At 60.1% G+C, this 55,756-nt stretch carries 54 protein-coding genes (1 of these 54 cut by a window edge); 35 read left to right on the plus strand and 19 right to left on the minus strand.

Annotated elements, in window-relative coordinates; genetic code table 11:
- Positions 1-96: 96 nt before the first annotated feature.
- Positions 97-597, plus strand: a complete 501-nt coding sequence (locus A6D6_RS10145) for a sll1863 family stress response protein (RefSeq protein WP_133491267.1) — start codon at positions 97-99, stop codon at positions 595-597.
- A 107-nt stretch (positions 598-704) separates the two neighbouring features.
- On the opposite strand, the gene recG is transcribed toward A6D6_RS10145, so the two are convergent.
- Both recG and A6D6_RS10155 read right to left on the minus strand, forming a co-directional pair.
- A complete protein-coding gene (gene recG / locus A6D6_RS10150; protein ID WP_133491268.1) occupies positions 705-2,777 on the minus strand; it encodes an ATP-dependent DNA helicase RecG in 2,073 nt (690 codons plus the stop codon).
- A gap of 50 nt (positions 2,778-2,827) precedes the next feature.
- Positions 2,828-3,730, minus strand: coding sequence for a hydrogen peroxide-inducible genes activator (locus tag A6D6_RS10155; RefSeq protein ID WP_133491269.1), 903 nt, complete (start codon positions 3,728-3,730; stop codon positions 2,828-2,830).
- 50 nt (positions 3,731-3,780) lie between these two features.
- Between A6D6_RS10155 and A6D6_RS10160 the strand changes: the two genes are divergently transcribed.
- The 3 genes from A6D6_RS10160 (at position 3,781) to A6D6_RS10170 (ending at position 6,957) form a co-directional block, all read left to right on the plus strand.
- Positions 3,781-4,596 (plus strand): NAD-dependent epimerase/dehydratase family protein, encoded by an 816-nt coding sequence (locus tag A6D6_RS10160; RefSeq protein ID WP_133491270.1) that lies wholly within the window; start codon positions 3,781-3,783, stop codon positions 4,594-4,596.
- 766 nt (positions 4,597-5,362) lie between these two features.
- A complete protein-coding gene (gene purE, locus A6D6_RS10165; protein ID WP_026948870.1) occupies positions 5,363-5,854 on the plus strand; it encodes a 5-(carboxyamino)imidazole ribonucleotide mutase in 492 nt (163 codons plus the stop codon).
- Positions 5,854-6,957: a 5-(carboxyamino)imidazole ribonucleotide synthase gene (locus A6D6_RS10170; RefSeq protein WP_159660672.1), complete on the plus strand. Its 1,104-nt coding sequence runs from the start codon at positions 5,854-5,856 to the stop codon at positions 6,955-6,957. The genes purE and A6D6_RS10170 overlap by 1 nt, the downstream gene beginning before the upstream one ends.
- Before the next feature lie 173 nt (positions 6,958-7,130).
- Here the strand turns inward: A6D6_RS10170 and A6D6_RS10175 are convergent, their stop codons facing one another.
- From A6D6_RS10175 to A6D6_RS10185, 3 genes are all read right to left on the minus strand, one after another.
- Positions 7,131-8,552 carry an alpha/beta hydrolase family protein gene (locus A6D6_RS10175; protein ID WP_159660673.1) on the minus strand — a complete coding sequence of 474 codons (1,422 nt, stop codon included), beginning with the start codon at positions 8,550-8,552 and terminating at the stop codon, positions 7,131-7,133.
- 236 nt (positions 8,553-8,788) lie between these two features.
- On the minus strand, positions 8,789-10,567 hold the full coding sequence (locus tag A6D6_RS10180) for a poly(ethylene terephthalate) hydrolase family protein (RefSeq protein WP_159660674.1): 1,779 nt from the start codon (positions 10,565-10,567) through the stop codon (positions 8,789-8,791).
- Positions 10,568-10,864: 297 nt separating this feature from the next.
- A complete protein-coding gene (locus A6D6_RS10185) occupies positions 10,865-11,251 on the minus strand; it encodes a RidA family protein (RefSeq protein ID WP_159660675.1) in 387 nt (128 codons plus the stop codon).
- A gap of 211 nt (positions 11,252-11,462) precedes the next feature.
- On the opposite strand from A6D6_RS10185, the gene A6D6_RS10190 reads away from it, so the two are divergent.
- Positions 11,463-11,942 carry a YchJ family protein gene (locus tag A6D6_RS10190; RefSeq protein WP_236564069.1) on the plus strand — a complete coding sequence of 160 codons (480 nt, stop codon included), beginning with the start codon at positions 11,463-11,465 and terminating at the stop codon, positions 11,940-11,942.
- A 145-nt stretch (positions 11,943-12,087) separates the two neighbouring features.
- On the opposite strand, the gene spoT is transcribed toward A6D6_RS10190, so the two are convergent.
- The 4 genes from spoT to A6D6_RS10210 form a co-directional block, all read right to left on the minus strand.
- The gene (gene spoT / locus A6D6_RS10195; RefSeq protein ID WP_133493399.1) at positions 12,088-14,196 is read right to left on the minus strand and encodes a bifunctional GTP diphosphokinase/guanosine-3',5'-bis pyrophosphate 3'-pyrophosphohydrolase; all 2,109 of its coding nucleotides are present in this window, start codon (positions 14,194-14,196) and stop codon (positions 12,088-12,090) included.
- 376 nt (positions 14,197-14,572) lie between these two features.
- On the minus strand, positions 14,573-14,836 hold the full coding sequence (rpoZ, locus tag A6D6_RS10200; RefSeq protein WP_133493400.1) for a DNA-directed RNA polymerase subunit omega: 264 nt from the start codon (positions 14,834-14,836) through the stop codon (positions 14,573-14,575).
- A 50-nt stretch (positions 14,837-14,886) separates the two neighbouring features.
- Positions 14,887-15,519, minus strand: a complete 633-nt coding sequence (gene gmk / locus A6D6_RS10205) for a guanylate kinase (protein WP_133493401.1) — start codon at positions 15,517-15,519, stop codon at positions 14,887-14,889.
- Between the two features lie 272 nt (positions 15,520-15,791).
- The gene (locus A6D6_RS10210) at positions 15,792-17,192 is read right to left on the minus strand and encodes an aminotransferase-like domain-containing protein (RefSeq protein WP_201303755.1); all 1,401 of its coding nucleotides are present in this window, start codon (positions 17,190-17,192) and stop codon (positions 15,792-15,794) included.
- A gap of 162 nt (positions 17,193-17,354) precedes the next feature.
- Between A6D6_RS10210 and A6D6_RS10215 the strand changes: the two genes are divergently transcribed.
- From A6D6_RS10215 to A6D6_RS10245, 7 genes are all read left to right on the plus strand, one after another.
- On the plus strand, positions 17,355-18,659 hold the full coding sequence (locus A6D6_RS10215) for a hydroxymethylglutaryl-CoA reductase, degradative (RefSeq protein WP_159660676.1): 1,305 nt from the start codon (positions 17,355-17,357) through the stop codon (positions 18,657-18,659).
- Between the two features lie 86 nt (positions 18,660-18,745).
- Positions 18,746-19,975: a CaiB/BaiF CoA transferase family protein gene (locus A6D6_RS10220; protein ID WP_133493406.1), complete on the plus strand. Its 1,230-nt coding sequence runs from the start codon at positions 18,746-18,748 to the stop codon at positions 19,973-19,975.
- A gap of 42 nt (positions 19,976-20,017) precedes the next feature.
- Entirely contained in the window at positions 20,018-21,157 is a 1,140-nt protein-coding gene (locus A6D6_RS10225; protein ID WP_159660677.1) for a C4-dicarboxylate TRAP transporter substrate-binding protein, read from the plus strand.
- 54 nt (positions 21,158-21,211) lie between these two features.
- Positions 21,212-21,667, plus strand: coding sequence for an FAS1-like dehydratase domain-containing protein (locus tag A6D6_RS10230; RefSeq protein ID WP_097059050.1), 456 nt, complete (start codon positions 21,212-21,214; stop codon positions 21,665-21,667).
- A gap of 5 nt (positions 21,668-21,672) precedes the next feature.
- Positions 21,673-22,083, plus strand: a complete 411-nt coding sequence (locus A6D6_RS10235) for a hotdog family protein (protein ID WP_159660678.1) — start codon at positions 21,673-21,675, stop codon at positions 22,081-22,083.
- 49 nt (positions 22,084-22,132) lie between these two features.
- Positions 22,133-22,711, plus strand: a complete 579-nt coding sequence (locus A6D6_RS10240) for a TRAP transporter small permease (protein WP_159660679.1) — start codon at positions 22,133-22,135, stop codon at positions 22,709-22,711.
- Entirely contained in the window at positions 22,708-24,015 is a 1,308-nt protein-coding gene (locus tag A6D6_RS10245) for a TRAP transporter large permease (protein WP_133493409.1), read from the plus strand. Before A6D6_RS10240 ends, A6D6_RS10245 begins: the two co-directional genes overlap by 4 nt.
- 27 nt (positions 24,016-24,042) lie before the next feature.
- Here A6D6_RS10245 and A6D6_RS10250 read toward each other — a convergent pair whose 3' ends face one another.
- Entirely contained in the window at positions 24,043-24,657 is a 615-nt protein-coding gene (locus A6D6_RS10250) for a MarC family protein (RefSeq protein ID WP_159660680.1), read from the minus strand.
- A 205-nt stretch (positions 24,658-24,862) separates the two neighbouring features.
- Between A6D6_RS10250 and A6D6_RS10255 the strand changes: the two genes are divergently transcribed.
- From A6D6_RS10255 to A6D6_RS10270, 4 genes are all read left to right on the plus strand, one after another.
- Entirely contained in the window at positions 24,863-25,150 is a 288-nt protein-coding gene (locus tag A6D6_RS10255; RefSeq protein WP_097059045.1) for a helix-turn-helix domain-containing protein, read from the plus strand.
- The gene (locus A6D6_RS10260; protein WP_159660681.1) at positions 25,140-26,414 is read left to right on the plus strand and encodes a type II toxin-antitoxin system HipA family toxin; all 1,275 of its coding nucleotides are present in this window, start codon (positions 25,140-25,142) and stop codon (positions 26,412-26,414) included. The genes A6D6_RS10255 and A6D6_RS10260 overlap by 11 nt, the downstream gene beginning before the upstream one ends.
- 80 nt (positions 26,415-26,494) lie before the next feature.
- Positions 26,495-27,637 (plus strand): XRE family transcriptional regulator, encoded by a 1,143-nt coding sequence (locus tag A6D6_RS10265; protein ID WP_159660682.1) that lies wholly within the window; start codon positions 26,495-26,497, stop codon positions 27,635-27,637.
- The gene (locus tag A6D6_RS10270) at positions 27,637-28,134 is read left to right on the plus strand and encodes a DUF4411 family protein (protein WP_159660683.1); all 498 of its coding nucleotides are present in this window, start codon (positions 27,637-27,639) and stop codon (positions 28,132-28,134) included. The genes A6D6_RS10265 and A6D6_RS10270 overlap by 1 nt, the downstream gene beginning before the upstream one ends.
- A gap of 21 nt (positions 28,135-28,155) precedes the next feature.
- Here the strand turns inward: A6D6_RS10270 and A6D6_RS10275 are convergent, their stop codons facing one another.
- A complete protein-coding gene (locus tag A6D6_RS10275) occupies positions 28,156-29,019 on the minus strand; it encodes a YicC/YloC family endoribonuclease (protein WP_133492724.1) in 864 nt (287 codons plus the stop codon).
- A 303-nt stretch (positions 29,020-29,322) separates the two neighbouring features.
- Here A6D6_RS10275 and rph point away from each other — a divergent pair, with 303 nt between their 5' ends.
- From rph to A6D6_RS10290, 3 genes are read left to right on the plus strand one after another with little or no spacing between them, the layout of a single operon-like run.
- Positions 29,323-30,039, plus strand: coding sequence for a ribonuclease PH (gene rph, locus A6D6_RS10280; RefSeq protein ID WP_097059038.1), 717 nt, complete (start codon positions 29,323-29,325; stop codon positions 30,037-30,039).
- Between the two features lie 15 nt (positions 30,040-30,054).
- Positions 30,055-30,726, plus strand: coding sequence for an orotate phosphoribosyltransferase (pyrE, locus tag A6D6_RS10285; RefSeq protein WP_159660707.1), 672 nt, complete (start codon positions 30,055-30,057; stop codon positions 30,724-30,726).
- A complete protein-coding gene (locus tag A6D6_RS10290; protein ID WP_133492725.1) occupies positions 30,723-31,343 on the plus strand; it encodes a hypothetical protein in 621 nt (206 codons plus the stop codon). Before pyrE ends, A6D6_RS10290 begins: the two co-directional genes overlap by 4 nt.
- Before the next feature lie 316 nt (positions 31,344-31,659).
- Here A6D6_RS10290 and slmA read toward each other — a convergent pair whose 3' ends face one another.
- The 5 genes from slmA to coaBC all read right to left on the minus strand — a co-directional run bounded on the left by slmA (position 31,660) and on the right by coaBC (position 37,471).
- A complete protein-coding gene (gene slmA / locus A6D6_RS10295) occupies positions 31,660-32,262 on the minus strand; it encodes a nucleoid occlusion factor SlmA (protein ID WP_133492726.1) in 603 nt (200 codons plus the stop codon).
- Positions 32,263-32,364: 102 nt separating this feature from the next.
- On the minus strand, positions 32,365-33,264 hold the full coding sequence (gene argB, locus A6D6_RS10300) for an acetylglutamate kinase (RefSeq protein ID WP_063140227.1): 900 nt from the start codon (positions 33,262-33,264) through the stop codon (positions 32,365-32,367).
- A 20-nt stretch (positions 33,265-33,284) separates the two neighbouring features.
- Complete coding sequence (locus tag A6D6_RS10305) at positions 33,285-35,444, minus strand: phosphohexomutase domain-containing protein (RefSeq protein ID WP_159660684.1); 2,160 nt, start codon at positions 35,442-35,444, stop codon at positions 33,285-33,287.
- A 127-nt stretch (positions 35,445-35,571) separates the two neighbouring features.
- On the minus strand, positions 35,572-36,024 hold the full coding sequence (gene dut, locus A6D6_RS10310) for a dUTP diphosphatase (protein WP_133492728.1): 453 nt from the start codon (positions 36,022-36,024) through the stop codon (positions 35,572-35,574).
- Positions 36,025-36,271: 247 nt separating this feature from the next.
- Positions 36,272-37,471, minus strand: coding sequence for a bifunctional phosphopantothenoylcysteine decarboxylase/phosphopantothenate--cysteine ligase CoaBC (coaBC, locus tag A6D6_RS10315; protein ID WP_133492729.1), 1,200 nt, complete (start codon positions 37,469-37,471; stop codon positions 36,272-36,274).
- Between the two features lie 136 nt (positions 37,472-37,607).
- On the opposite strand from coaBC, the gene radC reads away from it, so the two are divergent.
- The 3 genes from radC to rpmG all read left to right on the plus strand — a co-directional run bounded on the left by radC (position 37,608) and on the right by rpmG (position 38,962).
- On the plus strand, positions 37,608-38,282 hold the full coding sequence (gene radC, locus A6D6_RS10320; RefSeq protein WP_159660685.1) for a RadC family protein: 675 nt from the start codon (positions 37,608-37,610) through the stop codon (positions 38,280-38,282).
- A 264-nt stretch (positions 38,283-38,546) separates the two neighbouring features.
- Positions 38,547-38,783, plus strand: coding sequence for a 50S ribosomal protein L28 (gene rpmB, locus A6D6_RS10325; protein ID WP_014992560.1), 237 nt, complete (start codon positions 38,547-38,549; stop codon positions 38,781-38,783).
- Positions 38,784-38,794: 11 nt separating this feature from the next.
- On the plus strand, positions 38,795-38,962 hold the full coding sequence (gene rpmG, locus A6D6_RS10330; protein WP_014992561.1) for a 50S ribosomal protein L33: 168 nt from the start codon (positions 38,795-38,797) through the stop codon (positions 38,960-38,962).
- A 478-nt stretch (positions 38,963-39,440) separates the two neighbouring features.
- On the opposite strand, the gene A6D6_RS10335 is transcribed toward rpmG, so the two are convergent.
- Together A6D6_RS10335 and A6D6_RS10340 are read right to left on the minus strand one after the other, a co-directional pair.
- On the minus strand, positions 39,441-39,752 hold the full coding sequence (locus A6D6_RS10335) for a type II toxin-antitoxin system RelE/ParE family toxin (RefSeq protein ID WP_201303756.1): 312 nt from the start codon (positions 39,750-39,752) through the stop codon (positions 39,441-39,443).
- Positions 39,721-39,993, minus strand: coding sequence for a CopG family ribbon-helix-helix protein (locus tag A6D6_RS10340; RefSeq protein WP_133492731.1), 273 nt, complete (start codon positions 39,991-39,993; stop codon positions 39,721-39,723). The genes A6D6_RS10335 and A6D6_RS10340 overlap by 32 nt, the downstream gene beginning before the upstream one ends.
- Before the next feature lie 632 nt (positions 39,994-40,625).
- Here A6D6_RS10340 and A6D6_RS10345 point away from each other — a divergent pair.
- From A6D6_RS10345 to A6D6_RS10395, 11 genes are all read left to right on the plus strand, one after another.
- Positions 40,626-40,868, plus strand: coding sequence for a hypothetical protein (locus A6D6_RS10345; RefSeq protein ID WP_097059036.1), 243 nt, complete (start codon positions 40,626-40,628; stop codon positions 40,866-40,868).
- Between the two features lie 41 nt (positions 40,869-40,909).
- Positions 40,910-41,353, plus strand: a complete 444-nt coding sequence (locus tag A6D6_RS10350; RefSeq protein ID WP_342352133.1) for a TadE/TadG family type IV pilus assembly protein — start codon at positions 40,910-40,912, stop codon at positions 41,351-41,353.
- A gap of 45 nt (positions 41,354-41,398) precedes the next feature.
- Positions 41,399-42,310 (plus strand): Flp pilus assembly protein CpaB, encoded by a 912-nt coding sequence (cpaB, locus tag A6D6_RS10355; RefSeq protein ID WP_080530174.1) that lies wholly within the window; start codon positions 41,399-41,401, stop codon positions 42,308-42,310.
- A complete protein-coding gene (locus A6D6_RS10360; RefSeq protein ID WP_236564070.1) occupies positions 42,300-43,472 on the plus strand; it encodes a type II and III secretion system protein family protein in 1,173 nt (390 codons plus the stop codon). Before cpaB ends, A6D6_RS10360 begins: the two co-directional genes overlap by 11 nt.
- A gap of 5 nt (positions 43,473-43,477) precedes the next feature.
- The gene (locus A6D6_RS10365; RefSeq protein WP_159660686.1) at positions 43,478-44,668 is read left to right on the plus strand and encodes a CpaE/TadZ family protein; all 1,191 of its coding nucleotides are present in this window, start codon (positions 43,478-43,480) and stop codon (positions 44,666-44,668) included.
- A gap of 9 nt (positions 44,669-44,677) precedes the next feature.
- Complete coding sequence (locus tag A6D6_RS10370; RefSeq protein ID WP_097059032.1) at positions 44,678-45,850, plus strand: TadA family conjugal transfer-associated ATPase; 1,173 nt, start codon at positions 44,678-44,680, stop codon at positions 45,848-45,850.
- Entirely contained in the window at positions 45,837-46,757 is a 921-nt protein-coding gene (locus tag A6D6_RS10375; protein ID WP_097059031.1) for a type II secretion system F family protein, read from the plus strand. Before A6D6_RS10370 ends, A6D6_RS10375 begins: the two co-directional genes overlap by 14 nt.
- Complete coding sequence (locus tag A6D6_RS10380; protein ID WP_236564071.1) at positions 46,750-47,622, plus strand: type II secretion system F family protein; 873 nt, start codon at positions 46,750-46,752, stop codon at positions 47,620-47,622. Before A6D6_RS10375 ends, A6D6_RS10380 begins: the two co-directional genes overlap by 8 nt.
- Positions 47,623-47,674: 52 nt before the next feature.
- A complete protein-coding gene (locus tag A6D6_RS10385; protein WP_055099426.1) occupies positions 47,675-48,349 on the plus strand; it encodes a tetratricopeptide repeat protein in 675 nt (224 codons plus the stop codon).
- 290 nt (positions 48,350-48,639) lie between these two features.
- Positions 48,640-50,388 carry a pilus assembly protein TadG-related protein gene (locus tag A6D6_RS10390; protein WP_159660687.1) on the plus strand — a complete coding sequence of 583 codons (1,749 nt, stop codon included), beginning with the start codon at positions 48,640-48,642 and terminating at the stop codon, positions 50,386-50,388.
- Positions 50,389-50,434: 46 nt separating this feature from the next.
- Entirely contained in the window at positions 50,435-52,324 is a 1,890-nt protein-coding gene (locus A6D6_RS10395) for a Tad domain-containing protein (RefSeq protein WP_159660688.1), read from the plus strand.
- 31 nt (positions 52,325-52,355) lie between these two features.
- Here A6D6_RS10395 and A6D6_RS10400 read toward each other — a convergent pair whose 3' ends face one another.
- A complete protein-coding gene (locus A6D6_RS10400) occupies positions 52,356-53,138 on the minus strand; it encodes an IclR family transcriptional regulator domain-containing protein (RefSeq protein WP_159660689.1) in 783 nt (260 codons plus the stop codon).
- A 168-nt stretch (positions 53,139-53,306) separates the two neighbouring features.
- Here A6D6_RS10400 and A6D6_RS10405 point away from each other — a divergent pair, with 168 nt between their 5' ends.
- Positions 53,307-54,428: a C4-dicarboxylate TRAP transporter substrate-binding protein gene (locus A6D6_RS10405; RefSeq protein ID WP_159660690.1), complete on the plus strand. Its 1,122-nt coding sequence runs from the start codon at positions 53,307-53,309 to the stop codon at positions 54,426-54,428.
- A gap of 205 nt (positions 54,429-54,633) precedes the next feature.
- Positions 54,634-55,756 carry the 5' portion of a CaiB/BaiF CoA transferase family protein gene (locus A6D6_RS10410; protein ID WP_159660691.1) on the plus strand. It continues 65 nt past the right edge of the window, so 1,123 of the gene's 1,188 nt are visible here — the first part of the coding sequence; its start codon is at positions 54,634-54,636; its stop codon lies beyond the right edge, outside the window.

Below are 55,756 nucleotides of genomic sequence, written 5' to 3' on the forward strand. Positions count from 1 at the left end.
CGGTGGCGTAAAGATCGTGAACAGGCTCTTACAGTCTTTTGCACGAAAGCGCCGCGCAAATCGGCACAATAGAGGCTGTGCTATAGGAGAGTTTTTATGCGTCATTCCCTCTTGATGGCGGCGACGTTGATGGTGGCGACGACCTCGCTGAGCTGGGCGCAAAGCGACACCACCGAAGGCGTCCCCAATGTGAAGCAGCCTGACCAGGAGAACGTTCAGGCGCAGTTGAACGACACCTGGCAGGAAATCCGCAACTACGGCGTGGAGCAAAAGGAACGTGCTCTCGAGGCGGCTCGCCAGGGGCTCGACATGCTCGATGAGAACATCGACGAGCTGCAGAAAGACATGGACGAGGGCTGGGACACTCTGTCCGAGCAGGCCCGCGCGAACAAGGAGCAGGCGCTGGAGAACCTGAAGAAGCAGCGCGAGGAACTGGGCAAGGAGTACAGCGAACTTCAGGAGGCCACGCGCGGAAACTGGGAAGCGGCGAAGAGCCGTTTCGGTCAGGCTTGGGAGGCCGCCAAGGACGGCTGGCGGGAACTGACCAGGCCGGCGGAAAAAAGTGACGCCAAGGACGACGGCACTATTTCCATCTAAGCGTTAGTGCTCCATCAGGCATCGAGACGATCATTCGCCGCCAAGGCAGCTTCCCACGGAGGGGCTACGGAGCCGCTGTGGGAAGCTGCCTTGGCGGCGAATACAGTCTAAATATCCGCGTAATCCTCGCCGCCGTTGAGCCATCGGCGCAACAAACGTTCCACCCGCGCCGGGTGGCGTGCCAACAAGGTCTCGGCCAACTCGCGAGCCGGCTCCATCAGGGCCTCATCGCGAACCAGGTCGGCGATGCGGAAGGCCAGCTCCCCGGTCTGCCGCGTGCCGAGCCATTCGCCGGGGCCGCGCAGTTTCAGATCTTCCTCGGCGATGACGAAGCCGTCGGTGGTCTCCCGCATCACCGCCAAGCGCCGCTTGGCGGTCTGCGACAGCGGGGTTTGATACAGCAGCAGGCAATAGCTCTGACCTCCGCCCCGGCCCACCCGGCCACGGAGCTGGTGCAACTGCGCCAGCCCCAGACGTTCCGCGTTCTCCATCACCATCAGAGTGGCATTGGGCACGTCCACGCCCACCTCGATAACGGTGGTGGCCACCAGAAGATGCGCTTCGCCAGCAGCGAAGCGCGCCATTCGCTGCGCTTTGTCCTTTGCCTTCAGGCGGCCGTGTACCAGCTCCACCTTGAGTTCCGGCAGCGCTTCGCGCAGTGTCTCGAAAGCCGCTTCCGCCGCCTGGGCCTGCAACTCGTCGGATTCCTCGATCAGCGTGCACACCCAGTAGGCCTGGGCGCCTTCCAGGCAGGCGGAGCGGATCCGGGCAATCACATCATCACGGCGTGAAGTGGGTAACACCAGGGTTTGAATCGGCTTGCGCCCGGGAGGCATCTCATCGATCACCGAGGTATCCAGATCGCCGTAGACACTCATCGCCAGAGTGCGGGGGATCGGTGTGGCGGTGAGCGTGAGCTGGTGTGGCACCTGGTTGCCGAAACGGCCTTTCTCCCGTAGTGCCAGGCGTTGCTGAACGCCGAAGCGGTGCTGTTCGTCGATGATGATCAGGCCGAGCCGCTGGAAGGCCACCGCGTCCTGGAATAAGGCGTGCGTGCCCACCACCATGGCGGCGCTGCCATCAGCCAGGGCCGCCAGGGTTTCCCGGCGCGCCTTCTGGCCCAGGCTGCCGGCCAGCCAGTGCACCGGAATTCCCAGCGGCGCCAGCCAGTGCTCGAAGTTGGCCCGGTGCTGTTCCGCCAGTAACTCGGTGGGGGCCATCAACGCCACCTGATAGCCCGACTCGATGGCGGTCAGCGCCGCCGCCGCGGCCACCAGCGTCTTGCCCGAGCCCACGTCGCCTTGCAGTAATCGTAGCATGGGATGATCCCGGCGCAGATCGGCGCCAATCTCCTCGATCACCCGGTCCTGCGCGCCGGTGAGCGCGAACGGCAGGCTTTGCAGTAGCTTGCGAAGCAGGGCGTCACCATCGAGAACCGGGGCCGCCAGGGTCTTCTGCCCGGCGCGCTTGGACAGCATGCCCAACTGGTGCGCCACCATTTCTTCCATCACCAGGCGCTTCACCGCCGGATGGTTGCCGTCCAGCAGCAGATCCACCGGGTCCTCGGGACCCGGGTGATGCAACATTTCCAAAGCACTGGCGAGACTGGGCAGGTGTCGCTGATCCAACAGGTCAGCTGGAATCAGATCCTCGGGAACATGCTCGCGCAGAATATCCAGTGCCTGGCCGGCCAGATTGCGCAGTTGCCGCTGGCTGACGCCCTCGGTGGTGGGATAGACCGGAGTCAGCGCCCGCTCCAGCGGCGGCAGGTCCGGGCCGAGCTGATACTCGGGGTGATAGAACTCCAAGCCGGCGGCGCCGGGGCGGGGCTCGCCATAGACCCGGATCGGGCGGCCCTTTTCCAGGTTGTTCTTTTGCGCGGCGCTGAAGTGATAAAAGCGCAGGGACACCAGGCCTGTGCCATCGGCGATCTTGCACAGCAGTGAGCGGCGCTTGCCGAACACCACGTCGGCGGCCAGGATCTCCCCTTCGATCACCACGCCTTGTTCCGGGCGCAGAGCACCGATGGGGGTGATACGGGTACGGTCCTCGTAACGGAACGGCAGGTGGAAGATCACATCTTCCACCGTCCTTAAACCCAGACGTTCCAGTTTCTCCGCGGCTCGGGGGCCGACTCCCTTGAGCCGGGACAGGCCCATTTCCGCCAGTGATACCGCCATTGCTCGCTATGTCGTCGCAGTGAATGGGAGACGGCGGCGCGGAGACAGTCTCAGGCCGCCAGGCCTTCGCGGGGTACCGCGTGGCGCAGCACCTCAATGGCCTTGGGCCGGGGGAAGCTGTCCCGCCAGACCAGGGCGATGGTGCGTGACGGCACCGGTGCGGTGAACGGGCGCACGGCGAAGGTGCTTTTGTCGTAGCCGTGCTGATACAGCGCGGAATCCGGCAACACCGTGATGCCCAGCCCGGACGCGACCATGTGACGCAGGGTTTCCAGGGAGCCGCCCTCGATCTGCACCAGATTGCGCTGGCGCTCGGAATTGATCGCCGGGCACAGCTCCAGCACCTGGTCGCGGAAACAGTGGCCTTCGCCGAGCAGCAGCAGGGTTTCGTCCAGCAACTGCTCAGGACGAATGTGTTGCTGCTTGGTCCACGGATGGCTCGCCGGCAGCAGCACGGAGAAGGATTCCTCGTACATCTTGGCCCGCACCAGGCCGCCACCGGAGAACGGCAGGGCGACGATGATGGCGTCCAATTCCCCGCGTTCCAGTTTGCCGCGCAGCACGTGGGTGTAGTTTTCCTCAATGAACAGCGGCATCTCCGGCGCTTCCGAGTGCACCCGTGGCACCAGGGTCGGGAACAGATAAGGGGCCACGGTGAAGATGGCGCCCACCCGCAGCGGCGAACCGAGCTGGTCGCGCTGGCTCATCGCCATTTGCTCCAGCAAATCGGCCTGTTCCAGTACCCGTTGTGCCTGGGCCACAATAGGCTCCGCCTGGGGCGTGACCACCACCTCCCGTGGGCGGCGCTCGAACAGGGGCATGCCCAGCTGTTCCTCGAGCTTCTTGATGGCGGCGCTGAGCGTGGGCTGACTGACATTGCACACCTGGGCGGCGTGACCGAAGTGGCGCTCGCGAGCCAAAGCGACCAGATAGCGAAGTTCTGTTAGCGTCATGGCAATAATATGTAGAGGCAATTGTGACCATTGTGCCCAAGAGGAAACCGATGAGCCATATCCTAATTGCCGGATTGGGAGATCTGGGCGGCGGCCTGGCGCGGGCGCTGAGTGACGAAGGTCACCGGATCAGTGCCATTCGCCGGAGTCCTCGGGCCCCCAGCGGGGTCCAAGTGTATGCCCAGGACCTGGTTCGCGATACCCCCGTGCTGCCGCCGGAGCCGGTGGACCTGTTGGTGATCGTGATGACGCCGTCGGAATACTCCGAGGCCGGCTATCAGGAGGCTTATGTGACCGCGCCTGGCCGTTTGCTGGACGCCCTGGAGCAGCGCCAACCATTGCCGCCGACCCTGTTTGTCTCCAGCACGGCGGTTTACGGTGATCTGCAAGGGGACGTGGACGAGGACACCTCGCCGTCCCCGCGGCGTTATAACGGGCAGGTGATGCTGGCGGCGGAGGAAGCCATCAGTGCCCGGGCGCCGTCCACGGCGGTACGTTTCTCGGGTATCTATGGACCGGGCCGCACGCGTCTGCTGCGCAAGGTGGAACGGCTCAGCCAGGGACAGGAAGCGCCACCAGCGCCGGTGTGGACCAATCGTATCCACCGGGACGACTGTGTCGGCATGCTGCACACCCTGGCCAGGCGTTGGCTGGCCGGGCAAACGGTGTCACCGGTGGTGCTGGGCACCGACAACCATCCGGTCAGTAATCTGACGGTGTACCGCTATCTGGCCGAGCTGCACGGTTGGCCGCTGACACTGGAGGAGGCCCCGCCCGGCGGCAAGCGGCTGTTCAGCCGGTTTATCGCCGAAGGCGGCTACCGCCTGCGTTATCCGGATTACCGGGCGGGGTATCGGGGCTTGTAGACATAAATCCAGAGGTCATCACTACAAAGTCGCTGTGGGAAGCTGCCTTGGCAGCGAGTCTTGGGCAACGGGAGTCAATTCGCTTGCAAGCAAGCTTCCCACCGCGACTTCGTAGCGCCAACTGTGGCAGCCAGCTTGCAGGCAAGCTACCCGGCTTCGCGGCAATCTCTGTTGGATCTCTAATCCAGGGGTCATCACTACAAAATCGCTGTGGGAAGCTGCCTTGGCAGCGAGTCTTGGGCAACGGGAGTCAATTCGCTTGCAAGCAAGCTTCCCACCGCGACTTCGTAGCGCCAACTGTGGCAGCCAGCTTGCAGGCAAGCTACCCGGCTTCGCGGCAATCTCTGTTGGATCTCTAATCCAGGGGTCATCACTACAAAATCGCTGTGGGAAGCTGCCTTGGCAGCGAATCTTGGGCAACGGGAGCCAATTCGCTTGCAAGCAAGCTTCCCACAGCGACTTCGTAGCGCCAACTGTGGCAGCCAGCTTGCAGGCAAGCTACCCGGCTTCGCGGCAATCTCTGTTGGATCTCTCCGTGAAGCCCGGTTCACGGTGTAGAATGGCCTCCCGCATGGCGCCGGTTCTTGCGCGCCGCCGCGGAATCAGTAGAGTGTGCGCCTTCCGGGCCCGAAAGCGGGTCCATGGGACGTCGGGTAAGCCATTCAGGGTGGGCTGGCGTCCCTCTAATCGGAGCCCAGGCACGGTCACGCCGGGAGCGGGCTCCACAATGGCCGGCCGATGACCGCCGGCACATGGGAGTGAAATGATGACCGTACCCGTAGCTGTTGTAATGGGGTCCCAGTCCGACTGGGACACCATGAAAGAGGCCTGTGACGCCCTTAGCCAATTCGCGGTGGGCTGGAAAGCCCAGGTGGTATCCGCCCACCGCACACCCGAGCGCCTGTTCGAATTTTCCCGCAATGCCGCCGACGAGGGCTACCGCATTATCATCGCCGGCGCCGGCGGCGCCGCCCATCTGCCGGGCATGATCGCTTCCATGACGCCGCTGCCGGTGCTGGGCGTGCCGGTGCAGAGCCGTGCTCTGTCCGGTCTCGACAGTCTTCTGTCCATCGTGCAAATGCCCAAGGGCGTGGCGGTGGGCACCCTGGCCATCGGTACCGCCGGGGCCTATAACGCCGGCCTGCTGGCGGCGCAGATGCTGGGCAGCCACGATGACGCGCTGCGCCAGCGCATCGCCGAGTGGAAAGCCGCCCGCGCTGATGAGGTACTGGCCAACGCGGATCTGGGGCAGGGCTGATGAATCGGGTACTGGTATTGGGTGGAGGCCAATTGGGCCTGATGATGGCGGAAGCCGGGGCCCGGCTGGGTCTGGTGGTGGATCGTTACGATCCGGAGCGGGCCTTGTTGCTGCCTGGCACGTCCGACCTGCCGGTACCCATTGATCTGCAGACCTGCCTGGACCGCTATCCGGTGATCACCGTGGAACGGGAAGCCTTTCCCGATAGCGGTCTTTCCGCCGAGCTGGCCCGCAGCGACCGCTGTGTGGCCCGGGGTGCCCTGAAGGTCATTCCGGACCGCTTCGATCAGAAAACCATGCTCGACAAACTCGGCATTCCCACCGCCGAATGGATGAATCTGGATCGCGCCGAGGATCTGGACGCCGCCATTCAGCGTTTTGGCGGTGTGGTGGTGAAAGCGCGCAGTGGCGGCTACGACGGCCGTGGCACCTGGATTCTGGATGCCGGTGACGACACCTCGGTGGTGCCGGTGACGGAACTGGCCGGCCAGGCCATCATCGAGCGGAAAGTGCCGTTCCGGCGTGAACTTTCCATCGTCGGAGCGCGCAATTTGCAGGGCGATACACTGTTTTACCCGTTGACCCGCAACTGGCACGTGGATGGCATTCTGCGCTTGAGCCTGGCACCTGCCCGTGCCTGTGAGACCTTGCAGCAACCCGCCGAAGCCATGCTCAAGGGCATCATGGAAGAGCTGGATTATGCCGGCGTGATGGCGGTGGAGTTCTTCGAGGAAGACGGCCAACTGGTGGTCAACGAGATCGCACCGCGCGTGCACAATTCCGGCCACTGGACCCATGAAGGCGCCGACTGGTCGCAGTTCGACCTGCACGTGCATGCCCTTGCCGGGGTGCCATTACACGCGGTGAACGTGCACGGCCCTGCCGCCATGGTGAACCTGATCGGCACGCCGTTTGACCAGGCCTGGCTGCAACATCCGGGGGTGGTGCATTGGTACGGCAAATCCGTGCGCCCAGGGCGCAAGCTGGGGCACGCCAATCTGGTGGCCGACACCTTGGAGGCACTGCGCGGAGGGCTGCGTGCCTGGGCCGACGTGCTGCCGGAAGGGTTCGAGGCGGTGCTGGATTCGGAACTGGGGCTCTAGAGATCGCGGCCGTGGACCGCTGGCACGCTAAGCCCGCTTCCCACAAGAGGGCTACAGGGTCGCTGTGGGAGCTGCTTTAGCAGCGAATAGCGTGCCAGCGTGTTGCGTGTAAGCGTGTCTGCGAACGGTGGCACACTACCCGCTCACAGACCGCGATTACTCTTCCAGTTCAATCAAGAGCAGGTGGGCAGGCCAGGCCGGTCCTCGCTGGTGAACTGACACCCGTAGTTGGGACTGGCCACCGTGGCCGGGTCGAGAATCTCATCCCCCGTCGGCTTCACCGAGTTTTGTTCCCAGTCGATCATGTCGGCGAAGGCCGCTTCCTGTTCTTCCTGGGTGAAATCACAATGCCCCGGAGATCGCAGTGCCCGCTGCACCAGCCAGGTATCGCTGCCGTTGGCCGTGGCACGCTCGCGGTAGATTTGGGCATGGCGGAACGGCACGTACAAATCCCCCAGGCCCTGCAGGCTTACCACCGGAATGGTGAATTCGCCGTTGAGCACCGGAATCCAGCGCAGACCGTCACTGCGCAGGCCATTGGCCGCAGGGTTCTCCTCCACTCTCAGGATGGTGTCGTTGAAGGCCTGTTCCTCGGCGGTGAGAGCGGGGTCGTTATCAAACTGATAGGTGACGCCGGCATTGCCGGTGAGATTGTCGGCGAGGATGCCGTTGACGGTGCCGTCGCGTCCGCCGGTGCCCATCACCACACCCCAATAGTAAGTGCGGAAACCAATGTCCGCGATGGGCCGTTCGCCGCCGGACAGATGGCGGGAGAGCGCCATCATTTTCTCGCCTTCCTCCGAGGGTGTGCCCAGGGTGGCGGGAGTGGGAACCTCGTCCCACAGCACGGCATTGATGGCATCCACATCGAAATTGGTGGCCGGCATGCCTTCCAGCGGTGGCACGCTGTTGTCCGCGGTATGCGCCAGATGCTGAGCGGCCATGGTGAACCAGGCCAGATAATTGAACTCAAGCGTGTCCGCCACCACGCCGCACATGGGTACGGCGCCGTCGTAGTGCACGACGTTGTTGGCGGTGTCGTAGGTTTCCTGCTCGATGGCGGCGGCGGTGACATGGCCGCCCATGGAATGGCCGGTGATATAGATCTTGCTCGGAGGATCCAGATCGCGGCTGTTGGCACTGGCTATCTCGTTGAAGGCCAGAGCCAGTTCGTTGGTGTCCTCCACGCCGGTGCGAACGTCATAGTAGTTGGTGGAGTAGCTGGAGGCCGCCCAGGCGTAGCCGTTGTCCAGGAACCAGGCCCGCAGGCTCGGGTTGGACACGGTCAGGGTCTCGCCCTCGCCACGATAACCGTGAGCGTACATCACCAGTTTGCCGTTCCAGTTTTCCGGCACTTCCATTCGATAACCGGCGCCGCTGGGCCTTACACCCCACCAGCGACTGGCGTTCTGATGACCTTCCTGGACTTCGAACGGCAGGCTGGTCTCGTCTATCGTGAAGGTGCGCTCATCCTGAGCGCGGCTGGGATCGGTGGGGGGTGGATTCCGGTCACTGTCACTGCCGCAGGCGATGAGGCCAGCGGCGAGCAAGCCCATGGCCAGAGATTTAAGAGATATAACGGAATGCGAGTCCATCTGGTGTCTCCCTGTCTTTATTGGTGTTATGTAAATATTTTTTGTTGTGTTTCGCTCTGCGGAATAGTCTTTCTATAAAGCGAAACGCACTCAATATGAGAGGCGGTTACGATGGCGTCAAGCTGTGAAAGGGAAGAGGCGGGACCTTAATCGCAAAGCGTGGCCGAATCACAAGAGCGGGTCGGGAGCGATGCGGAGGGGGCGGCTGAGCACCCCCTCCGCGAGGCGACTTTAAGTTAGAAATCCACCCGTTGCATGGCCAGATCGGTGATCTGAACGGTACCGGCGGTGGTTTGATCGAACACCAGCTCCACCGCGTTGAGGTGGGTGAAGTCCACGCCCTCGAAAGCGGTAAGTGGAATGGAGACGGCATTCAACGTGGTTTTTTGCGAGCCGTGGTTGGCATCGTCGTAGAAGGTGTGCCCCGGCGGGTAGAACAGGCCGTTGCCGTAATCGCTGGCGACCACCGCGGCACGATTGCCGTCCATGTCCTCAAGCACCACCTGGAAGTCCTGGCCGTCGATATTGTCGGTGTCACCGTGGGAGATGCCGACGCGCACCGACAGCACCTGATAACCGGTGGCGTCAGTGCTCAGCAACTCGGAGCGATAGGTGGCGGCGGTATCCCAGACCATGAACAGCTGTTCGGCGATGTTGAAGGTTGGCGTGGCCACGTCGCAGCCTTCGCCGGGGCGGCCGTTGGTCTGGCAGATGCCGAAATTGGAGAAGCCGTCGAACCGCACCGCGCCGCCAAGGTTGTTGGTGGTCAGGCTGGCGGGATCCAGCGTGTCGTCAATCACCAGCCGTTGCGCGGCGGGTGCGTGCACGCTGAGCAGGAAGCGGTCATCGCAGGAGGTCTCTCCGGCCGGGCAAAGCGTTTCCGGCACCGGTGTCCGACCATTCCAGTAGGCGCCGAATTCGTCCTCGCCGCCGATGAAGTAGCGGAAGAAGGAAGCGATGAAAAACAATCCGTGGGCCTGCTGCATTTCCGGTGTATCGCGGCCGTTGCCGGCGGCGTTCTCGCCGCACCAGGGGTCATCGCCGTCGCTGTCCAGAATGGTCCAGTCATCCGGGCGGGTATCGGTGGTCCAGACGGTGTTGTAGTAATTATGGTTGGCGCCCATCGGAATCAGCTGGAATTTGGCGTAGGGGTCGTTGTCCACGGCGTAGCGGCTGGTGTCATAGGCGAAGTTGCCCATAAGGTCTTCCACGTCACCATCGCAGTACCCGGCCAGGGACAGAAAGTTAACGTTGCTGACGGTCTGGGTGTTGTAGTCGGTGGGAGCCAGGGCGAACACCGCCGTGATGTTGTGAGGCTCGGGTTGAGCGCGGTTGTACAGCACGGTCTGGTTGACCCCTTCGCCGCCCCGGGAGTGCCCCATGATGCCGATCCGGCTCATATCCAGCTTGCCCATCAGGTCGTCCAGACCGTTACCGCCGGCCTGGTTGATGGCACGAAACTCATCCAGATGGCGGACCACCAGCATGGCTCGCGCCAGGGCACCGGTGTCGCCGTTGCTCGGGCCGCTGTCATGGTCGTTGATGTCGTTGGCGTCCACGGAGATGACGGCATAGCCGTGGCTGGCCAGATTCTCTGAAATGTACTGGTAACCCCGATAGCTGGGGATCGGGTTTTCGCAGTCGTCATCGTCGATGCCGCGACCGTCGTAACAGGTGCCATGGCGGCCATGCAGGAACAGCACCACCGGGAAGGGGCCGGCTTCGTTCTCGGGGTACTGGATATAGCCGTGAATGTCGGTTTCGTAGCTGTCGCCGTTCTTGTTGTCGACGACGGTCATTCGGCCGAACTGGTATTCGTTCTCCGAAACGCCATAGTCGCCAGTGGCGGCGGCATCGGCGGCCACCGTGTTGGTGATCGGGTCCGGTTCGGTCTTGGCGACCGGTGGCGCGTTGTCGGAGGAGTTGTCGCCACCACAACCGCTGAGAAGCAGAGAGATAAAAAGATAAAAGGCGCCCGCGCCCTTGGCTGACACGGGCGGTATATTGATGCTCATGATGTTTTTCCCCTTTAACTGATATCGGCAAGCGTCCAAGAAGGACCGGGCGAATAAGGCAATAGAGATGCCATTTCCTGGATGGTGTCAGGGGAAAACAAACCGGAGAGTAGGTAAGGTTCTGTTTTAAAAGTGGATTCTGTTTTCGGAAAAACCGAAGGGGTTGCTTTCCGGTGAGATGAGGAGCGGCTGGAGAGAAGCAAGCGCGGCGATAAGCCGGTGCAGAGGAACGAAAAAAGGGCACCCCATGGGATGCCCCTGACTAAAAGCGGTGCAAGGATATTGCCATTAAATCGGTCAGGCGATATCCATGATGCCGTCCATTTCCACCCCGGCGCCTTTCGGCAGGGTGGCCACGCCGATGGCGGCGCGGGCGGGATAGGGTTGCTGGAAGTAACTGGCCATCACTTCATTGACCAAAGCGAAATGGCTGAGGTCGGTGAGGAAAATGTTGAGTTTGACGATGTCCTGCAGACCGCCACCAGCGGCCTGGCAGACCGCCGCCAGATTGTCGAACACGCGGCGGATCTGGGCTTCCATGTCGCCTTCCACCAACGTCATGGTGGCGGGGTCCAGCGGAATCTGGCCGGACAGGTACACCGTGGAACCGGCCTTGATGGCCTGGGAATAGGTGCCGATAGCCGCCGGCGCCTGGTCGGTATTGATTACGGAACGATTGGACATGGTAATTCGATACTTGCGTGTGAATGACGGCGCCCCGATAACCCGGTGACGCGGAACAAAGAAGCTATGCTGGCATGCGAGGCCAGGAGGCGCAATAGACCGCGGTGTCGCCGGCCCGCCGCCTGGACCAGGCTCCTGCGGCGGCTTCGTGGTCCGTTTCGCTGCGAATTGCGGGATAACCGTGGCCCACTGGTGAGGCGCATCCCTTATAATGGCGCTCACCAAAGCCGCTGTTTTGATCCACCTTGCCATGCCTTTGTGCCCCTGCCAGTCCGGCCTTGATTACGAGCAATGCTGCCAGCCCCTGCACCGGGGGGCTCCGGCGCCCACGCCCGAAGCGCTGATGCGTTCCCGCTACAGTGCTTTTGTCCTCAACGATGGGGCCTACGTAAAGGCCTCCTGGCACCCGTCCACCCGGCCTGAATCCCTGACGCTGGAAGAGGGCGATCAATGGCTCGGCCTGGAGGTGGTAAGCAGCGAGCAAAACGGGGATGAGGGCCGGGTGCGTTTTCGCGCCACCTGCCGTGAGGGCGCTGGCTTCGCCGTGCTGGAAGAGCGCTCGCGGTTTCTGCGTGAAGACGGTCATTGGCTCTACCTGGACGGAGAACACGAAGTCCGGCCGCTTAAACCCGGCCGGAACGACCCGTGTCCCTGTGGCAGCGGCAAAAAGCATAAGAAGTGCTGCGGGTGAAAGGTTTTCCGCATTGAATCCAGAGATGGCTACGCAGCCACTGTGGGAAGCTTGCTTGCAAGCGAATAAGACACCTGAGTGAGCCCCATTCGCTTGCAAGCAAGCTTCCCACAGTGGCTTCGTGGTCAGGCCTGGGGGAAGAGCCTCACAGCCGGTGAATGCGAACGATGTTATCCAGTACCCGCAGGCGTTTGATGATGCGCGCCAGATGGATGCGGTCCTTCACCGTGAGGGTGACATTGAGAAGGGATAGCGTGGGGTCCTTGTCGGACATGTCGATGGTATCGATGTTGGAACCCAGCTCGGTGACGCTGTTGGCCAGAGTGGCGAGCACGCCGCGTTTGTTGACCAGTTCGATACGCAGGCCGGCGGTGAATTCCTGCTCCGCTTCCCGCTCCCAGCTCAGAGCGATGCATTTTTCCGGCGCGTTGCGCATCTCCGCCAGCAGATTCTTGCAGGTGTCGCGGTGTACCACGATGCCGCGTCCCGCGCTGAGATGGCCCAGAATGGTATCGCCGGGCAGCGGGTAGCAGCATTTGGCGTAGGTCACCATCAGGCCTTCGCTGCCGCGGATCGCCAGCGGCCGCCGGTCGTCCTCTTCCTGCCGGGCCTCACCGTGGTTGCCCATCATCTTGCGGGCCACCAGCGGTGCCAGCCGGTTGCCCATGCCAATGTCTTCCAGCAACTCGTCCAGGCTGTGTTGATCGTTGCTATCCAGCTCGGCGCGGATCACCGTTTCCGGCAGATGCTCCAGGCTGCTTTCGTAGGCCGCCAGGGCCTTGTCCAGCAGTCTTTGCCCCAGTTCGCGGGCGTCTTCCCGGCGCTGCTGCTTGAGGAAGTGGCGAATATTGGAGCGGGCCTTGCCGGTGACGACAAAGTTGAGCCAGGCTGGATTGGGGGTGGCGTTGGGAGCGGTGATGATCTTCACCGTTTGCCCCGACTCCAGCGGCGTGGACAGCGCCGCCAGCTTGCCGTCCACCCGGGCCGCCACGCAACGGTTGCCCACCTTGGTGTGTACCGCGTAGGCGAAGTCCACCGGGGTGGCACCGGCGGGAAGCTCCTTGATGTCGCCTTTGGGAGTGAACACGTAGGCTTCGTCGGGGAACAGGTCGACTTTGACGTTTTCGATGAACTCCATCGAGTTGCCGGCCTTTTGCTGCATCTCCAGCAGCCGCTGCATCCAGGACTGTGCCCGGGTGTGTGTCGGGGAGCCGGGCTTCTCCTCGGTCTTGTACAGCCAATGGGCGGCGATGCCGTTGTTGGCCATCGCTTCCATTTCCTCGGTGCGGATCTGGATTTCCAGCGGAATCCCGGAGTGGGCCTTCAGGGTGGTATGCAGGGATTGGTAGCCGTTGGCCTTGGGAATGGCCACATAGTCCTTGAACCGGCCCGGAATCGGAATGAAATAATTGTGCACCGCGCCGAGCGCCCGATAGCAGGTGTCCACGCGGTCGACGATGATGCGGAAGCCAAACACGTCCATGATTTCCGAGAACGGTTTGTGCTGCTCCTTCATCTTGTTGTAAATGCTGTACAGGTGTTTCTCGCGCCCCAGCACCCGGGCTTCAATGCCTTCCTGCTTGAGGCAGTGTTCGATGCTGGTCTTGATCGAGGAGAGGATTTCCTTGCGGTTGCCCCGGGCGGAGCGCACCGCCTGGCCGATCAATCTGGCCCGCATCGGATGGATGGCATGGAAGGCCAGATCCTCATACTCCACTCGCATGTTGTACATGCCCAGGCGGAAGGCGATCGGTGCGTAGATTTCCAGGGTTTCGGTGGCGATACGGCGCCGCTTGTCGGGATTCATCACATGCAGCGTGCGCATGTTGTGCAGGCGATCAGCGAGCTTCACCAGGATCACGCGGATGTCCCGCGTCATCGCCAGGATCATCTTGCGCAGATTTTCCGCCTGCTGCTCCGCCTTGGACTCGAACTTGATCTGGGCGATTTTGGAGACACCGTCGACCAGCTCCGCCACTTCCTCACTGAACTCCGCCGCCAGTTGTTCCTTGGAGACGCCGGTATCCTCGATCACGTCGTGCAGCATGGCCGCCATCAGCGAGGCATGGTCCATATGCATATCGGTGAGAATGTTGGCTACCGCCAGGGGGTGCGTGATGTACGGGTCCCCGGTCCGTCGATACTGGCCCTCGTGAGCGGTCTCGGCGAAATAGTAGGCGCGCACCACCGGGGCGATCTGCTCGTCCGTCAGGTAGCTGCGCAAACGTTTTTCCAGGTTATGGATGGTGGACAAGGGCTCTCATCACGCCGCCAGGGCGAATCCATGTATGCAAAGGACGCTTCATGCATCCGCGCTGATCATCGCGGTATGCGGTATACAGTCCTAGCTTAAGGTTTGCCGCGACAATTTGTCTACGTTATTGCCGTGAGTCATTGAAAAGGCAACGTTTTTTGCCGTGATAGGCCAAAGCTATGCGCGTTGGTGGGAAAATGGGCGGAGATAGAGGGGGATCGCCACGGGTTGCCGGGCTCGGCGTTGGCCGCGAAGCCGCTGTGGGAGCTTGCTTGCAAGCGAAGGGCTAACGGCCGAGGGGGCATTCGCGGCCAAGGCCGCTTCCCACAGCGGTTTCGTGGTCCGGCCCGTGCAAAGGCCGGGACCACGATTTTGCTTATTCGCCGAAGGAGCGGGTCAACAGCGCCAGATCATCGACTTCGCTGTCATGCTCCAGGGCGGCGGCATCCAGGCTTTCGCTGGTCACATGCCCTTCGGCGATCTCACGCAGCGCCACCACGGTGGGCTTGTCGTTCTCCCAGGCTACCCGCGGCTCTTTGCCGCCGGTCTGCAGCTGGCGCGCGCGCCGGCTGGATACCAGTACCAGCTCAAAGCGGTTGTCCAGCTGTTCCAGGCAATCTTCTACGGTTACACGGGCCACGGTGTTCTCCTCCGGTTGGTCATCATCGACCAGACATAAGGGCGGGGATTTTACCGGGTTTCGCCATCGGACAACAAGTCCGCCAGTACCGCCGCCTGGCGCACCGCCTGGCGATGGGTGGTCAGCCGGCGGGCCTCGACGATGGCGGCCAGCTCATGCAGGGCGCGTTCGAAGTTATCGTTGACCACCAGGTAGTCGAATTCGCCGTAGTGGCTCATCTCTTCCCGGGCTCCGGCCAGGCGCTTGCGGATCACCCCGTCGTCATCGGAGGCGCGGCTGCGGAGGCGCTGCTCCAGGGTTTTCAGGCACGGCGGCAGAATGAAGATGCTGACCGCCTCGGGCATTTGCCGGCGGACCTGGGCGGCGCCTTGCCAGTCGATCTCCAGTATCACGTCCTCGCCGTCCCTCAGGGTGTCGGCAACCCAGTCGGCGCTGGTGCCGTAGAGATTGCCGAACACGTCCGCATGCTCCAGGAACCGGCCCTGTTCCACCAGTCTCACGAACGATTCGCGGCTGGTGAAATGGTAGTTCAGGCCATCGGTTTCGCCGTCGCGCCGGTCCCGGGTGGTATGGGAAATGGAAATCCGCAGACGCGGCAGTTTTTCCACCAGCGCAGCCATCAGGGAGGTCTTGCCGGCCCCGGAGGGCGCGGAAACGATGTACAGGGTGCCAATGTCGGCCATAACGTATATTCCTGTTTCTCGTGACGCGGACGGGAGCGAGGCAGCGAAAACTCTGCCGGACTGGCCGCGAAAACGGGCATTATAGGAGCAAAGCCGGTGGCCCGTCATGGGCGCCCGGGATGGGGAGTGGCTATGCCGGATCTGCCAGAAAGCCCGATCAGTGCCACCGTGGATTACCATCGGGATGGTGTGCAGCAGTCGCCATGGGGGATACTTTCGCGGTGCTGGCGGTGGAAACGGAGATACCGGAGTGACCTGTAAGTATCGCCCCGTCAGTTTGGGGAGCGATGACCGGGCAAACTGGCTCGAAACGCCGGGTCGTCCAGGTAGGCGACGTTGAGGCGGGTCCAGGGCACGACCTTTTTCCTGTCGACGGAAAAGATCGAGCCTGGCGCCAGCATCACTCCTTTGTCCAAACAGCGCCGGGTCAGTTCATTGGCGTCGTCGATGCCGGGGAAGCGGGCCCAGACATAGAGGCTCTGGTCGGGGCGGTGGAACACCTCGGCACCGAGCTCATCCAGTACCGCCAGACCCCGTTCCGTGGCTTCCCGGAGTCGTTTCTGTAAACGCGCCAGATGCCGAAGATAGTGACCTTCGCGCAGAATAATATTGACCAGTCTCTCCGAATACTCGGCGCCGCTGGTGTGCAACAGCATCTTTACGTCCGCCAGTTCACTGATTAGCCCTTCCTCGCCGGCGACGAAACCGACTCTCAGTGCCGCTGAAACCGGTTTGGAGAAGCTGCCGACATAAAGAGTGCGTTGGAGTTGATCCAAGGCGGACAGTTTTGTGCAGGAACTGAGTTTGAAGTCCGCCATGGCGTCGTTTTCCACAACGATCAGATTATGGCGTCGGGCCAGCGCCAGAATTCGTTCCGCCTTGGTAGTGGAAAGGTCGGTGCCGGTGGGGTTGTGGCCGACCGACTGCATGAAGAACAAGCGCGGCTTTTCACGGGCCAGGAGCCGGGCGAGCTGTTCGGTGTCCGGTCCGTCCACCTGCCGGGTAACCGGCAGCATGCGGGCCCCCTGAAGTTGCAGCTTGCCGAACAGCGGATAGTACCCCGGGCTTTCCACCAACACCGGGTCTCCGGGTTTGACGAACCGCCGGATTACCAGATCCATGCCATGGTTGGCGCCGAAAGTGGTGGCGATCTGTGCGGTGGTGGTGCTGATGCCGTAGCCGGCCAGCTTTCTGACCAGTTGTTGTCGCAAATTGATATTGCCCAGCCGGTCACCATAGCGGAATAGCGTGGCCACGCCGCTGCGCACCACCTGGCGGCTGAACTTGTCCAGCCGCATATCCATCAACCACTCCACTGGCGGAAACCCTTCGCCCAAATGGGAATGCCCGGGCTCGCGCACGAATTGCTGACGCATCATCCAGATCGTGTCCAGAGCGCGGGCATACGGGGGTGGTTCGGGGCCGGTGTCGTCATTGTTCTCCGGCGGCGCGCAGACGAAAAAGCCCTTGCCGTGCCGTGCCTCGATGAGCCCCTCCGCGGCGAGGTACTCGTAGGCGGTGATCACGGTGTTCTTGGAATGACCATGCAGGCGTGTGTATTCGCGCAGGGAGGGCAACTTGTCACCCTGGCGCAGCGCGCCTTCGGCGATCTGTTCGGCGATGTTGGCGGCGACCCGTTGGGCCAGCGTTTGGCGATGCAGGGGAAGGGCCACGGGGAGTTCCGTTGTGGTTGTGGCGGGTTGGGAGGACTGTTTGCCGTAACTGTACCTTTTTGATGGGTACAGGTGAAGCTATCGTAACGATCAATCCGGCGTGTGCGATTCCGCCAAGCCAACGCCAACCACCTAACAACAATGACGTCACAGAGGTGACCCGTGAGTTACAGTTCCCTGCTTCCCGGTTTTCGCAACCTGTCTCCCGCCGAGCGGTTGGATCATCTGCAATCCCGGCTGGATCTGTCCGACGAGGAGTTGGATCTGCTGCGTAATGCCGGCGCTCTGCCGTTGGAAATCGCCGATGGCATGATCGAAAACGTCATCGCCAGGTTCGAGCTGCCCTTGGCGGTTGCCGGGAACTTCCTGGTTAATGGCAAGGAGGTGCTGGTGCCCATGGCGGTGGAAGAGCCCTCGGTGGTGGCGGCGGCATCCTTCATGGCAAAGCTGGCGCGTCCGGCGGGTGGCTTCCTGACCTCCTCCAGTACCCCGCTGATGCGTGCGCAGATCCAGATCATCGGTGTTTCCGATCCGGTCAACGCCCGTCTCAGTCTGCTGCGTCACAAGCAGCGCATCCTCGACCTGGCCAACAGCAAGGACCAGCTCCTCAACCAACTCGGTGGCGGTTGCCGCGATCTCGACATTCACACCTTCGCCGACAGTCCGCGCGGACCGATGGTGGTGGCTCATCTGCTGGTGGATGTGCGGGATGCGATGGGGGCTAACACTGTGAATACCATGGCCGAGGCGGTGGCGCCGCTGATGGAAGAGATTACCGGCGGCACGGTGCGGCTGCGGATTCTCTCCAACCTCGCCGATCTGCGGTTGTCCCGTGCCCAGATACGGATTGCTCCGGAGCATCTGGACACCGCGGATTACAAAGGTGAGGACGTGATCGAACGTATTATTGATGCTTACGCTTTCGCTGCCGTGGATCCATACCGGGCGGCCACCCACAACAAAGGCATCATGAATGGCATTGACCCTTTGATCGTCGCCACCGGTAATGATTGGCGCGCGGTGGAAGCGGGCGCCCATGCCTATGCCTGTCGTGACGGTCATTACGGTTCCCTCACCACCTGGGAGAAAGATCGGGAAGGCGCCCTGGTGGGGACCATTGAAATGCCAATGCCGGTGGGCCTGGTGGGGGGCGCCACCAAAACGCACCCTCTGGCGCGACTGGCGTTGAAAATTCTCGGCGTGTCCAGTGCTCAGGAACTGGCGGAAGTGGCGGTGGCCGTGGGGCTGGCTCAGAACCTGGGGGCGCTGCGAGCGCTGGCGACGGAAGGCATTCAGCGCGGCCATATGGCCCTGCACGCCCGCAACATCGCGCTGTCGGCCGGCGCCCGTGGTGAGGAGATCACCTACGTGGTGGAGCGTATGGTCAGCGCCCGGGACGTGCGCGCCGATCACGCGGAAGCGTTGTTGAGGGATAAACGGTTGCACGAAAAACGGCAAAGCGAGTGAGACAGCGTCTATGATCGGTTCGCGGGTGGCGCCGATGAGCGGCGCCGTCCGTGAGCATCATAATGACAACAAGACGAGGAGGCCCCATGCCCCATCAAACCGATATTCCCGTTGCATCAGAAGGTCCGCTCAAGGGCGTCGTTATCCTTGACCTGACCCGGGTCGTGGCGGGCCCCTATTGCGCCATGTTGCTGGCCGACATGGGGGCGACGGTGATCAAGATCGAACATCCTCTGGATCCGGACCTGACACGGGAATTCCCGCCTTTGGTGGATCAGGCCGGCGCGGCGATCAGCGGCTTCTTTGCCCAGTACAACCGCAACAAAATGGCGGTGAGTCTGGACCTGAAAAAAACGGAAGGTCGTGACACCTTTTTACAAATGGTGGCCAGAGCGCACATCGTCATCGAGAACTTCCGGCCCGGCACGCTCGATAAACTGGGGTTGGGCTACGATGTGCTGGCCGAGGCGAATCCCGCCATCATTCTCACCTGCATCAGCGGCTTTGGGCAGACCGGTCCGAACTCGCCGCGCCCGGCGTTTGATAGCAGCGCCCAGGCCACCGGCGGACTGTGGTCCATGAACGGTACGGTGGAAGAGCCGATGCGGGTGGGCACCGTGCTGGGTGATCTGAGCGCGGCCCTGTACGGCGCCATCGGCACTTTGGGGGCCCTGCGTCAGGCGGAACAAACCGGCATCGGTCAGCGCGTGGATATTTCCCAGCAGGATTCCATTATCTCGCTCACCGAGAACGCGCTGGTGACCTACACCGCATCCGGCAAGATCACGGTGCCCGAAGGTAATGGGCATCCTTTCGTCAAGCCCTATGGCCGATACGCCTGTAAGGACGGCTATGTGTTCTTTGGTGCCTACACCGACAAATTCTGGCGCGAGGCCTGCATTGTCTTCGGTGACGAGCACCTCCTCGATGACCCGGAAATCAACACCATGGCCAAGCGCTTTGATCAGGACGTCTATGAGCGTCGGGTGAAACCGCTGGTGGAACAATGGTGCGGCCGTCATACCAAGGCGGAACTGGAAGAAATGACCGGCGCCCGTTTCCCGTTGTCACCGATCAAGAGCATTGACGAAGTGGTGGCGGACCCTCATGTGCGGTTACGCGACATGGTGATCCCGGTGCAATACCGGGGCGTGGATTTCGAGGTGTTCGGCAATCCGGTGAAGCTGTCCGGCGGCACCCGAGAAATGAACGCGGCGGCACCGGAAGTAGGTGAACACAACGAGCGGATTTATCGGGACTGGCTGGGCAAGGATGATGACGAATTCGAATCCCTCAAACGGAACGGCGTGATCTGACGCCGTTCCCATTAATTATTAAATAACAAAGGAAACCACACTATGAAACGCTTAGTGATTGTGGCGCTGGCCATGCTCAGTGGGGTGGCCGCGCTCTCCGTCGAGGCCAGAACCCTGCGTTACGCCATTGGCCACCCTCCCAGTTCTTTTGTCGTGGACGTGGCAAAGCAGTATGCGGAATCCGTCAGTGAACTGACCGAAGGTGATTTGAAGGTCCGTGTCTTTCCCATGTCCTTGCTGAATTTCGCCGAGACGTCCGGTGGTCTGCGGGACGGCATGGCGGATATCGGCTTTGTGCTGACGTCCTATTTCCCCGCCGAATTTCCGCACAGCAACGTGGCGGTGGAATCGTCCATGTTGCTGGGTCTGCTGGGTGACAAGGTGCGCGGCAAGGAAGGCATGGTCTTCATGGGCGCGCTCTCCGAGTTTACTTTTTTCCACTGTCCGGAATGCAACCAGGAGTTCGCCAAACAGAATCAGGTGTACACCGGGAGCACCGGCGGCTCTTCCTACGGATTGGTATGCAACCGGCCAGTGGAAAGTGCGGCGGACCTCAGTGGCATGCGTCTTAGAGTCGGGGCCGCTAACTGGTCACGCTGGACCGAGGCGGTGGGTGCCTCTCCGGTGACCATGTCCGCCAATGAAATGTATGAGGCGTTGAGTCAAGGCGTCGTGGGTTGCATCGTATTGGCTTCACCGGAGATTCATAATTTCGGGCTCGCGGATGTGGTGACCGACATCAACATGGATGTGCCCGGTGGCCCGATGCCGGTAGCCGGTACCAATATCAACGCCGACACCTGGAAGTCGCTTTCTCCGCAACAGAGAACGCGGATGCTGCGTGCCGCCAGCGCGTTCACCGCCGGTATTCCCTGGATCTACCACCAGCATGAAGACCGTATCCTGTCGGAAGCGGAACAACGCGGCGTCAAGATTCATCACGCCGACCCGGACCTGGTGGCGAAGACCAATGCTTTTATCGAGAAGGACATGGATTTCATCGCCACCGACTATGAAAAACGGTACAACGTCAGTCGAGGCCAGGAGATGATCGCGGATTTCCGTGAACTGTTGGAGAAATGGGCCGGCCTGGTTCAGAGCGTGGACAGTGAACAACAGCTCGCCGACCTGTACTGGAATGAAATTTTCTCCAAAGTGGATGTCTCCAAGCACGGCCTCTGATCCGATACGGGCGGCCTGGCCGCCCGGTTTACACCAACCTGACCGAGGTGCGTCATGACTGTGCTTACCGAGGAACTCAAGAACCATGTCGGTGCCGAGCTTCCGCCTTTTGAGTTTGAAATCTCCCGTGGTGACCTGAAGAAGTACGCCGTGGCCACAGGCCAGCGGCTTGAGCGTTACCTCAGTGGTGACGAGGCCCCACTGCTTTACCTGTTCGCGGCAATGATGCCAGTGGTACCGCTGGACCGGCTGTTGCCGGACGGCCGCCAACCGGACAGCGGCCTGATGCCGCCATTGCCGCTTAACCGCATCATGGCCGGCGGTAGTGAATACCAGATACACCGCAAGGTTTACGCCGGGGATACCCTGGTTTGCCGGCAGAAATTCGTTGAGGTGTTTGAGAAGACCGGGGCCGAGGGGCCGTTGCTTTTCCTGGTATTCGAAAACCGATTTGAAACCCGTGATGGCGAACCGGTGGTTACCGAACGTCTGACCCGGATTGCGAGGTGACAACGATGATGAAAAAGCGTATTGAGGCCGGCGAAAAATTAACCGGGCGGACCTGGCATGCGGATACCGTTCAGCTTTTTCTGTACAACGCCGCCATCTGGAACCCTCACCGCATTCACTATGATCTGCCCTACACCCAGGAAGCTGAAGGGCATCCGCAGCTGTTGATCGATGGTCCTCTGCAAGGTGACTGGCTGACCCAAATGGTCTACGAGTGGCTGGGCGGGAACGGGACCCTGACAGCATTCGCTTACAGCAATCGCCGTGCCGCCTATGTGGGTGACGTGCTGAGCACCACCGGCGAAGTGACCGGCGTTGATGGAGACATCGTTACCCTGGATCTCAGGATCACCAATCAACGTGGGGAGGCCACCACCGTGGGCAACGCCACCGTGGTCATCGAACCCAGCCGTTAAAAGGTATCACCGGCTTTCACTTCGTATTCCCGGTTCTCGAGGAAAGACTATGTATCGGTTGGAGCGTTATCTCTCCGGGGTGACGGACATGACGACGCTGGTGGGCGGGCTCGCCATTGCTTTGATGATGATCCACATCAGCCTGGACGTATTGCTGCGTTATCTTTTTTCAACACCGATTCCCGGCACCATCACCTATGTGTCCAACTACTACATGATCGTCGCCGCCTTTCTGCCCCTGGCTTACGCGGAAAAGCTGGGCGCCCATATCAGCGTGGAAGTGGTGAGCGAACGGCTGCCACAACGGCTCCAGTTCCATCTGGCCCATTGGCTGATCCTGCTGTCGGCGATCATCCTCGGCTTCATGACGGTGAAAACCGGAATAGAAGCGGTGTCCCGTTATCAGATGGGAGCGGCCCTGGTGGAAGGCGGCACTTCCATCATCATTTGGCCGGGCTATTTTGTTCTGCCCATCGGGCTGGGGCTTATGGTGCTGACGCTGCTCTACAAATTCCTGATCTATGTCATCGGCGGCGAATCCGGGTTCGACGGACCCGGGCAGCAGCGGAGCGCCGATGACGCGCGGAGGCCGAATGGTACCCACCGCGCCACGGGGGAATCGGCATGACCGAAGTCCAGATTGGCCTTGGTGGCCTGGTGGTGTTGTTCGCGCTGATCGCCTTGCGCATGCCGGTGGGCATCGCGCTTATCGGCGTCTCTTTCGGTGGGTTGTGGTACCTGATGGGGTGGGGCATCGCCTGGGGATCGTTGGGGCTGATCCCCTATCAGTTCTCCGCCAACTGGGTGCTCAGTTCGGTACCCATGTTTCTTTTGCTCGGCTACGTCTGTTTCCACGCCCAGCTGACTCAGGGATTATTCAGGGCCGCGCGGCTGTGGCTGTCCTCGGTGCCGGGCGGCCTGGCGGTGGCCTCCATTTTCGGAACCACCGGCTTTGCCGCGGTATGCGGTTCCTCCGTGGCCTGCTCCGCCGCCATGGGGCGCGTTGCCGTGCCGGAGATGATTGACCAGAAATACAATTCGGGATTGGCGACCAGCACGGTTTCCATCGCCGGCACCGTCGGTGCTTTGCTACCGCCATCGATCATCATGATCCTCTACGGCATCATCGCTCAGCAGTCGATCAGCAAATTGTTTCTGGGTGGGATCGCCGCCGGCCTGATTACCGTGGCGGGTTACATCGCGGTGGTGATGCTACGTGTGAAGCTGGATCCGTCGCTGGCGCCGCGTACCGATTCGCGAGTGTCACTGAAAGAAAAGGTGGCGGCGCTGTGGGATATCTGGCCGATCCTGCTGATCATGGTGGGCATCTTCGGTGGCATGTTCGCCGGATTGTTCACGCCCACGGAGGCCGGCGCGGTAGGCGCGGCGCTCTCCTGTATCGTGGCATTGTGCAAGCGCACCCTGACTTGGGCCCGGTTTCGCGCGGCGATACAGGAAACCTTACTGACCACCGGCGCCCTGCTGATTATCGCCATGGGCGCCAGCCTGCTGACCCGCTTCTTGTCCTTATCCGGCGCCGGCGACTATCTTTCCTCGCTGGTGCTGAACGCCGGCGCCGACACCGTGGCGATTCTGCTGATTATTGTCTGCGTTTATCTTTTGCTGGGCATGTTTCTGGAACCTATCGGCGCCATGCTGCTCACCCTGCCGATCGTTTTGCCGATCATCGACAGCGCTGGCCTCAGTCTGATCTGGTTTGGTGTGGTGCTGACCAAGCTGTTGGAAATGGGCATGGTGACGCCTCCGGTGGGCATGAATATCTTCGTGATAAAGAGCGTGGTCGGCGACCTGGTATCCACCAGCGCCATTTTCAAGGGGGTGTTCTGGTTCCTGGTGATGGACGCCGTGGTGTTGTTGCTGTTGATGGGGGTGCCGGATCTGATCTTGTTCCTGCCGGAAAGGTTTGGTTGAGCGTACCGCCCGCGGCGGCCTGGGGAGTTAACCGGAAGAGGTGAAATGCACCGCGCCCTGGATGCCGGCGATCAGCATTTGCGTGCCGATCACCGCCAGGATCAGCCCCATCAGGCGGGTCACGATACTCAGGCCGTTCTGGCCGATGACGGCGATGATCCGCGCGCTGAACAAAAAACAGATGAAAGTGATCAGGCAAAGCGCCAAAAAGACCAGGCAGGTGATGATGATGGCCGCCCAGCCGCCGGAGGCGGAATAGTTCATCGCCGTGGCGATGGTGCCTGGACCCGCCAGCAGCGGGACCGCCAGAGGGGAGACGGCAATATCCGAGTCGCCGTCGTCCGGTTCCGTATGCAGCTTGGAATTGCTGCCCTGAAGCATGTGGTAACCAACCAGGAAGACCAATACCCCTCCGGTGATCCTGAGCGCTGGCAGAGTGATGCCGAACAGATCGAAAATGGATTTGCCCAGCGCCGCGAACAACAGAATGATCACGAACGTGATGATCAGCGCCTTGGTGGCGATGTGCCGTTGCTCGGCCTTGCTCTTATCCCCGGCAAGACCGGCGAACACCGCGGTATTGGCGATCGGGTTCATGATCGCGAAGAAGGCCAGGAAAACGGTGATGGCATGCTCGGCCATAGCGGCTCCGGTTACTCGATATTCTAAATTTCTGGTAGCGTAGGTGTTACCCGCGCGACAAAGCCAAGTAAACCTCTTCCACAGCAGGGCGACCCTAAGCCGCTGTGGGAGCCAGCCCTGCTGGCGAATCTTTTGGCCATCATAATATCTATTATTCTCTGATTGTGTCATCATTGGATACAGTAATGTCCATTTTTGGCGGAAGATGATCTCTTTGCTCGATGACATCGATGTACAGCAAGCCTTTGTTGCTCACCTGCGGCGTTTGCGCAAGCAGGCCAAGCTGTCTCGCGATGCCCTGGCCGAGCGGAGTGGAGTGCCGGCCTCCACCATCAAGAAATTCGAACTCACCGGGCAGATCTCGTTCCGGCAGCTGCTGTTTCTCTGGCAGAGCCTGGATGATCTGCGCCGCCTGTACGCGTTAACCCGTCATTCCCCTGGGGAAGCCGGGATGCCCTCCAGTATCGATGAGGTATTGAAGGATGACCTTTAAACCGGTTCGCAAGCTGATGGTGACACGTACGCTGGCAACCGGACAGGCGGTAACCGTGGGGGCGTTGGCGCAGAACCGGCAGGGTGTGTTCTTTCAGTACGATGCCGACTATCTGGGGCGATTCGGCAACCTTTCGCCGTTTGGGTTAAAGGCAACCACGGAACTGCTGATGGCACCCAGAACACCACACATGGGTCTGCATGGTCTTTTCGCGGACAGTCTGCCCGACGGCTGGGGGGCTCTGTTGCAGGATCGCGTGTTCCGCCAGCATGGGGTTCTCCCTGCCCAGATCAGCGCCATGGATCGTTTGGCATTTGTTGGTGCCTCTGGGATGGGCGCTTTGTCATTTGCTCCCACCTCTGAATATCAAGTCGCATCGACAGGGGAGATCGATCTGGCGACTCTGGGTATGGAGGCGCAGGCCTTTTTCGATGATCAGACGGAGGATGTGCTGGCGGATTTGGTGGCTGCCGGAAGTTCCGGCGGTGCCAGGCCCAAGGCGCAGCTGTTTATCTCCCCGGATGAGCCGAATCGCTGCCACACAATGGCAAGGCCCGGGGATGAGGCCTGGCTGGTCAAGTTCACCTCGCGGAATCTGCCACTGGGCCATGAGGAGGGGCTTTGTGAAGCCGCTTATCTGCACCTGGCCGGAAAATTGGGACTGCAGCCGCCGCAGTGGCGTCTGTTCGATGCGCCGGAGCAAAGCGGGGCCCGTGCCTGGCTTGGGGTGAAGCGGTTTGACTGGGTGAGTCACCCGCAAAAGGCCGGACGCCTTCACATGCACAGTGCCTGCGGCCTGCTGGATGCGGATTTCCGGACGCCGAGCCTGGACTACGAAGACCTGATCAAGGCCAGCCGTCACCTTTGCCGGTCGCCGGCGGTGGGTAAACTTCAGTTCCGCCGGGCCATGTTCAACCTGTTCGCTTGTAACCAGGATGACCACAGCAAGAACTGGGCTTTTCTTCAGGATGATGCTGGCGAGTGGGAGCCGGCGCCTTTCTATGACGTGACCTTCAGCCCTCATCCGTTCCAGGAGCACGCCACCGCGTATGCCGGTTTCGGAAAAAATCCGCCGTTGAAAGCGATTCAGACACTGGCGGAGCGTGCGGGCTATGGCAAATGGGAGCAGGCACGACGGGATATCGCCGAGATCGTGGATGTACTTTCTGATTTTGCTTCCGTTGCCGAAAACTTTGGAGTAAGCCGTCGTATTGCGGAACTGATTGCTCGCCAGCATGCTGAGCTGAGGGAAGAGAACAAGTAACCGAGGGGCATATTGGCACTATGATCTCCTGGGTTTAGACTACCCCTGGTTCCCCTTGATGCCCTGAGAAATATTTAATTATGGCAACGACTTACGCCAAAATTAATCCGGATATCCTGGGCTGGGCTCGCGAACGGGCTCGGCTCAGCATATCCGTGTTGGCCGGCAAGCTCGGGGTGAATGAAAAAAAAGTCGAGGCTTGGGAAAGTGGGGAAAAGCGGCTCACCTTCCGTCAGGCTCAGCAGTACGCGGCCAAGACCCACGTCCCATTTGGGTATTTGTACCTGAAGCGTCCGCCGGTTGAAGAACTCCCGCTGCCAGACCTTCGAACGGTGGGTAGTCAAAGCCCGGCCAGGCCTTCCGCGGAACTGATCGAAATGGTGCAAATCGTCTTGCGCCGACAGGAGTGGTACGCGGAATATGTCAAGGATCAAGGGGTGGAGCGGAACGAGCGGGTTGGCCGATTCACGGCTCAGTCCGGGGTGCGGGCCGTGGTTGAGGACATGCGGGGTGCCTTGCAGGTACCACCGTATCCGACTCGGGGCACCTGGGAGGACTACTTCAGGCTGCTGATCCAAAGGATCGAGAAGGCCGGTGTCCTCGTTATGCGAGAAAGTTTCGTTGGCCATCATACACGGCCATTGTCCGTACAAGAGTTCCGGGGCTTTGCGATCGCCGACCCCCTGGCCCCGGTGATCTTCATCAACCAGGCCGACGCACCCAAAGCCCGGCTGTTTACCCTCATCCACGAACTGGCCCATGTCTGGATCGGCCAGACAGGCATATCCGACACCAGCCCTGCTGCTGAGCGCCGCGAAGAGGTATTCTGCAACGCCGTGGCGGCGGAATTTCTAGTGCCGGCGGAAGAATTCGAGCGGCAATGGCGGGATCTGGATAACTGGCGTGAAAACCTGCCTGACCTCGAGGCGCACTTCCGCGTCAGCACCTGGGTATTGGCACGTCGCGCCCTGACGCTGAAAAAGATCAGTGCCGATGAGTATCATCGTTATGTTCGAGAACTTCAGGAGGAGTACCGAAACAGGGAAAAAGAAAGTGTCCCGATAAGTTACTACCAGGGGCGGAAGGGTAAGATCAGCCAGACCTTCTCCAAGGCTCTGTTGAGCGAGGCCTTGAGTGGTCGGGTGCTGCTGCGTGATGCCGCACGCCTATTGGGTCTGAAGCCCTCTCAATTAGCGAAGTATGCGAGGGAATTGGGGAATTAATGTATCTGCTGGATGCGAATACCTATATTCAGGCCAAGAACCTGCATTACCAAATGAGCTTCTGCCCGGCGTATTGGCATTGGTTGGACGAGCAATTTGAAGCCGGCCAGTTAGCCAGTATCAGCTCGGTTTACCACGAGTTGACCGTGCAGAACGATGAATTAACAGAGTGGGTAAAGATGAGAAAGGCGCACTTTCTGCCTGTCTCTTCGGAAAACATCCAGGATCAGTTCGGGAGTGTTGCGGAATACGTTTCTGGTCTGGAGGATAAAAAGGCGGAGCATATCGCGGACTTTCTGGGAAATGCTGACCCTTGGCTGGTGGCAACCGCTTGTGCCAGCGGTGCCACGGTGGTTACTCACGAGGCGCCTGTTCCGGACAACAGCAGCAAAGTAAAGATTCCCAATGTGTGCCGCGCATTCGATGTCCCCTACATCACTACTTATGAACTCTTGAATACGCTCGATGCTCAGTTCGTTCTAGGTAGGAGTTCCTAGCCGGTCAGGTGCCCGTGGACATTACTCAATATTCTGGATCTGCTCCCGCATCTGCTCGATCAGAACCTTGAGCTCGACGGCGGCGGCGGTGGTTTCGGCGTCGATGGATTTTGACGCCAGGGTGTTCGCTTCTCGGTTCAGTTCCTGCATCAGAAAATCCAGGCGGCGACCCGCCTGGCCGCCCTTCTCCACCACCCGGCGGACTTCCTTCACATGGGCCTCCAAGCGGTCCAGTTCCTCGTCCACATCCATTTTCTGGGCGGCCAGCACCACTTCCTGTTCCAGGCGATCGTGGTCGGCGGTTTCCATCACGTCCTGCACCCGTTGCCGCAGCCGTTCGCGCAGATGGTCGCGGATGCGGGGCAGGGCGGCGCGGACGATGACCACCTGTTCGCCGATCAGGGTCAGACGGTCCAGCACCAGTTTGGCCAGTTGTTCCCCTTCCCGTTCGCGCGTGGCCAGCAGGCTGTCCAGGGCCTCGTCGAGCAGCTCGACGGCCTTGCTTTGCAGGGCTTCGGGGTCCGCCTGGTTGGTTTTCAATACGCCGGGGAAGCGCAGTATCTCCAGCGGGTTGATCTGGCCGGCGTGCAGTACCAGGTCGCCGACCCGGCGGGCTGCTTCGGACAGGCGTTTCACCAGGTCTTCATTGAGTTCCAGGTTGGGATCGGTCTCGTCCTCCTGGTAGCGCAGGGTGACATCCAGCTTGCCCCGGGCCAGACGTTTGCGGCAGCGCTCACGTACCGCCCCCTCCAGGGTGCGCAGGGTTTCCGGCAGGCGTGGGGAGATTTCCAGGTAACGGTGGTTCACCGAGCGGATTTCCCAGGCGAGGTCGACGCCGTCGAGATGCCCGTCGGTGCGGGCGAAAGCGGTCATGCTGCGAATCATACGGGTGTCCCCGGCCATTGCTTGAGCGGTCAGTGTACCATTGCTGTTCGACGAATTCGGAATGCTCGGGCGCTTGGTCGCTGAACCCGTGGCCAGTCTGTTGCTATGGGGGACACGAATTGCCGCTCGTATTCGCTGCCAAGGCAGCTTCCCACGGCAAGAGCGCCGCGGAGTGGCTGTGGGAAGTGAACCGGCTGCCGGTCCTGAACTTGTGACCGATGCTCAGAGGCGCCTCGCAATGGGTCCGGCGGGTTCGTTACAATGGGGGCCTCCCATACCATTATCAGCAACCAAGGAGCTACCATGCGTCCCTCTGGCCGCGCGCCCGACCAAATGCGTGAAGTGTCTTTCACGCGCCAATACACCAAGCATGCCGAGGGTAGCGTCCTGGTGGCGTTCGGTGATACCCAGGTGCTCTGCACCGCCTCCGTGGAAGACGGTGTCCCGCGCTTCCTCAAAGGCAAGGGCCAGGGCTGGATCACCGCCGAATACGGCATGCTGCCCCGTGCCACCCACACCCGTTCCGGCCGGGAAGCGGCCCGCGGCAAGCAGGGTGGGCGTACCCTGGAGATCCAGCGCCTGATCGGCCGCTCCCTGCGCGCCGCCGTGGATCTGCGCAAGCTGGGCGAAAACACCGTCTATCTGGACTGCGATGTGCTGCAGGCGGATGGCGGCACCCGCACCGCTTCCATTTCCGGGGCCTGTGTCGCGCTTGTGGACGCCTTCTCGGTTTTGCTGGAAAGGAAGCGCATAAAGGAAGATCCCTTGAACGGGTTGATTGCGTCCGTTTCCGTGGGCATGTACAACAATGAGCCGGTGCTGGATCTGGACTATCCGGAAGATTCCAACGCCGATACCGATATGAACGTGGTGATGACCCAGCATGGGGGCTTCGTGGAGATTCAGGGGACCGCGGAGGGCGTGCCGTTCACCCGTGAACAGTCCGACACCCTGTTGGGCCTGGCCGAGAAAGGCATTCAGGACATCGTGCGCAAGCAGCAGGAGGCCCTGGGCTGGTAAGCGCCCGGTGACATGATGAAGAACTACAAAAAGCACTTTCTGCGTTTCGCCGAACAGCGCCAGGCGCTCAAGTTCGGCGAATTCACGCTCAAATCAGGACGTGTAAGTCCTTACTTCTTTAACGCCGGCACTTTCCATACCGGGGAAGCGCTGGCGCGTCTGGGGCGTCACTACGCTGATGCCATCGTCGAATCGGGTATCGAATTCGATATGCTGTTCGGCCCCGCCTACAAGGGGATTCCGTTGGTGTCCTCGGTGGCGGTGGCGCTCGCCGAGCATCACGGCCTGGATTACCCCTGGGCCTTCAACCGCAAGGAAGCCAAGGATCACGGCGAAGGCGGCTGGCTGGTGGGGGCGCCGCTCAATGGCCGGGCGTTGATCATCGATGATGTCATCACCGCGGGTACCGCCATTCGTGAAGTGGCGGCCTTGTTTGAGCAGACCGAGGCCTTGATTGCCGGAGTGTTCGTGGCGCTCGATCGTCAGGAGCGTGGGCAAGGCGGCGCCGCGGATGACGGCAAGGCAAAATCCGCGATTCAGGAAGTGCAGGACAACCTGGGAGTGCCGGTGCGCAGCATTGTATCCATGGCGGACATCATCGGCTGGCTTGATCAACAACCGGACCGGGAAGCGGAACGGGCCGCCATGGACGCCTACCGGGTGCGCTATGGGGTGAGCGAGTCGTGAGAGTAACGGTACTGCTGCTGGGGTTGTTGTTGAGTGTGTTGAGCGTCACCGGCATGGCGGCGAACAAGACCGGACAAGTGGAGCAGCGGCTGTACCGTTACCAGTCGGCGGATGGCGCCATGGCGATCAGTGCCACCCTCACCGAAGCGGCAATTCACGCTGGCTATCAGGTACTCGACCAGCAAGGCCGGGTACTGGAAACGGTGGCGCCGGCGCCACCGGAGGAGCAGGCCCGCCGCCGCCGGGAACTGGCCCGTCAGGAGCAGGCCAGGGCCCAGGCGCGACGCGACAGTGAATTGCGCCGCCTCTACGCCGGGCCGGGGGATGCTGAACGGGCCCGCGACCGGCAGCTGCAGGCGCTGCAGCTCAATATCGACTACGCCGAGAACGCTATCCAGCAGCTGAACAAGAAGCAGGATGAAGAAATCCACAAGGCCGCCCGCGCCGAACGGGCCGGCCGGGAAGTGCCGGACAGCGTGCGCGATGCCATTGAACGCCATGGCCGCCAGGTTCGTGAGAACCGCGAGAAAATCGAGGAATATCAGGAGGACATGGCGCGGGTGCGGGAAGAATTCTCCCCCATCATCCAGCGCCTGCGTGACCTGGAAGCGCGGTAGCCCTGTGGGAAGCTTGCTTGCAAGCGAATCTTTTGATGTCAGGAACCTGTTCGCTTGCCAGCAAGCTTCCCACAGCGGCTTCGTAGCATGATCTGTGGGAGCTAGCTTGCTAGCGAGTACGGCGTCCGGGGTTACTCCATTCGCTTGCCAGCAAGCTTCCCACAGCGGCTTCGTAGCACACTCTGTGGGAGACCAGCTTGCTGGCGAATACGGCTTCGGTATTGGTCCATTCGCTTGCAGGCAAGCTTCCCACAGCGGCTAAAGATCAGGCTGTTTAGTCCTTCCGCTGTTACCTGTTCACTCTTCACTGCCTTTTTTAAAGCCCTTCCCCGTCCGCACGAAAGATCATCGGCGCGATCAGTGCCCATTGTTCGTGCCAGTCCTCGGCGGGACGGGCGCGGAAGCCGGAGCGCACGAACTGGGCGATACGCCCTTCCACCACGGACAGCAGCAGATTGGCGGTGATGCCCGGAGTGGCGCGGGTGCGCTTGCCTTCGCGGAATTCGGCGTCGCGGACCACCTGTTTCAGTTGGCTCTCCACCCGGTCGTAAAACTGCTGGATACGCTGGCGCAGCCGCTCATTCTCGCCGGTCAGGGCGTCGCCGGTGAGCAGCCGGGTAATGCCCGGATTGCGCTCGGTGAAGGCCAGAATCAGCGTCAGAATCTGCTCCACCTGTTGCAGCGCGTCCCCTTCGGAGATGATGCGATTGATGCGTGAGAACACCGAGTCCTCGATGAACTCAATCAATGCCTCGAGCATGCGTGCCTTGCTGGGAAAATGGCGATACAGCGCGGACTCGGACACCCCCACTTCCCTGGCCAGCCCGGATGTGGTCACCCGACCCCCCGGCTCCGCTTCCAGCATGTAGGCCAGCGTTTGCAGGATTTGCTCCTTGCGAGAAGGCTTCTTTTCGGTCATATCCTGGTTACCCGTCTTATGTGAGCCGGCCCGGCGATGCCGCCGCCGGGCCGGTGTGCTCCACCCCAATTGGAGCCAATAACAAAGTGCCGTTCCGGCGTATCAATCGCGGCTGATGAGCGTGCCGATACCCTGATCGGTGAGAATCTCCAACAGCACCGCGTGAGGTACCCGGCCGTCGATGATGTGTGATGTGCGCACCCCATTCTCCACGGCTTCCAGGGCGCAGCGAATCTTCGGCAGCATGCCGCCGTAAATGGTTCCGTCCTTGATCAGCGTATTGACCCGCTCCGCGCTCAGGCCGGTGAGAATACGATCGTTCTTGTCCTTGAGCCCGGCCACATTGGTCAGCAGGATCAGCTTCTCGGCGCGCAACACCTCGGCCACCTTGCCGGCCACCAGATCTGCGTTGATGTTGTAGCTGACCCCTTCATCATCCACGCCGATGGGCGCGATCACCGGAATGAAATCACTGCCGGAAAGCAGCGAAAGAATGCGGGTGTTGATGCCCTGCACTTCCCCCACGTGACCGATGTCGATGATTTCGGAGGCCTTCAATTCCGGATTGTCGGCATCCTCGTTGCGCAGCAGCATCTTGCGGGCGCGGATCAGACGGCCGTCCTTGCCGGTGAGACCGATGGCCTGGCCGCCGTTGTGCTGGATCAGATTGACGATGTCCTTGTTGACCAGGCCGCCGAGCACCATCTGCACCACGTCCATGGTCTCCTGATCGGTGACGCGCATGCCCTGGACGAACTTGCTTTCCTTGCCGAGACGGTTGAGCAGATCGCCGATCTGCGGGCCGCCGCCGTGGACGATCACCGGATGGATGCCCACCTGTTTCATCATCACCACGTCACGGGCGAAGCTGTTCTTCAGCTCATCATTTTCCATGGCGTTGCCACCGTACTTGATCACCACGGTGGTTCCGGAAAAACGCTGAATATAGGGCAGAGCCTCGATCAGAACGCGCGCGGTTTCCTGGGCGCTCTTGGTATCCATGTCATTCTCCAGCCAAAACGTCAAAAGGGCAGCGCCAGGTCGGGGGACACCGCCCGGAGCTGATCACGGAACAGATCCTTGACCCGTTCCAGGGCCGCCGTGTCGCGACCCTCGAAGCGCATTTCCAGCACCGATTGTAAGGGGCAAAGCCTCACCACGCCCCACCCATCGGGAAATTCCACCCGCAGACCGTCCACGGTGGCCGCGCGTCCGCCGGGAAAACGGCCCTCCGCGCGCAGCGCCGAAACCAGCGCCAGCCCCTGATCATCGGGGACAGGCAGCCGCAGCAGCGGGGTACTCCGCCCGGTGGTGAGGCCAGCGAACACGGTGGCGCTGTCGTCCTCCTGCATACTGAGGATCTCCAGCACCCGGGCCGCCGCATAGAAACCGTCGGCGAAGCCGAACCAACGATCCGCGCAAAACAACCGGCCGGACCACTCACCCGCCAACGGCGCGCCCAAACGCAGGCGCTCCCCGGCGATATGGCTTGGGTCGGCGGCGCACAATACCGGGCGCCCGCCCTGTTTGCGAATCAGGGAAGGCAAGGCGCGGCTGCATTTTACGTCAAATAAAACGTCGGCGCCGGGGTGACGGCTCAACAAGTCCCGGGCCAGCAGCATCAGTACCTGATCAGACGCCACTTCCCCGCCCTGATGATCCACCACCGCCAGCGTATTGCCCCGCTGATCCAGGAGGATACCGATATCCGTGTTCTGTTCCGTCACCACGCGGCGCAGGGTCTCGGCGGTCTTGGCCGGCACTACGGCACAGCCCAGGCCATCGAACAGGGCGTTCGCCAGCGGTGCCAGCAGCGGAGGCGCGTGCAGCGCCAGCCGCAGTGGCCGGGCCAGAACGATATCGTCACGAAGCTGGCGCAGATAAGCATCAAGGGGAGCCGGCTCGGGATCGGCCCGTCGCGCGGTGGCGGCCACGGTACCGGCGCTGTAGCGGCGCAGGGTGTCGACATCGTCCTGGCTCAGGTCCTGGCCGTCCAGCACCGGAATCAGCCGCCAGCGATCACCGTGTTTGTGGGCGTACAGCCCTTCGCGGGTGGCGCCGGTTTCCAGCCCGTGTCGCCACAGGGGTTCCGCGCAGGGTGCCTGGTCCAGGGTCTTGATGCCTTCCACGAGAATCCCGCCACGCAGCGCGTCGAGCACCGCATCGGCCCCCTCCGAATCATCACTGGCCAGGCACAGGGCCGGAGCGTGCTTGTCCCGGGCCAGAGCGGCGAAGGCGCTGCCCAGGCGAGCCAGGAGCTCGGGGTCCGCTTTGAGAACCAGGCCATCGCCGCTGAAAACATCATCCGGCAATGGCGGCTGGGTGACCGTCGGTGCCGCTGGTTTCGGCGCGGCCGGTTCGCGGCGTTGCGGTTTGGGAGAGCTGACTTGTACCGCCGGTTCCGGCTGCTCAGGGCGTCGCCTCAGCCTGGGCAGGATCAGCGCGAGCAGGATCAGGCCGAGACCCAGGCCGCCGGGCAGAATCCAGGCGGTGATCGGAGGCGGGGGCGGTGGCATATCCAGCCGCACCGTGAAGGTACCCTGGGTGGCTTCCCCGGAAGCCGTATTCGTGCCATGAAGAGCAGTGCCATGGAGAGCGGCCTGGCCGCGCCGGGCCAGAGTGACATCGTCCTGAATCAGCCGTACCTGGGCGCCTTTGGGCAGGCGCTGATCGATCCGTTGCATCCAGGGCCCGAGACCCTGCTGGATGATCAGGGCGCCGCCGGATACCGCCCGTCCCGCCAGCAATGCCGGCGACTCACCGCCGCGCCCGATGACCAGAGGGGCGCGGCCGCCCCCTTCATGAAGCCGTTGCAGCAGATCCTGCTCGGTGAAGCTGAGCGCCTCGGTGGCGGCGGCGTCCGGCACGATGCGTAACCGGCCGTCGCGAAACCAGTCGGCATCGGAAATGTGCGTTTGCGCCAGCGCGCGCTGGACCGGGATTTCGCCGGGCAGGCGCGTCAGCCTGTCCTCGAGCCGTTGCGCCCGGTTCCACAGGGCGCCCGCCCATTCCCGGGCCAGTCCCCGGGCATCGGCCTGCGCGGTTTGTAACTGCCTGTGCTGGATCTGCTGGTGGAAATAAACGGCCTGGGCGGCGGCGAGCGCCAGCCCCACCAGTAAGGCGAGCAGAACGAAGGGCCGGGCTGGGCGCGCGCCGGCGCCGTCGGCCTTGCTGTTGAACATGGTGTCCCCCCTTGTTGTGCACTTGAACGACGATGTTCAAGCAACAACGCCGGCGGCCCCCACCGCCGGCGTGCGCGCCCGGCCCGCATCGGAATAGTGTCATGCGCGGGACGGGCGGGTGCGGAGGTTATTGTCGGCCACTGTGGCCGAAGCCGCCGCTACCCCGTTGGCTTTCTGTGAACTGCTCCACCTGCTGCCAGACCACCTGCCGCACCGGCACGATCACCAACTGCGCCACCCGCTCACCGGGCTCCAGAGTGAAAGCATTTTGCCCCCGGTTCCAGCAGGAGACCATCAATTCGCCCTGGTAATCGGAGTCGATCAGCCCCACCAGATTACCCAGCACGATGCCGTGCTTGTGCCCCAGGCCGGAGCGCGGCAGCACCAGGCCGGCGTAACCGGGATCGGCGATGTGGATCGACAAACCGGTGGGCAGCAAAGTGGAATCCCCCGGCGCCAGGCTGATGGCTTCGTCCAGCATGGCGCGCAGGTCCAGGCCGGCGGAGCCTTCGGTGGCGTAATGGGGCAAGGGAATGGTGTCGCCCAGACGCGGGTCGAGCACTCGATATTGCAGGTTCATGTGTTATCCCGGGTTGATGACGAATCGACGAATAGCTTACACGAGACACGTTGGCACGTTGATTCGCTACCAAGGCAGCTTCCCACAGCGGCTCGGTAGCCCCCTTTGTGGGAAGCGAGCTTGCTCGCGAATGCAGCGTGAATTCACATATCCAAGACCAATCGGCTGGCCACGGCAATGGAGTCTGCGGTCAAGCGCCAGAGCTTCCCCATTTGTAAGGCAGCAGTGCCCACGGCCGTGATTTTCTTCAGTCCTTGTACCGTATCGCGATCAGTTCGATCAATTGCTTGGCGATCTGTCGTTTGGACGCCAGCGGCAGTACCTTGTGGCCGCCGGGCCAGATCACGGTCAGGGCGTTATTGTCGCTGTTGAAACCCACATTGCTGCCGGACACATCGTTGGTGGCGATCATGTCCAGCTTCTTGTTGGTCAGCTTGCCCTGGGCGTAGCTCATCACGTCCTGGGTTTCCGCGGCGAAGCCCACGGTGAAGGGGCGTTTGTCGTGGCTGGCCACCGCGGCGATGATGTCCGGGTTCTTCACCAGGGTCAGGTGAATCTCCTCGGTGGACTTCTTGATCTTGTGGTCCGCGGTCACCGTCGGCCGGTAGTCCGCCACGGCGGCGGTGGCGATGAACACATCGCAGCCCTGCTCCACCACTCCCATGCTGGTCTCGTACATATCCTGGGCGCGTACCACGTCGATACGATGCACCCGCTCCGGCGTTGGCAAGGCCACCGGACCGGCGATCAGCGTGACCCGGGCACCCGCTTCCGCGGCCGCCTCCGCCAGAGCGAAGCCCATCTTGCCGGAACTCTTGTTGGTCAGGTAACGCACCGGATCGATCGGCTCGCGGGTGGGGCCGGCGGTGATCACCACATGCCTGCCGGTGAGCAGATCGTAATTAAAGATATCCGCTGCCCGCTGAATGATCTCTTCCGGCTCCAGCATGCGGCCGGGGCCCACCTCGCCGCAGGCCTGGCTGCCGGAACCGGGGCCGAAGATATGGATGCCTTTCTCCTGCAGGATCAGCTGATTCTTCTGCGTGGCGCTATCCGCCCACATCTGCTGATTCATGGCCGGCGCGATGGCAATGGGCGCGCCGGTGGCCAGGCACAGGGTGGTCAGCAGATCGTTGCCGTGGCCGTGGGCCAGACGGGCGAGGAAATTGGCGGAGGCCGGAGCAATCAGGATCAGGTCGGCCCAGCGCGCCAGTTCGATGTGCCCCATCGCCGCCTCGGCGCGGGGGTCGAGAAGGTCGGTGTGCACCGGTTGCCCGGACAGCGCCTGCATGGTCAGCGGCGTGATGAACTCACAGGCTCCCTGGGTCATCACCACGCGCACCTCGGCGCCGGCGTCCTGCAGGCGACGGACCAGATCCGCTGCCTTGTAAGCGGCGATGCCGCCGGTGACGCCGAGAAGAATTCGCTTACTAATCAAACGTTGCATACTGTATTTCCGTACAGTAGTTTGGGGTGGACGCTTTCGCAGTGTATGCCCAATGCCGGGCGGTGACAAACGGGCCAGGGGGCGGCGATTGGCGTCGGCTAGCAGGGCACTAAACCATCATCACGGAGGATATCCAATGGCAATAACGGACTGGCCGGAAAACGAACGCCCGCGGGAAAAGCTGCTGCAGCGGGGCGCGGCGGCACTGAGTGACGCGGAGCTGCTGGCGGTGTTGTTGCGCACTGGTCTGCGGGGCTGTTCCGCGGTGGACCTGGGGCGCAATCTGTTGAATGAGGCTGGCGATCTGCGGGCACTGCTGGATCTGCCTCCGGAGCGCATGCGGCGTATGCGCGGGCTGGGAGGCACCCGCCTGACCCAGTTGCTGGCATCGGTGGAGCTGGGGAAACGTTATGTCGCCTTGGAACTCAAGAAGGAAGTGACCCTCAGTGAACCCGAGCCGGCCGCGCGCATGTTCATGTCGGAGCTGCGCGGGGAGCCCAGTGAGGTGTTCGCGGTACTGTTCATGGACAACAAGAACCGCATGCTCGGCTTCGAGAAGCTGTTCCGTGGCACCGTGGACGCCGCCGCCGTCTACCCGAGGGAAGTGGTGCGGCGGGCGCTGGACCACAATGCGTCCAGCATCATCGTCGGGCACAATCACCCCTCGGGCATCGCCGAGCCCAGCCGCGCGGACCGCGATGTCACCCGCCGCCTCAGCGACGCCCTGAACCTGGTGGATGTCCGCCTGCTGGATCACCTGGTGATCGGTGACAACCAGTGGCAGTCCCTGGGCCGCCTCGGCTGGCTGTAGCGGCGGGCTCGCGCGCTTCCCGCCACCCCGCTACAAAGCCGCTGTGGGAGGCCGGGGCAGGATTCGCCAGCAAGCTGGCTTCCCACAGTGTGCTACGAAGCCGCTGTGGGAAGCTGCCTTGGCAGCGAATACCGGCCCTGCCAGCCCTCCCCAATGCACCGCCATCGACGCTTTCCGCTTGATCCCGGGAGCGGGGTCTGGTATAAAACGCGGCCTTATTCCGGGGCTGCCCCGCCCCTATGTGATCATCACGGGAGCAAGATCATGTCCAAGGTTTGCCAGGTGACCGGCAAGCGCCCGGTAACGGGCCACAACGTGTCCCACTCGAACATCAAGACCAAGCGTCGGTTCGAACCGAATTTGCACTACCACCGTTTCTGGGTGGAAAGCGAAAAGCGCTTTGTGCGTCTGCGCGTGTCCTCCAAAGGCATGCGCATCATCGATAAGAAGGGTATCGACTCAGTACTGACCGATATCCGTGCCCGCGGCATTCGAGTTTAAGGAGCTGACCCATGGCCGGTCCGGTTCGTGAAAAGATTCGTCTGGTGTCCTCTGAAGGCACCGGTCACTTCTACACCACCACCAAAAACAAGCGTCTCCATCCGGAAAAGATGGAAACCAAAAAGTTTGATCCGGTGGTACGCAAGCACGTGATGTACAAGGAAGCGAAAATCAAGTAACGCTTCCCCAGCCTGGCACGGGGCGAACAGATAAAGGCCTGGTGGCACAAGCCACCGGGCCTTTTGTTGTGCCCGCCAATTGCCGCCATTTCCCACGGAACCAATTGCCTACAACTACGAAGACGCTGTGGGGGGCTTGCCTGCAAGCGAATAGGACAACGCCGGAGGCCGGAATTCGCCAGCAAGCTGGTCTCCCACAGTCTTACCACAAGGCCGCTGTGGGAAGCTTGCTTGCAAGCGAACGTCCCAACGCGGCAGGGGGCGGGACTTGCCAGCAAGCTGGTCTCCCACAGTCTTACCACAAGGCCGCTGTGGGAAGCTTGCTTGCAAGCGAACGTCCCAACGCGGCAGGGGGCGGGACTTGCCAGCAAGCTGGTCTCCCACAGTCTTACTACAAGGCCGCTGTGGGAAGCTTGCTTGCAAGCGAATGGCCAATGGTCCAGAGACATTCGCGGCCAAGGCCGCTCCCCACAGCGGCTTAATAACCCGCCTCCTTCTGATGCTGGAATGCCAGCACATAGACGGTATCGTCGGCGGGTTCAAAGCGGTACAGCGCGATATGGCCAGAATCTCCGAAAGGAATCACCAACTCACGCAATACAGGAATCGCTTCGTCCGGGCGGCCAACGGTGGGAGTTGATTCCAGTAGCAAAAAGTGCTGCTCAATGACCTGTCCGGCGCGCCGGGCCGCCTCGGGAGCCTTGTCAAGCAGGACCGGCGGCACCTCGCCGGGCCTTGAGTTGCTCGGGCAGTAATGACTATTCGTGGCACTCGGGAGTATCCTGTTCATTGTCAGTGCCCCAGGTCTTCAACCAGTCACGAACTTCCTGCCCCGTCAGATGCTGTCCTGTTTCCTGATAGGCTTGCCAGGAGGCCAGCGCTTCTTGCCGAAAGCTTTCGCGTGCTTCCTCCCGTTCAACATACTGCTGAATAGCCTCCAGCATGAGCCAGTGGGCCGAACGGCGCCGTTGATTGGCAAGGTGCTGGACGCGGCTTTTCAGTTCGTCGTCGATCTTCAGGGGCGTTGCCATGATGGGCCCTCGTATCAATAAGTAATACCTGGTGATAAACTGGCCTCCACCTGATCAAATGTCCAGTCCCCGATCACGGCCGGGCGCGATTCAAGCTGCCTCATCCCAACCTTCCCACCAGTAGGTTGAAGCTCAAAATGTCACCGCATATTCATTGTCCGGGAATAAAACTGAAACCCGGCCGGCGCCTTTCCGTCCTTAAAATCCATCCTTATGCAATCTTATGTAACGCTTTGTACGTTGCCCGCACTCTTGTGATCTGATTCTCAGCATGATTTTACATATCGCATATAGGAAATGTGACTGAGCGCACTTTTTCATAATGACAAAATGACATTATTTCATTTGGAGTCAGGTTTTTGCACACTCAAAACAACTCAGTGCGTATTCGGAAAATGTAAAATGCAGACGGGGAGGTGCCAAGGGAGTCGGGGGGTAAGCAAAACCACTTATCGCATGCCACCGGCCGATTATCTTAAGAGCGGATCTGTAAGTGATTGAAATAGCTACGTGTATTTACGCAGTATGCACAAAGTAGAACTTGTGACGAACGTCACACCGCATCTACGATTAAAACTGAAAGGTGCCCCTGTCTGGGGGGTAATTAAAAAGCCGCAAGGGAGCGCTTTAAAATGAAACTGATCCAATCCATTAATACCGCCACTCAATTCCTGATGGCGCGTCTCTTTTCCCAAATGCCAACCCGTAGTAACCGCCAGCGTGGGGCTAGTGCGTTGGAATATATCGTGCTCGCTGCCGCAATTATCATCATCGTTGGTTTGTTAGCCGCCAGTGGTGCTGGAGATAAATTGATTGAGGTCTTCGAGGGTCTTTTTGACGACGCCGCTGGCGTTAGCGGGCCTGCAGCTGGTTGATCTTCAGGTAAATTCGTTGTTGCAGGGCTTGAGGCTGAGTCATGAGATCTCGTGAAGACGGGGCGATAACATTGGAGTTCATAATGTTGTTTCCCGTGATTGTAGCCATGCTCTACGCGGCCGGAATCTATGGCGTTACGTTTTTCGCCAAGTACCAGATTCAGGACGTAGCTGATCGAGCCGTTACATCGGGTTTATATGTGGATCGCTCAGCCTTCGCCGCCGCCGATATTTCGGCGGCGGTGGCGGCCAGGGCGAGTGCCACTCTTGAAGGCCTGAAAAATAATTTGCCAGAAAGCTGGCGAGGACGGCTCGAAGGTGGCTGCGCTACAGAAAGCATCAGTGGTATTGAGGTTGTTCGATGCTCTTTGACCTATCCGAATTTTAAGACAAATCCGATCGCGCCAGGCTTGAGCTTTGGATGGTTGGGAACGTTTCCGCCCTTACCGGATGCGTTGAGTGTAGAAGCCAGGGCTGCATTCTGACCGCGAGCCAGTAGCCCTGAATAAAGGACTATCCCGGAGGGGGATATGGGAACTCGAGTGTTATACGCGCTGCCGGCGCTATTGCTGGCGGCTCTGGCGCTTATCCTCGCAGTGGTGGGGTTGAGCCGTGATCCGGAACCAGCCCCGGTGCCCGTCACCGTGCAGCAAGGCGACCAGGCAAGAACGAAAGCAGCGGCACACCGCTATTGGGTGGTAACCCGGGGCGTGCCGGCCGGTGAGCCTTTGACTCAGGACATGTTGGCGGAAGTCACCTCGGAGTCCCCGTTGCCGGATGGTATGTCGGCGGAGCAGTCATTGGTGGGGCAGGCGTTGGTACAGGATGTGCGTGCCGGAGAATTGCTAACCAAGCGCCACCTGGAAGGTGGTGGTCGCCCGTTACCTGATGCGGTGCCGGAAGGCTTCCGGGCAATCGCTCTCCCAGTGGACAACGTCGTTGGCGCTGGTGGTTTGCTGCAACCGGGCGACCGGGTTGACGTGATCTCCGCGTTCACCCGGACGGAAGGAAAGAAAGGGCCGGCTGCCATGGTGGTCCAGAAAGATCTTGAGGTATTGGCGGTACATGGCAATCTGGCTGGCAGCGTGCCGGCCGATGACGAGGACCGGCGCCGAAATGCCAATAACACCGTTGTCCTGGCAGTGCCGGAAGAGAAAATACCCAGTCTGTTGTTGGCCTCGACTCAAAGCACTCTGCGCTTGTCCGTTCATGGTTCCGGTGTTCGCGTGATTGAAGAATCGGAAGTGGTCGAAGAGCCGGAAACACCGACAGAGGAGGGGCAGGTGCTCGCGGAGGCGGCGGAACCGGCCAAGCCTTTCTACCTGGAAGACTTTTTCCCCAAAGAAGAGAAGCCTGTGAGCGCGCCGGTTGTGCGCCGTTCCCCGGGACACCGGGTGCAGGTATTCGAAGGATCCGAAGCGAGGAGCACCTATGTACGTTAAATACGGGCTGCGCCTGCTGCTGGGCGGGCTGATGATGCTGGTGACTATTCTGGCACACGCGGAAGGAGAACTCCCTGCATCCACCTCGCTGGCGCCGGGTGATCAGAAGGTGCTGGTTTTTCCGGAGCAGGTTACCAAGGTGGCGACATCCGATCCCGAGGTGGCAACGCTGACAGTGAGCGGCCCCCAGGAATTGCTGCTCACCGCCAAACAGGAAGGATCGGCGGAGATCACAGTCTGGTTGCGTGGAAACAGCAAGCCTTTGCGCAGTGTGGTGGTGGTCGCGACCACCCAGGGGGCGGCACTGCCTTTCGGTACTCAGGTACAGACCGATGTCCGTGTTCTGGAAGTGAACCGGTCTGAGTTGAACAGCCTGGGGGTGTACTACGCCAATCTGTTCAATGGCGGAGATACCGCCATTGGGGTGGCGCCTCCCGGCCAGGGTTTTCGAGGGTTTGGTAGTGCATCATCCGCTCAGGACGCGCTGAGTTCCGACGGTTTCAGTTTGTTCCGTATCGGTAGCAACTCCCTCACCATTATCAATGCCCTCGAGTCCGGTGGCTTCGCGTACACGCTGGCCGAACCGTCGCTGACCAGTCTGAGCGGTCAGAGTGCCTCTTTCCTGGCTGGTGGGGAATTTCCTGTGCCCACACGCAGTGATAATACTGGTGTGCAGATTGAGTATAAGGAATTCGGGGTGGGTGTAACGTTGACGCCGACGGTGATCAGCGGTGAGCAGATCATCCTCAAGGTGGCGCCGGAAGTGAGTGAACTGGATTATTCCGTCGGTGTGCAAACCGGTGGCGTTCAGGTTCCGGGCTTGCGCCTCCGTCGCTCCGAAACCACGGTATCATTGGCACCAGGGGAGACTTTCATCATCAGCGGACTGGTCAGCCGCAGCACCATCAACAGCAGTGACCGTATCCCCGGGTTGGGTAACATTCCGGTACTGGGTGCTTTCTTCCGGTCCAGCCGTATTTCCCGTGATGATAAAGAGCTGGTGATGGTGGTGACCCCGCACCTGGTGACGCCGCGCAAGCCGTCGGATCCTCCCTTGGTGATGCCGGGGGTCGGGTATCGTGAAAGCAGTACGGGCTGGTTCGATATGGCCACGGAACCGCGCCGGGGTTCCCGGCCCATTCGTCATGGAGTGAGCTGGTGAGTGCTATGGCGGATAATGAAATCATTCTCTCGGTTATTGATGACGACAGCCTGCGCACCTGGCTGGACCGGGTGGTGGATAACTCCTTTCGTATGGAATTCGTTGGTCGCTCCGATGTAGGCAGAGTCCTGCGCTTACTAGAGGCCACTACCGCCCACGTGGTTCTGGTGGAAGTCAGCGAAGAGGAATTGAATCAATCGCTGGCCATCATAACCGCGCTGACCAGCGCACGCCCCTGGCTGACCGTCATTACCGTTTGCGCGCGCTCCAATCAGGAGCTGTTGCTGCAAAGCATGCGGGCCGGAGCCCGGGACTGTCTTGTCGCCGGTCACGATGCCACCGAGGTAAGGGATAGACTGAGACGTCACCAGTTAGTGCGCAGTGGGCATTATGACGATGAAAACCGGTCCACCACCGGCAATCTGATTCTGGTGACCGGCGCGGAGGCGTCGGTCGATACCCGCTTTCTGACCCAGAACCTGGCTATCGAATTAAGCCGGCAAAACCCGCAGGGCCGCACCCTTGCCATTGATACTCAATCCGAACGTGGCTGTTTTTACCTGGACAGCCATAGCCAATACACCTTGGAAAACCTGTTGGCCAGTCCGGAAACCCTGGATGAGACGCTGATCAATACCGCATTGGAGGAGTATCGTCCGGGGCTGCGTCTTCTGGCCGGCGGTAAAGCCGAGAGCCATCTGGGTGGAGATCGCAGTGCGGATCTGTTTATCGCCTTGAACGGGCTGATGCAGATGTTCGACCGCATCATCGTCAATATTGGCAATTTGCATAGCGAACACTGGGTGCGTGCCCTTGGCGTCCACACACAACATCTCCTCGTGGCGATTCATCCACTCGTTGATCATGCGCATGCGGCACGTGAATTGGTTGGTGACTGGCGTTCGCATATTGGCAATCAGGGACAGATGAAGATCGTTGTTGATGGCTATGTGAACGGCGTGCCGCCGTCTTCCGAGGAACTTGCCGATACCGCTGGCGCGGCACTTGCAGGCGTGTTGCCAATGGAGTGGAAGTACCGGGTTCTGGCCATTAATTCCGGCCAGACCATGCAGGACCAGGCCCCTCGTTCCCCCTATTGCCGCCAGATCGGTGGCCTGTTATCCAGGCTTGGGGAGCGCGGTGCAACACAAAGCAAAGGCGCCGGATGGTTTCGCCGGATTGCCTCCAAGGGTTAGGAGTAGAGTGTGACGGGGCGCATCGATCAGGAGTATCAGACGCTTAAGGACCACACTCATCGGTGGGTGGTGGAGCGTCTTGACGAGGCCGGTATCGAGGTTGGGCGTGCCTCGAGAGAACGCTTGAATGATTTCGTCAGGGGGCAGGTTTCTCAATACATTTCTCAGAATCGCGTGCCGCTTTCCACTCAGGATCTGAATCAGCTGATCCGGGATACACTGGATGAAGTGACGGGCTTCGGGCCGTTGGAGCCGCTTCTGGCGGACGAGCGGATCAACGATATTCTGGTGAACGGCCCCAATCAGGTTTTCGTCGAAATTGCAGGGGTTTTGCAGCACGCTCGAGTCCGTTTTATCAACGACGAGCATATACTTCGGATCATCCGTCGCATGTTGGCCCCTTTGGGCCGGCGTCTGGATGAAGCCAGCCCGATGGTGGATGCGCGTCTTCCGGATGGTTCACGTGTTAACGCGGTGATTCCTCCGCTGGCCCTGGAAGGGGCCACACTCAGCATTCGTAAATTTACCGGAAATCATCTTAGCGCCAAGGACCTTATTGCACGTGGCTCAATGACGGAAGCGTGTCTTGATGTGTTGGTTCGCGCGGTGGAATCCCGACGCAATATCATTGTCAGCGGAGGGACGGGTACCGGGAAGACCACAATGCTCAATCTCATCAGTCAGTATATTCCGCGAGAGGAGCGAGTGCTGACCATTGAGGACTCCGCCGAGCTGGTTCTGCACCATCCCCATGTGGTGCGTCTCGAAACCCGTCCTGCCAATACCGAAGGCAAGGGCCGGATTACTGCAAGGGACCTGGTCATCAACGCGCTGCGGATGCGACCGGATCGGATCATTCTGGGCGAGGTCCGGTCGGGGGAAATTATCGAGCTGCTGCAGGCCATGAACACCGGCCACGAAGGTTCCATGAGCACCATCCATGCCAACAGCACGCGTGATGCCCTTGTTCGTATCGAAACCTTGCTGGCGGTCAATGGCTACGATGCCAGTGAGAAAGCCATTGGCCGTCTGATTGGCTCCGCCCTGGACATTATTATTCAACTGGTCCGGATGCCAGACGGGCGTCGCCGGGTGTCTGATGTGGTGGCTTTGGCGCCGACCGCTGACAACCCATACAACATGGACTACCTCTATCGGAGTGAAGACCATGAATACGCTTAACTGGCTGGTCGCCTCCCAAATCCTGGCATTCCTTGCCGTCGCGACGGTGGTGTTGCAATGGTTGTGGTTCAATCTTCGACAGCAACGTCAGGTCAAGGACGCGGTTGAGCGGCGTCTGGCACTTGGTACTGAAAATGGTTCGGCACCGCCTGTGGACCAAGTGCTTAGTGGTAAGTTAGAACGTCTTCTGGTCCCTGCGGGCATTCGCCTCTCGGATAGCCAGGTGATGGTTGTCGGTGCCTTTCTGATCGTGCTTGTTGTCGCAATATTCCTTCTCCAAGGGCCGGTAGCAGCGCTGGTTGCGATGGCTTTGGTTGTGATGACGTTGCTCGTTTACTGGAAGTTTCGTTTTGAGCAACAGCGGCGTCGTATCAATGAAGAGTTACCGGGAATTATGGAAACGGCGTTGAGGTATATGGATGCGGGGCGGTCTCTGGAGCAGTCTCTGGTGGAGTCATTCCGTGAGGCTCATCCGGTTTTCGATCCCCTGGCGTTCAGGCTTCGTAGTGCCGTGGAGGCGGGACGGGATTACACGTCCCTCTTTGAAGATTTTTCTTCATTGTACAAAATCCCATCTCTGATCCTGGTGTCCATCGCGCTTAGGACCTCAGCTCGATTCGGCTCGTCGATCCGACCGATCATGCAGCAGGTGGCTGGCTCCCTAAGATCGCAGCAGGAATTGCGTCGTGAGTTCATGGCCGCCACTTCCGAAACGCGATTTACAGCAGGTGCCTTCGCCATTATTCCAATGGGGCTGGCGGCTTACATGATCCTGATGAATGAGAGCTACTCGGAGGTGCTGTTAAAAACAAGTACGGGCCATACCATGCTGGTGGTAGCAGGCGTCCTTCAGGGGTTGGGAATTCTCGTCATTCTGAAAATGATTCAGGGGGTGGGGCGTGTATAACGGTTGGCTTATATCTTCCGCCGTGGTTGCCATCGTTGCCGGTGGTTGGGTGATCCTGAAAAGTCGGGAGTGGGAAAGCCGAGCCCGTATTAGTGATCGCATGCGATCCTCGCCGGATAGCGCGGAAGAACCTGTATCCCGCAGTGCTCTGGAGCGGCTGGCATGGCGTTTTGCACATTCTTCTCTGACACGGGACGACTTCATAGAAATTCAGCAGGCAATGGCAGCGACAGGAAGAAGCAATGCCAGCGCGCAGTTGATGTACCTTCTGTACTGCTGGCTGATCCCCGCCGGCGTTATCCTGTTGGGTTTCATTTTTCTCGGGTTGCTTGGAGGAATGCTTTGTGCTGCCGCGGCGTTTATTTTGCCGAGAAGGATTATTCGCGGTATCGGCCAATCAGCGGAAAAACAACAGAATCGGGAAGCTGTTGAGCTGTGCCACATGACAAGGATGTTGATGGAGGCCGGGCTTTCCCTGGAGCGTGTGATGCGGATGATAGCTGCTCAGGCCCGCCCATTAATGCCGAAGCTGATTCTCCGAATTGATCGTTTTAATCGCTTGATGGAATCCGGTGCGGAACGTAACCAGGCGTTGGATGAGCTGGGCGAGAACCGCAAGATTCCAGTGCTGAGAAGCTATGTTTTGCTCATGAAGCAAAGCAGTCAGTTGGGAGCAGGGGTGTCCTCCAGTCTGGAGCAGATTATTCAGGAAGCAAGGGACGTCGAACGCTCCAAGCTGAAGGAAGAAACCAATCGAATTGGCGCTAAGATCACGGTGGTCATGATGGTTTTCATGCTACCAGCATTGTTCATCATTATCGGCGGGCCGGCGGTGATTTCCATCGCCGACGCCCTTTCTCGCTAGCCGAAATATAAAGAGAGAAACTGCAATGTGTAAAAGCAGATGGAAAGAAGGGATGCATAAAGCGGTGGGGATCGCGGCGGTAGCATTACTTGCCGCGGGGTGCGCCAGCAAGCCGGTATCAAAACCCGTCACGGCGTCGGACCGGGTTGATTTGGATCGGATCAGCTGTAACGAAGTGGTGCAGCCGGAGCAACAGGTTCAGATTGAGATGATCGACTCTCTGATGTCACGGGACCGTGATCACGCGGCCTTGGCAAAAATCGAGGATCAGCCTCTGAGTACCGTGGAGCATTGGCTCCGGTACGGTCAGCTCAAGGCGGCCACCGGGCAGCTTGATGATGCTCAAGCCATCTTTGAAGTGCTGGTTGATAAGTGCGGCACAGGGGAGAGTCACCATGGTCTCGGCATGGTGCTTCTGAAGAAAGATGATGTTCTGGCTTCGCTCGATCACCTGAAAGTGGCGCGGGAGAGGGCCCCGGCGTCCTCCCAGGTCCGTAATGATTACGGATATGTGTTGATGTTGGTGGGGCACTATAAAGAAGCGGCTTATGAGTTGAGAACCGCCATGGAACTGGCGAACGGGCAAGGCCCGGTGCGGCAAAATCTGGCGGTGGCTTTCCTGTTGACGGATGACGAAGACGGCCTGCGCTGGATGAAGAAGGAATACGATTTCAATGCGGACGAGTTGGCCTATGCGAAACAGCTGGCCGGTCACTTTGTGAGGTAAGGATATGAAACTGATTTTGGCGTCTCTGATCCTGGTGCCCGCGCTAGCTGGTGCGGACGGTGTCAGTCCTGAAGGTAAACACTATCCTTCTGGTATGAGTGGTGATCTCCAGGGCCAATCCTCCAGGACGTATACGCGCTCAATGTTGAACGAACAGGCCCGTAGCGGTGGTGCGGAAAGTAGCGAAATAGCCGCCCCGGTCTATGTGGATTCACAACGCCGGTTGGCCGAGTCTTTCCGGCACCCCATCCCTGACAGCTTTGGGGAGCAAACTCGCGGAGAGAATTGACATGAAACGTCAGCGTGGAGCACTCACGGTTATCACGCCGTTGATTATCATCATGATAGTTCTGTTTTCCGCGTTGGCGTTGGACGGCGCACGCCTTTATTCCGTACGTTCGCAAATGCAGAGCATCGCCAACGTCGCTGCCACGGCGGCCGCTGATGCTGCTCAGGCATGCTACGGCGGAGAAGTGAGCTCAACCAGTATCGAGGTGGTGGCCAAGGCAGTTGCCGATGAACACGGTATGGGCGAGCTTGGCGGCGTGCTTGTGGTTCAGCCGGGGGTTGTTGAACGAGGTGCCGATAACACGCTGGGCTTTCGCCAGGTCGACAGCCTCGTCAGCGAGAGCAATGCCGTGCGAGTCGAGTATTCTCTCCCGGATACACCCATATCCCGACTGATTCCGGGGTTGCTGGGTGACGTTGATCTGAAGCGTGTCGCGGTGGCGAAGAAAGAAGTTATCGCAACGGTGAGCGCCGCTGGGTCAACGGCGGTTGTCGGTGGTCCGGGCGGTAACGCCGGGTTGTTGGGCACGGTACTGGGGGGCTTGCTGGGCGTATCTGATTTTACTCTGGACGCCACCAGTATTGAGAGCCTGGCGGGAACCACATTTGCGCTTGGCGGCTTCCTGGAGTCCATCGGCGTGGCCGGTGGTTTGAGGGCGGTGGATGATCTTGTCGGTGCTGATGATATCCTTCAGGGGATTTTGGCAGGTTTGGATCCTGCCAGTGATGCGGCTGCCGTCGTTCAGGATATGTTGTCGGATGCGGGCCTCGTGGACACCAATGTGAGGCTGGATCAGGTTATTAAGCTGATAACGGATGTGCAGTATCCAGATCAGACCCCTGTTCCCGTGTATGACACCGTTGTGGCGCTGGCTCTGAATCTTCTTGATGGCGTCACTTCAATTCCTGTTGATGCCAATATCAACGTGCTTGGCATAGCCAGTGCCGACTTGTCGCTGGTAGTGGATAAGCCGCCAACGGTGGTGGTCGGGCCGGCGCGAACGGATGCTCAAGGCATGCCACTGGTGGAGTTTGAGGCTGCCGATATAACGCTTGCTCTTCTGGTTGAGGCAGATCTTCTTGGTATTGCTAAAGTGGAGGTTCCCCTGGCGGTTGAGACGGGAGGGGGATCTGGTTTTCTTGAATATGCGGATTGTGCATCCGGCGCAAGTAATAACGTTCTTTTTACGTTGAACATGCAGCCCAAAGTGGCCACCGTCTCGACAGGGGTGATTACACCGTCCGGCAGCTTGGAAGTTAAAGGCATTAGCGCTGAGTTGCTGCCCGCCTTGAAGGATATTTTGGCCAGTATCGTTATTGAGGCGACTATTGAGGAGCTGAAAGTTGGTTCCGCCGTCAACTCGATCAGAACGCTTGATTATGACCTTTATGAGAGGCAGGCAAACAGTGTGACAGTGGGGGGAGGCACGGACTTGCACCTCAGTAGCGGGGACTTCGATATTTTGAAGGTTACAGTGCCGCCACCCAAGGACTGTGGCCTTTTAGGCCTGGGTTGCCTTCTTAGTGATCTCCTCGAGCCTATTCTTGGTGTCGTAACCGGTGCAGTGGACGAGCTGCTTAAATCCGGTGTAATTGATCTGGTAGGTAACATTCTGACCATGATTCTTGAGCCGCTCCTGAATGCTCTGGGGCTTCACCTCGGAGGCATGACGGTAAGCGTAACAAGCGCGGATCAGGGCGCCGTGACGTTGTTGGATTGTGGCACTGGGGCGTGCGATTTAATTCAGTGATCACATTGGTCATCGATTGATTTACTTTGGGTTGTGAGTTCGCAGTATGAAACGTCAGGCCGGCGCCTTGAGCGTCGTTACCCCGCTTTTGGTTATCGTAATTCTGATTCTATCGACCTTGGCTCTCGACGGCGCAAGGTTGTTCTCTCTGAGGAAAGACCTTCAGGCGCAGGCGAATCTCGCCGCCACAGCCGCGGTAGGTAAGGCAAACACGTGTGGGGGCGATGCCGCGGAGGAGATGGTCAGCCGGGCTCGAGCAGCGATGCTGTTACAGGCTGATGCTCAAGGGCTTGATGGAAAAACCCAGAGCATTTCTGTTCAGGAGGGGATTATCACCGCCCGGGATGGAAAAGTTCTGAGCTTCGAACCCGCCGATAACTTTCTGATGACGAACGGTGTCGCGGTTGAAATAAAACGGGTAGAGCCAATAAGCAGACTTCTTCCTGAATCCGTGCTCGGATCAGTAACTCTGACCGCTTCAGCGGCAGCTCAGAAAGAAGTGTACGCCACTTTCTATACGGAATCGTTCACCGCGGAACTTTCCACCGCCAAATCGCCGCTTTTGGAGCCGATATTCCGGTACGTCCTTGGTGATAGCCAGTTGACGCTGAAGGCGCTGTCATTGGAACAGCTGGCGCATACCGTCATTGATCTTGAGAGCTTGCTTCACCATCTCACCACCGAAATGCCGGTGCTCGGTGATCTGGGGCTTGGTGAGATTCTTGGATCGGATATTCCCGCCCATGTTGTTGTTGGGGCGCTGAAAAGCGTTGATGGGCTTACATCCGATACTCTGGCCATGTTGGATGAGATCATTGCCGCCCCGGGTATCCATACCAATATCAAGTTAGAGGATGTTGTTGGTGTGCTGGGCGACGGTGCCGTGGATGCGGGTGCAAAAATTCCCCTTCTGGAGGCGCTTAGCGGCATCGTGCTGGACCTGGCTAACCGGCCTCCGTTCAATGGTGTGATCGAGGTGGATCTGGAAGGGCTTCTGGGGCCTCTGGGTTTGGATGAGAACCTGGAAGTAAAGCTTGAGATTGAGCTTGAGAACACCCCCAAGCCCATTATCGCGCCAGCAAGGATGGTCCAGGGCGATAACGGCACGGAATGGATAGGGTCGCTGGCGGGCGCGGATATTATTTTGCGTCTGGTGTTGTACATGAACATCGGCGCCGCGGAATTCAGTGGCTTGAAGCTCTCTGTTCCGCTGGAACTTCGGACGGGGGCCACCACGGCACGATTGGTTGGGGCGGATTGCGCCGCCGGGTCGGTTAATACGGTAAACTTCGACTTCGAAGTGGAGCGGTCGGTACTGTCCCTGGAAACCATTCACGATGGTAAGTACGACGGCATTGAAGTGGGTGTCCTGGTGGCGGACGAAGAGCCCGAGGGCGTTTGTTTCCCGGCTATTGCCAAGGCCTTTTGTCCGGTATATCGGGAAGACGTTACCTGGACACACAAGTACACCGGGCTGCTGGGAACTAAGTACGGGGACTGCTGCTACCCGCCAGTTAAAGCATGCGGGAAAGGGTTGGTGGATGTCCGTATAAGCTCGACGCCGGTTACTGGCGAGGCGGTGCCGACGAGCATGTTGTATTTCGATGACTTGCCACTTGATGCTTTTGAGGCGATCTCCGAAGAGGTGTCAGGCGACACAGGTTCGGTACTGAGAAAAAGTGTTACCAACCTGCTTGATGGTATTAGTGTGGATCATGCCAGTATTGCCTGTATTCCTTTGGACGGATTGCTGAACGGTCTTGTGGACGTGATTACGCCAGTGTTGGACGGCTTGTTGGTGCCGTTGTCCGATTATCTGTTGGGGCCGTTGCTGGAAGCCTTGGGTGTGAACCTGGGAACAGCTACGGTGCACGTCATCGCTGCGGAGCAACCTTCGGTCAAGCTGTTGCAATACTGTGGTCCGGAAGGCTGCTAACACCGAGGCGCGGCGGTTTGGAGCCAATGGCTCAACCGCCGTGCCGCAACTCCCCATTAATCTTCTCCGCCGTCTTTCGCAGCTCAGGCAATAACCGCTCAATCATACCTTCCTCATTGGCCTTGCTCGGCGCCAAAGTGAGGTTGATAGCGGCGATGGTTTTGTTTTCCCTATTCTTGATCGGCACGGAGATGCCGAACATGCCTTCCTCCAGTTCCCGGTCAACGATGGACCAGCCCTTGGCGCCGTCTTCCAGAATCGCTCGCTTGAGTTCCGCTTTGTCGGTGATGGTGAAGCGGGTGTAGGGGGTGAGCTCCAGGTTGTTGAGGTAGTGGTCGAGTTCTTCGGGGGGCAAGTCGGCCAGCTGGATCCGCCCCAGGGAGACCACGTGCGCGGGCAGGGTGCTGCCCACGTTGAGGGTGCTTTTGAGCAGTTTACGGGTGGGGACCCGCATCACGTAGTAGATGTCAGAACCGTCCAGCACCGCGATGGAGCAGGATTCCTGAACGCTTTGCACCAGTTCCTCCATGTAACTCTGGGCGAAGGACCAGATCTCCATTGAGGAGAGGTAGGAGAAACCCAGGTTCAGCATGCGGGGAGTGAGCCAGAACTGCTTGCCGTCGGTGTTGGCGTAGCCCAGGGCGGTGAGGGTATGCAGCAGGCGTCTGGCACTGGCCCGGGAGATGTCGGCCCGCCGGGCGACATCGGACAGGGATTGCCTGGCGGCGCCTTCTCCGAAAGTGGTGATCACCTTCAAACCCCGCATGAATCCGCTGACCAGCAGGGACTCAGCCTTCTCTTTATGTGCCGCCATCGGTACCACTCCGTCCAGGGACGTTTTGACATTAACGAAAGTTTCGTCTTATCTTACTGGTGTTCTTTTAGGGAACACAATGTGCGTATAGCGAACAATAATCAAGATGGGGTTGCAACACAACCCCCGAACTCGGAGAAAGCTCCACGAGAGCTTGGAGAGAGTCTCATGGCTAACAACAACAGCAATCGATTGATATCCGCGTTGCTCGGTGGCCTGGTCGCCGTGGCTTCCCTGGTGCCGGCATTGGCTTTTGCGCGTGATCTGACTTACGGCAGTTATCTGCCGCCTCACCATCCCACCAGTGAGGGGATCACCACCTTCATGGCGGCGGCGAAGACGCGGTCCGATGGCGAGGTGTCTTTCAAGTTCTTTCCGTCCGGGGCGGCGGCCTCGGGCAAGGAGATGCTGTCGGCGGTGAGCGACGGCATGATCGACGGCGGTTTCCTGGTGACCGTTTATTTCCCTACGTCCATGCCGGCGAACATGGTCATCAGCGATCTGTCGTTCTGGGACCGGGACTCGCTGGCTGCGTCCGCCGCGTCGGTGGACACCATTCTCAATGACTGTCCGCAATGCCTTGAGGAGTACAAGGAGCAGGGCGTGCGCTTCCTCGCCAGTTACGCCACGCCGCCTTACCAGGCCATGTGCAAGGACCGGTTTGACGAAGGTTTTGACGCCGAGGGCAAACGCATGCGCGTGGCCGGTGAAGAGATCGGTCGTTGGGTGTCGGGTATCGAGGGTATTCCGGTCAACATTCCCAATAGCGAATCCTACGAGGCCATGGAACGCAGCCAGTTGGACTGTGTCATCGGTGCCACCAGCTGGTTGAAATCCTTGTCGCTGATGGAAGTGGCCAACAGCGTCGTCGAGTTGCCCATGGGGGCTTTTCTGGGCGGTTCGTTGCTGAATGTGCGTGAGGCCGTCTGGGAGGATCTGGACGATAAAGGGCGCCAGGCATTGATTGATGCGGCGCCGGTAGGGCTCGCGCGTACCTTGTACGCGTATCAGAAGGAAGAACAGGACGTACGAAAGCTGGCGCGGGAACAGAACATTCACTTCGTTGAAGTATCCGATGCGCTCAAGCAACGTCGTGAGGCTTTCATGCAATCCCAGATTGAGCAATCGGCCCGGAATGCGGCCAAGCGTGGTGTCGAGCATCCGGAAAAGATCGTCGAGAGTTTCATCAAGAATCTGGAGAAGTGGGAAGGGCTGCTCGAAGGTAAGGAACTCACCGAGCAGCAGTACGCCGACCTGTTGAAGACCGAAATCTACGACAAGGCGTTTTGATGGACCGTGCCGGTTCAGGGCTCTGGAGGTGGCTACAAAGCCACTGTAGGAGCTTGCCTGCAAGCGAACTCCTGGAACGGGAGATGATTCGCTGCCAAGGCAGCTCCCCACAGCGGCTCCGTGGTTTCCCTTTGTGGGAAGCTGCCTTGGCAGCGAATGGCGTGCTAGCGCGCCGGTTTCTTCTCACTTCACAGGTTATTGATTGATGAATACCGCTACAACGCAGTTCAAGCCGTTTGACGGGGTCCGGGTCCTGGATATGAGCCAGGGGCTGGCCGGGCCTTACGCGGCGCAGATGCTTCTGATGATGGGCGCCACGGTGGTGAAGGTGGAGCCGCCCCAGGGAGACTGGGGCCGGGTGATGGGGCTGGCACGCAGCGGGCACAGCGCTCTGAGCGTAATCGCCAACTGGGGTAAGAAAGGTATCTGCGTGGATGCCCGGAATGAACAGGGACGGGAGGTGATCAAACGCCTGGTTGGTTGCTCGGATCTGGTGATGGAAAGCTTCCGGCCTGGTGTAATGGAAAAGCTCGGGTTGGGGTACGACGTCCTGAAGTCCATGAATCCCGCCATTGTACTGGGCTCCATTTCCGGTTTTGGCCGCACCGGTCCCCACGCATTGCGCGCGGGCTCGGACAGCATTCTCCAGGCGGCCACCGGCATGGCGGCCATGAACGGTACGGACCAAGGCGAGCCCCGGCGGGTTGGTATGCTGGCGGTGGATATGATCACCGGTTTGTACGCCGGTTACGCATTGTCCGCGGCGATTCACGAGCAGCGGGCCACCGGTGTTGGCCGCCATCTGGATTTGTCTCTGCTTGGTGCCTCAATGGCTTTTCAGGCCATGCCGATGGTGGAGTCGTTCCTGCAGGGCGGAGAAAAAAGAAAACCGGTGACGGTGCCCTCGGGCAATTTCAACGCCGCCGATGGTCAACTCTCGGTGGTGTGCTTGCGTAATGAGATGTTCTTCGCCCTGGCAAAGGCGCTTGGCCATGAAGAGTGGGCAACCGATCCACGTTTTGCCGATAACGAGTCACGTCAACGCAATGTGGATACCCTGCACGACCTGCTGGCGGATATTTTTCCGACACAATCCAGGGAGTACTGGATTGATCGCCTCAATCAGGCGGGTGTGCTTTGTGGACCGGTGAACAGCTATTCGTCGTTGCGTGAGGATGCCCAGGTGGAGGCCCTGCATTTGTTGGCGGACGTGGACCAGCCAGACTTCGGTGCCTTTCCTTTCCCTGCGTTTCCAGGGGCGGAGAACCGGGCGGACGAGTTGCCGCCGGCGCCGGCTTTGGGGCAACACACCGTGGATGCCCTGCGAG

This window comes from Alcanivorax xiamenensis (assembly GCF_009846745.1).
Classification (GTDB): Bacteria; Pseudomonadota; Gammaproteobacteria; order Pseudomonadales; family Alcanivoracaceae; genus Alloalcanivorax; species Alloalcanivorax xiamenensis.

Bases quoted from the DNA above. Each gene is read 5' to 3' on its own strand.
- A6D6_RS10275 (WP_133492724.1), bottom strand. From the start codon at position 29,019: ATGATTCGCAGCATGACCGCTTTCGCCCGCACCGACGGGCATCTCGAC.
- radC (WP_159660685.1), top strand. From the start codon at position 37,608: ATGGCAATAACGGACTGGCCGGAAAACGAACGCCCGCGGGAAAAGCTG.
- A6D6_RS10175 (WP_159660673.1), bottom strand. From the start codon at position 8,552: ATGGACTCGCATTCCGTTATATCTCTTAAATCTCTGGCCATGGGCTTG.
- A6D6_RS10395 (WP_159660688.1), top strand. From the start codon at position 50,435: ATGAAACGTCAGGCCGGCGCCTTGAGCGTCGTTACCCCGCTTTTGGTT.
- A6D6_RS10250 (WP_159660680.1), bottom strand. From the start codon at position 24,657: ATGGCCGAGCATGCCATCACCGTTTTCCTGGCCTTCTTCGCGATCATG.
- A6D6_RS10245 (WP_133493409.1), top strand. From the start codon at position 22,708: ATGACCGAAGTCCAGATTGGCCTTGGTGGCCTGGTGGTGTTGTTCGCG.
- A6D6_RS10235 (WP_159660678.1), top strand. From the start codon at position 21,673: ATGATGAAAAAGCGTATTGAGGCCGGCGAAAAATTAACCGGGCGGACC.
- A6D6_RS10260 (WP_159660681.1), top strand. From the start codon at position 25,140: ATGACCTTTAAACCGGTTCGCAAGCTGATGGTGACACGTACGCTGGCA.
- A6D6_RS10350 (WP_342352133.1), top strand. From the start codon at position 40,910: ATGAGATCTCGTGAAGACGGGGCGATAACATTGGAGTTCATAATGTTG.
- A6D6_RS10360 (WP_236564070.1), top strand. From the start codon at position 42,300: ATGTACGTTAAATACGGGCTGCGCCTGCTGCTGGGCGGGCTGATGATG.
- A6D6_RS10385 (WP_055099426.1), top strand. From the start codon at position 47,675: ATGCATAAAGCGGTGGGGATCGCGGCGGTAGCATTACTTGCCGCGGGG.
- coaBC (WP_133492729.1), bottom strand. From the start codon at position 37,471: ATGCAACGTTTGATTAGTAAGCGAATTCTTCTCGGCGTCACCGGCGGC.
- A6D6_RS10365 (WP_159660686.1), top strand. From the start codon at position 43,478: ATGGCGGATAATGAAATCATTCTCTCGGTTATTGATGACGACAGCCTG.
- A6D6_RS10240 (WP_159660679.1), top strand. From the start codon at position 22,133: ATGTATCGGTTGGAGCGTTATCTCTCCGGGGTGACGGACATGACGACG.
- A6D6_RS10190 (WP_236564069.1), top strand. From the start codon at position 11,463: ATGGCGCTCACCAAAGCCGCTGTTTTGATCCACCTTGCCATGCCTTTG.
- A6D6_RS10155 (WP_133491269.1), bottom strand. From the start codon at position 3,730: ATGACGCTAACAGAACTTCGCTATCTGGTCGCTTTGGCTCGCGAGCGC.
- A6D6_RS10170 (WP_159660672.1), top strand. From the start codon at position 5,854: ATGAATCGGGTACTGGTATTGGGTGGAGGCCAATTGGGCCTGATGATG.
- gmk (WP_133493401.1), bottom strand. From the start codon at position 15,519: ATGGCCGACATTGGCACCCTGTACATCGTTTCCGCGCCCTCCGGGGCC.
- A6D6_RS10405 (WP_159660690.1), top strand. From the start codon at position 53,307: ATGGCTAACAACAACAGCAATCGATTGATATCCGCGTTGCTCGGTGGC.
- A6D6_RS10230 (WP_097059050.1), top strand. From the start codon at position 21,212: ATGACTGTGCTTACCGAGGAACTCAAGAACCATGTCGGTGCCGAGCTT.
- slmA (WP_133492726.1), bottom strand. From the start codon at position 32,262: ATGACCGAAAAGAAGCCTTCTCGCAAGGAGCAAATCCTGCAAACGCTG.
- A6D6_RS10145 (WP_133491267.1), top strand. From the start codon at position 97: ATGCGTCATTCCCTCTTGATGGCGGCGACGTTGATGGTGGCGACGACC.
- rpmG (WP_014992561.1), top strand. From the start codon at position 38,795: ATGGCCGGTCCGGTTCGTGAAAAGATTCGTCTGGTGTCCTCTGAAGGC.
- A6D6_RS10340 (WP_133492731.1), bottom strand. From the start codon at position 39,993: ATGGCAACGCCCCTGAAGATCGACGACGAACTGAAAAGCCGCGTCCAG.
- rpmB (WP_014992560.1), top strand. From the start codon at position 38,547: ATGTCCAAGGTTTGCCAGGTGACCGGCAAGCGCCCGGTAACGGGCCAC.
- cpaB (WP_080530174.1), top strand. From the start codon at position 41,399: ATGGGAACTCGAGTGTTATACGCGCTGCCGGCGCTATTGCTGGCGGCT.
- purE (WP_026948870.1), top strand. From the start codon at position 5,363: ATGACCGTACCCGTAGCTGTTGTAATGGGGTCCCAGTCCGACTGGGAC.
- A6D6_RS10400 (WP_159660689.1), bottom strand. From the start codon at position 53,138: ATGGCGGCACATAAAGAGAAGGCTGAGTCCCTGCTGGTCAGCGGATTC.
- A6D6_RS10220 (WP_133493406.1), top strand. From the start codon at position 18,746: ATGCCCCATCAAACCGATATTCCCGTTGCATCAGAAGGTCCGCTCAAG.
- A6D6_RS10390 (WP_159660687.1), top strand. From the start codon at position 48,640: ATGAAACGTCAGCGTGGAGCACTCACGGTTATCACGCCGTTGATTATC.
- A6D6_RS10270 (WP_159660683.1), top strand. From the start codon at position 27,637: ATGTATCTGCTGGATGCGAATACCTATATTCAGGCCAAGAACCTGCAT.
- pyrE (WP_159660707.1), top strand. From the start codon at position 30,055: ATGAAGAACTACAAAAAGCACTTTCTGCGTTTCGCCGAACAGCGCCAG.
- dut (WP_133492728.1), bottom strand. From the start codon at position 36,024: ATGAACCTGCAATATCGAGTGCTCGACCCGCGTCTGGGCGACACCATT.
- A6D6_RS10265 (WP_159660682.1), top strand. From the start codon at position 26,495: ATGGCAACGACTTACGCCAAAATTAATCCGGATATCCTGGGCTGGGCT.
- A6D6_RS10335 (WP_201303756.1), bottom strand. From the start codon at position 39,752: ATGAACAGGATACTCCCGAGTGCCACGAATAGTCATTACTGCCCGAGC.
- A6D6_RS10185 (WP_159660675.1), bottom strand. From the start codon at position 11,251: ATGTCCAATCGTTCCGTAATCAATACCGACCAGGCGCCGGCGGCTATC.
- A6D6_RS10225 (WP_159660677.1), top strand. From the start codon at position 20,018: ATGAAACGCTTAGTGATTGTGGCGCTGGCCATGCTCAGTGGGGTGGCC.
- recG (WP_133491268.1), bottom strand. From the start codon at position 2,777: ATGGCGGTATCACTGGCGGAAATGGGCCTGTCCCGGCTCAAGGGAGTC.
- A6D6_RS10345 (WP_097059036.1), top strand. From the start codon at position 40,626: ATGAAACTGATCCAATCCATTAATACCGCCACTCAATTCCTGATGGCG.
- A6D6_RS10255 (WP_097059045.1), top strand. From the start codon at position 24,863: ATGATCTCTTTGCTCGATGACATCGATGTACAGCAAGCCTTTGTTGCT.
- A6D6_RS10375 (WP_097059031.1), top strand. From the start codon at position 45,837: ATGAATACGCTTAACTGGCTGGTCGCCTCCCAAATCCTGGCATTCCTT.
- A6D6_RS10160 (WP_133491270.1), top strand. From the start codon at position 3,781: ATGAGCCATATCCTAATTGCCGGATTGGGAGATCTGGGCGGCGGCCTG.
- A6D6_RS10305 (WP_159660684.1), bottom strand. From the start codon at position 35,444: ATGTTCAACAGCAAGGCCGACGGCGCCGGCGCGCGCCCAGCCCGGCCC.
- A6D6_RS10180 (WP_159660674.1), bottom strand. From the start codon at position 10,567: ATGAGCATCAATATACCGCCCGTGTCAGCCAAGGGCGCGGGCGCCTTT.
- rph (WP_097059038.1), top strand. From the start codon at position 29,323: ATGCGTCCCTCTGGCCGCGCGCCCGACCAAATGCGTGAAGTGTCTTTC.
- argB (WP_063140227.1), bottom strand. From the start codon at position 33,264: ATGGATACCAAGAGCGCCCAGGAAACCGCGCGCGTTCTGATCGAGGCT.